At 30.9% G+C, this 45,205-nt stretch carries 44 protein-coding genes, 1 tRNA gene and 1 riboswitch; of the genes, 10 read left to right on the forward strand and 35 right to left on the reverse strand.

All coding sequences use genetic code 11. The annotated features are described in order from the left end of the window. The first annotated feature begins 117 nt into the window (after positions 1-117). From C3E90_RS03580 to C3E90_RS03590, 3 genes are read left to right on the forward strand one after another with little or no spacing between them, the layout of a single operon-like run. On the forward strand, positions 118-1,125 hold the full coding sequence (locus C3E90_RS03580) for an ABC transporter ATP-binding protein (RefSeq protein WP_236914248.1): 1,008 nt from the start codon (positions 118-120) through the stop codon (positions 1,123-1,125). Between the two features lie 12 nt (positions 1,126-1,137). Continuing rightward, the gene (locus C3E90_RS03585; protein ID WP_236914249.1) at positions 1,138-1,962 is read left to right on the forward strand and encodes an ABC transporter permease; all 825 of its coding nucleotides are present in this window, start codon (positions 1,138-1,140) and stop codon (positions 1,960-1,962) included. Positions 1,963-1,984: 22 nt separating this feature from the next. Next, positions 1,985-2,812, forward strand: a complete 828-nt coding sequence (locus C3E90_RS03590; RefSeq protein WP_236914251.1) for an ABC transporter permease — start codon at positions 1,985-1,987, stop codon at positions 2,810-2,812. Positions 2,813-2,845: 33 nt separating this feature from the next. On the opposite strand, the gene C3E90_RS03595 is transcribed toward C3E90_RS03590, so the two are convergent. The 4 genes from C3E90_RS03595 to C3E90_RS03610 form a co-directional block, all read right to left on the reverse strand. Beyond that, complete coding sequence (locus C3E90_RS03595; protein ID WP_236914254.1) at positions 2,846-3,628, reverse strand: L,D-transpeptidase; 783 nt, start codon at positions 3,626-3,628, stop codon at positions 2,846-2,848. 158 nt (positions 3,629-3,786) lie between these two features. Next, complete coding sequence (locus C3E90_RS03600; RefSeq protein ID WP_236914256.1) at positions 3,787-4,506, reverse strand: SIR2 family NAD-dependent protein deacylase; 720 nt, start codon at positions 4,504-4,506, stop codon at positions 3,787-3,789. Positions 4,507-4,526: 20 nt separating this feature from the next. Next, positions 4,527-5,051, reverse strand: a complete 525-nt coding sequence (locus C3E90_RS03605) for a cysteine hydrolase family protein (RefSeq protein ID WP_236914258.1) — start codon at positions 5,049-5,051, stop codon at positions 4,527-4,529. 74 nt (positions 5,052-5,125) lie between these two features. Beyond that, complete coding sequence (locus C3E90_RS03610; protein ID WP_236914259.1) at positions 5,126-5,587, reverse strand: YbaK/EbsC family protein; 462 nt, start codon at positions 5,585-5,587, stop codon at positions 5,126-5,128. A gap of 162 nt (positions 5,588-5,749) precedes the next feature. On the opposite strand from C3E90_RS03610, the gene C3E90_RS03615 reads away from it, so the two are divergent. Beyond that, positions 5,750-6,076 (forward strand): 4a-hydroxytetrahydrobiopterin dehydratase, encoded by a 327-nt coding sequence (locus C3E90_RS03615; protein WP_236914261.1) that lies wholly within the window; start codon positions 5,750-5,752, stop codon positions 6,074-6,076. A gap of 43 nt (positions 6,077-6,119) precedes the next feature. Here the strand turns inward: C3E90_RS03615 and nrdG are convergent, their stop codons facing one another. Further along, on the reverse strand, positions 6,120-6,629 hold the full coding sequence (nrdG, locus tag C3E90_RS03620; RefSeq protein ID WP_236914264.1) for an anaerobic ribonucleoside-triphosphate reductase activating protein: 510 nt from the start codon (positions 6,627-6,629) through the stop codon (positions 6,120-6,122). Positions 6,630-6,640: 11 nt separating this feature from the next. Next, complete coding sequence (locus tag C3E90_RS03625) at positions 6,641-8,968, reverse strand: anaerobic ribonucleoside triphosphate reductase (RefSeq protein WP_236914265.1); 2,328 nt, start codon at positions 8,966-8,968, stop codon at positions 6,641-6,643. Positions 8,969-9,194: 226 nt separating this feature from the next. Here C3E90_RS03625 and C3E90_RS03630 point away from each other — a divergent pair, with 226 nt between their 5' ends. Then, the gene (locus C3E90_RS03630) at positions 9,195-9,842 is read left to right on the forward strand and encodes an HAD family hydrolase (protein ID WP_236914266.1); all 648 of its coding nucleotides are present in this window, start codon (positions 9,195-9,197) and stop codon (positions 9,840-9,842) included. A gap of 67 nt (positions 9,843-9,909) precedes the next feature. On the opposite strand, the gene msrA is transcribed toward C3E90_RS03630, so the two are convergent. The 16 genes from msrA to C3E90_RS03710 all read right to left on the reverse strand — a co-directional run bounded on the left by msrA (position 9,910) and on the right by C3E90_RS03710 (position 22,445). Continuing rightward, on the reverse strand, positions 9,910-10,386 hold the full coding sequence (gene msrA, locus C3E90_RS03635) for a peptide-methionine (S)-S-oxide reductase MsrA (RefSeq protein WP_236914268.1): 477 nt from the start codon (positions 10,384-10,386) through the stop codon (positions 9,910-9,912). A 26-nt stretch (positions 10,387-10,412) separates the two neighbouring features. Then, positions 10,413-10,967 carry a signal peptidase I gene (gene lepB / locus C3E90_RS03640; RefSeq protein WP_236914270.1) on the reverse strand — a complete coding sequence of 185 codons (555 nt, stop codon included), beginning with the start codon at positions 10,965-10,967 and terminating at the stop codon, positions 10,413-10,415. Positions 10,968-10,986: 19 nt separating this feature from the next. Then, a complete protein-coding gene (locus C3E90_RS03645) occupies positions 10,987-11,682 on the reverse strand; it encodes an LrgB family protein (RefSeq protein WP_236914272.1) in 696 nt (231 codons plus the stop codon). A 3-nt stretch (positions 11,683-11,685) separates the two neighbouring features. Then, the gene (locus C3E90_RS03650) at positions 11,686-12,054 is read right to left on the reverse strand and encodes a CidA/LrgA family protein (protein ID WP_236914273.1); all 369 of its coding nucleotides are present in this window, start codon (positions 12,052-12,054) and stop codon (positions 11,686-11,688) included. A 107-nt stretch (positions 12,055-12,161) separates the two neighbouring features. Continuing rightward, positions 12,162-12,653 carry a ferritin-like domain-containing protein gene (locus C3E90_RS03655; protein WP_236914275.1) on the reverse strand — a complete coding sequence of 164 codons (492 nt, stop codon included), beginning with the start codon at positions 12,651-12,653 and terminating at the stop codon, positions 12,162-12,164. Between the two features lie 65 nt (positions 12,654-12,718). Further along, positions 12,719-14,473, reverse strand: a complete 1,755-nt coding sequence (locus tag C3E90_RS03660; protein ID WP_236914278.1) for a DUF4153 domain-containing protein — start codon at positions 14,471-14,473, stop codon at positions 12,719-12,721. 142 nt (positions 14,474-14,615) lie between these two features. Then, the gene (locus C3E90_RS03665; protein ID WP_236914280.1) at positions 14,616-15,158 is read right to left on the reverse strand and encodes a TDE2712 family protein; all 543 of its coding nucleotides are present in this window, start codon (positions 15,156-15,158) and stop codon (positions 14,616-14,618) included. Between the two features lie 128 nt (positions 15,159-15,286). Beyond that, positions 15,287-16,660, reverse strand: a complete 1,374-nt coding sequence (locus C3E90_RS03670; protein WP_236914281.1) for an MATE family efflux transporter — start codon at positions 16,658-16,660, stop codon at positions 15,287-15,289. Between the two features lie 141 nt (positions 16,661-16,801). Further along, positions 16,802-17,200 carry a nucleoside-diphosphate kinase gene (ndk, locus tag C3E90_RS03675; RefSeq protein ID WP_236914283.1) on the reverse strand — a complete coding sequence of 133 codons (399 nt, stop codon included), beginning with the start codon at positions 17,198-17,200 and terminating at the stop codon, positions 16,802-16,804. Positions 17,201-17,327: 127 nt separating this feature from the next. Continuing rightward, positions 17,328-17,495: a hypothetical protein gene (locus C3E90_RS03680; protein WP_236914284.1), complete on the reverse strand. Its 168-nt coding sequence runs from the start codon at positions 17,493-17,495 to the stop codon at positions 17,328-17,330. Positions 17,496-17,577: 82 nt separating this feature from the next. Further along, the gene (locus tag C3E90_RS03685; RefSeq protein ID WP_236914285.1) at positions 17,578-18,417 is read right to left on the reverse strand and encodes a CvfB family protein; all 840 of its coding nucleotides are present in this window, start codon (positions 18,415-18,417) and stop codon (positions 17,578-17,580) included. A 124-nt stretch (positions 18,418-18,541) separates the two neighbouring features. Continuing rightward, positions 18,542-19,642, reverse strand: coding sequence for an NADH:ubiquinone reductase (Na(+)-transporting) subunit F (locus tag C3E90_RS03690; RefSeq protein ID WP_236914286.1), 1,101 nt, complete (start codon positions 19,640-19,642; stop codon positions 18,542-18,544). Positions 19,643-19,654: 12 nt separating this feature from the next. Next, positions 19,655-20,245, reverse strand: a complete 591-nt coding sequence (locus C3E90_RS03695) for an NADH:ubiquinone reductase (Na(+)-transporting) subunit E (protein ID WP_236914287.1) — start codon at positions 20,243-20,245, stop codon at positions 19,655-19,657. Beyond that, positions 20,245-20,868 carry an NADH:ubiquinone reductase (Na(+)-transporting) subunit D gene (locus tag C3E90_RS03700; protein WP_236914288.1) on the reverse strand — a complete coding sequence of 208 codons (624 nt, stop codon included), beginning with the start codon at positions 20,866-20,868 and terminating at the stop codon, positions 20,245-20,247. The genes C3E90_RS03695 and C3E90_RS03700 overlap by 1 nt, the downstream gene beginning before the upstream one ends. Next, positions 20,869-21,474: an FMN-binding protein gene (locus tag C3E90_RS03705; RefSeq protein WP_236914289.1), complete on the reverse strand. Its 606-nt coding sequence runs from the start codon at positions 21,472-21,474 to the stop codon at positions 20,869-20,871. Next, complete coding sequence (locus tag C3E90_RS03710; protein ID WP_236914290.1) at positions 21,471-22,445, reverse strand: RnfABCDGE type electron transport complex subunit D; 975 nt, start codon at positions 22,443-22,445, stop codon at positions 21,471-21,473. Before C3E90_RS03710 ends, C3E90_RS03705 begins: the two co-directional genes overlap by 4 nt. A 240-nt stretch (positions 22,446-22,685) precedes the next feature. Here C3E90_RS03710 and rpsD point away from each other — a divergent pair, with 240 nt between their 5' ends. Beyond that, complete coding sequence (gene rpsD, locus C3E90_RS03715; protein ID WP_236914291.1) at positions 22,686-23,285, forward strand: 30S ribosomal protein S4; 600 nt, start codon at positions 22,686-22,688, stop codon at positions 23,283-23,285. 132 nt (positions 23,286-23,417) lie between these two features. Here rpsD and C3E90_RS03720 read toward each other — a convergent pair whose 3' ends face one another. After that, a complete protein-coding gene (locus tag C3E90_RS03720; RefSeq protein ID WP_236914292.1) occupies positions 23,418-23,756 on the reverse strand; it encodes a hypothetical protein in 339 nt (112 codons plus the stop codon). A 140-nt stretch (positions 23,757-23,896) separates the two neighbouring features. Between C3E90_RS03720 and C3E90_RS03725 the strand changes: the two genes are divergently transcribed. Next, positions 23,897-23,973 (forward strand) — tRNA-Val (locus C3E90_RS03725). A 48-nt stretch (positions 23,974-24,021) separates the two neighbouring features. Here C3E90_RS03725 and C3E90_RS03730 read toward each other — a convergent pair. Then, positions 24,022-25,482 carry a DUF445 family protein gene (locus C3E90_RS03730; RefSeq protein WP_236914293.1) on the reverse strand — a complete coding sequence of 487 codons (1,461 nt, stop codon included), beginning with the start codon at positions 25,480-25,482 and terminating at the stop codon, positions 24,022-24,024. Between the two features lie 259 nt (positions 25,483-25,741). On the opposite strand from C3E90_RS03730, the gene C3E90_RS03735 reads away from it, so the two are divergent. Further along, the gene (locus tag C3E90_RS03735; protein ID WP_236914294.1) at positions 25,742-27,298 is read left to right on the forward strand and encodes an FAD-dependent oxidoreductase; all 1,557 of its coding nucleotides are present in this window, start codon (positions 25,742-25,744) and stop codon (positions 27,296-27,298) included. A gap of 64 nt (positions 27,299-27,362) precedes the next feature. Here C3E90_RS03735 and C3E90_RS03740 read toward each other — a convergent pair whose 3' ends face one another. Next, positions 27,363-29,474 (reverse strand): stalk domain-containing protein, encoded by a 2,112-nt coding sequence (locus tag C3E90_RS03740; RefSeq protein WP_236914295.1) that lies wholly within the window; start codon positions 29,472-29,474, stop codon positions 27,363-27,365. A 226-nt stretch (positions 29,475-29,700) separates the two neighbouring features. Here C3E90_RS03740 and mnmA point away from each other — a divergent pair, with 226 nt between their 5' ends. Beyond that, on the forward strand, positions 29,701-30,813 hold the full coding sequence (gene mnmA, locus C3E90_RS03745) for a tRNA 2-thiouridine(34) synthase MnmA (protein WP_236914296.1): 1,113 nt from the start codon (positions 29,701-29,703) through the stop codon (positions 30,811-30,813). 138 nt (positions 30,814-30,951) lie between these two features. On the opposite strand, the gene C3E90_RS03750 is transcribed toward mnmA, so the two are convergent. The 8 genes from C3E90_RS03750 to C3E90_RS03785 all read right to left on the reverse strand — a co-directional run bounded on the left by C3E90_RS03750 (position 30,952) and on the right by C3E90_RS03785 (position 40,384). Continuing rightward, positions 30,952-31,779 (reverse strand): hypothetical protein, encoded by an 828-nt coding sequence (locus tag C3E90_RS03750; RefSeq protein ID WP_236914297.1) that lies wholly within the window; start codon positions 31,777-31,779, stop codon positions 30,952-30,954. 75 nt (positions 31,780-31,854) lie between these two features. Next, on the reverse strand, positions 31,855-32,616 hold the full coding sequence (locus C3E90_RS03755; protein WP_236914298.1) for a creatininase family protein: 762 nt from the start codon (positions 32,614-32,616) through the stop codon (positions 31,855-31,857). Between the two features lie 51 nt (positions 32,617-32,667). Beyond that, a complete protein-coding gene (locus C3E90_RS03760) occupies positions 32,668-34,224 on the reverse strand; it encodes an ABC transporter substrate-binding protein (RefSeq protein WP_236914299.1) in 1,557 nt (518 codons plus the stop codon). A 113-nt stretch (positions 34,225-34,337) separates the two neighbouring features. Beyond that, on the reverse strand, positions 34,338-35,300 hold the full coding sequence (locus C3E90_RS03765) for an ABC transporter ATP-binding protein (protein WP_236914300.1): 963 nt from the start codon (positions 35,298-35,300) through the stop codon (positions 34,338-34,340). Then, complete coding sequence (locus tag C3E90_RS03770) at positions 35,301-36,284, reverse strand: ABC transporter ATP-binding protein (RefSeq protein ID WP_236914301.1); 984 nt, start codon at positions 36,282-36,284, stop codon at positions 35,301-35,303. A gap of 17 nt (positions 36,285-36,301) precedes the next feature. Further along, positions 36,302-37,198: an ABC transporter permease gene (locus C3E90_RS03775; RefSeq protein ID WP_236914302.1), complete on the reverse strand. Its 897-nt coding sequence runs from the start codon at positions 37,196-37,198 to the stop codon at positions 36,302-36,304. A 2-nt stretch (positions 37,199-37,200) separates the two neighbouring features. Next, on the reverse strand, positions 37,201-38,160 hold the full coding sequence (locus C3E90_RS03780; protein WP_236914303.1) for an ABC transporter permease: 960 nt from the start codon (positions 38,158-38,160) through the stop codon (positions 37,201-37,203). 196 nt (positions 38,161-38,356) lie between these two features. Further along, positions 38,357-40,384 carry a sigma-54 interaction domain-containing protein gene (locus tag C3E90_RS03785; RefSeq protein ID WP_236914304.1) on the reverse strand — a complete coding sequence of 676 codons (2,028 nt, stop codon included), beginning with the start codon at positions 40,382-40,384 and terminating at the stop codon, positions 38,357-38,359. A 166-nt stretch (positions 40,385-40,550) separates the two neighbouring features. Between C3E90_RS03785 and C3E90_RS03790 the strand changes: the two genes are divergently transcribed. Next, positions 40,551-41,615 (forward strand): M42 family metallopeptidase, encoded by a 1,065-nt coding sequence (locus C3E90_RS03790; RefSeq protein WP_236914305.1) that lies wholly within the window; start codon positions 40,551-40,553, stop codon positions 41,613-41,615. Between the two features lie 73 nt (positions 41,616-41,688). On the opposite strand, the gene C3E90_RS03795 is transcribed toward C3E90_RS03790, so the two are convergent. Together C3E90_RS03795 and C3E90_RS03800 are read right to left on the reverse strand one after the other, a co-directional pair. Next, positions 41,689-43,287, reverse strand: coding sequence for an amidohydrolase (locus C3E90_RS03795; RefSeq protein ID WP_236914306.1), 1,599 nt, complete (start codon positions 43,285-43,287; stop codon positions 41,689-41,691). A gap of 12 nt (positions 43,288-43,299) precedes the next feature. Beyond that, positions 43,300-44,679, reverse strand: a complete 1,380-nt coding sequence (locus C3E90_RS03800) for an APC family permease (protein WP_236914307.1) — start codon at positions 44,677-44,679, stop codon at positions 43,300-43,302. 138 nt (positions 44,680-44,817) lie between these two features. Then, positions 44,818-45,000: riboswitch (Lysine riboswitch) on the reverse strand. Positions 45,001-45,205: the final 205 nt, after the last annotated feature.

The raw sequence follows: 45,205 nt of genomic DNA on the forward strand, positions 1-45,205 counted from the left end.
TTAATTTTTATATTAATTATTTTAAGTTTTGCTATTGACATTTTGAGCTTTTTAATTTATCATTATATTAAATCCATTATTTAGTAAATTTAATTGATTTTGAAAGGGGTAATTACTATGACTAGTTTTGCTATACAAGTAAATAATCTAAGAAAAGAGTTTGAAATAAAGAAAAAAAATGGTTTGTTTAGAACTAGTAAGGAAAAAGAAATATTTGTTGCAGTAGATAATGTAAGCTTTAATGTATATAAAGGCGAAATATTTGGTTTTTTAGGCCCTAATGGTGCTGGGAAAACTACTACCATAAAAATGATATCCACTTTGCTTAGGCCTACTTCTGGTACAGCAATTGTAAATGGCATAAATGGAGTAGAAAAACCTATGGAAGTGTTGAAAAATTTAGGTACTGTACTAGCAGGAGAAAGAAGTACTTACTGGAAACTAACAGGAAGAGAAAATTTAGAATATTTTGCTGCTATGAACGGTATAACAGGAAAAAAAGCAGATAAAAAAATAAATAATCTATTGAAAAGATTTAATCTTGAAAAAAGAGCAGATGAAACTGTAGAAAAATATTCTACGGGAATGAAGCAAAGAGTTGCTTTAGCTAAGGCCTTAATTTCAGACCCAGAAATATTGATATTAGATGAACCTACTTCTGGCTTAGACCCTCAATCCGCTCGGAATTTAAGAGAACTAATATTAGAAATAAAGGAAGAAGGAAGGACTATACTGTTGACTACCCATTATATGGAAGAAGCAGATCAGCTTAGTGATAGGATAGCCATAATAGATCATGGAAAAATTATAGCAATGGATACTCCTTATAATTTAAAAAATGGTTTGAATAGGACCAATATAATAATCTTAGAATTAAATAATTGGAATGATAATGCCCAAGAGAAAATCAAAGATATTCCCTCTGTTGAAAATATCAACTTCAAATTCAATGATATAACTCAAAGATGGGAAGTCAAAGTTCATATTGCTAATGGGTCTGATACCATAAGCAGTTTAATATCAAATATTATTTCATCTGATATAAAAATTACCAACTTCAGAGTGGAAGAGCCTACTCTGGAAGATGTATTCATTAGCCTTACTGGAAAGTCATTAAGAGAATAGGAGGATATTTAAATGGATATTTTCTTACCAATATTTACGGTATTCAAAAAAGAATGGAGGATAATGCTAAGATATCCATCTTGGTTTATACCATTGTTAATATGGCCTGTTATTTTCCCCTTTGGATATCTATTTACTGCTAAAGCATTATCTGGCACTGGATATAATTCTTTAGCCCAATTTCAATCTATTGCAGGAACTACAGACTATACCACCTATATGTTAATTGGAACTACCATATGGATGTGGATTAATTCTATGCTTTGGTCCTTTGGGTCTAGTTTAAGAGTTGAACAAATGAGAGGTACTTTAGAATCAAATTGGCTTTGCCCTATACCTAAAATCAGCATATTATTTGGATATTCTATTTTTCAGTTATTTGTCAGTATTATTTATATTGTAGTTTCAATCGTTGAATTTAAAATATTTTATAATTTTGAATTTGTTGGAAACCCTCTATTGGCATTATTGATTATTTTAATATCAATACCTGCTGTATATGGAATTGGATTTATCTTTGCCTCTTTGGTTCTATGGGTTAAGGAAGCAAATTCAATGGTATTTTTAGTTCGAGGAATAATGACTATCTTTTGTGGGATAACTTATCCATTGGCAGTACTACCCAATTGGATGAAAAATATTTCCCAGGTTATACCTATGACTCATAGTATAAATGCACTAAGAGCAGTTATTTCCTCTGGAGCTACAATTGGGGAAATAAATAAAGAAATAATTTATTTAATTATTTCCGGTATTGTCCTTATGAGTCTAGGTGTATTATCTTTTTTCTACACTCAAAAGAAAGCAAAGGATTCTGGTTCCTTAGGCCATTATTAGTCTAAGATTGGAGGAAAATATAATGAAAATAAAAGCTTATCTAATCGCCATTATGGCTATAATAAAAAAAGATGCAAAGATTTTCTTTAGATATCCAGCTAATGCCATATTTAGAATAGTTGAACCTATAATATGGATTACACCTGTATACTTTCTATCTAAAGCTTTTCAGATAAAGGGTGAAAATATAGGTTTTAGTCAATACGCGGGAACTACCGACTATATGGCATTTTTAGTAATTGGAAGTATTATTGGGGGCTTTGTTAGCTCAGTATTATGGGGTATGGGCTTCTCCCTAAAAAATGAAATGGATGCAGGAGTAATTGAATCCAATTGGCTAACACCTATACCTCTTTGGATACAGTTAATAGGTAGATCTATTTTCTCATTAGTTATTACCACTGTGAATGCCTTAACCGTTGCTTTTATCATATGGATTATGTTTGGATTTAATATTGGCAAAGGTATGTTACCTGCAATAGTTACACTTTTACCTATGCTAATAGCTTTATATGGATTAGGATTTGGAATAGCTTCATTAGTACTGATTACAAATAATGCTAATAATATAATAGATATTACCAGTTTTTCTTTAACCCTATTGTCTGGTGAATCCTTTCCTATTACCGTATTGCCAAGAGCCATAATGGCTATATCTCTATCCTTACCCCTAACTTACGGGTATGATGCCATAAGGGGAATCCTGCTAGATACAAATACTTTACTTCCACTAAAGATGGAGATGTGGATTTTAATAGGATTTATGATAACTGGTACATTGATAGGATATAATGTTTTGAAAAAAGTAGAGAAATATTGTAGAACTGTAGGAAATATAGGTTTTCATTGATAATACTCCCTAATTCATAAAAGTGGCAGATTTTTACATAATCTGCCACTTTATATTTCCCCATGTTAACGAACATACTTCTTCAATTTGATCATATTCTATATATTGTTTAATTCCCCGTTCTTCTAATACCTCTTCTGTGCCTATCCACACTTCTGTATTAATCGGTATATATTCAAATAACTCTTCAGCATCCTCATTTATCATTCTAATACAACCAGCAGAAATATATTTACCAATAGAAAAGGGTGCTGAATTGCCATGGATACCATATCCATTATATTTTTCCGTAGAAAGACCTAACCACCTTTTGCCAAGGGGATTACTTGGATCCCCACCTCTAACAGGTTTAAATTTGCCCCCCATTCCTCCCCAATAAGGATTTTTAACCTTATTTATTATGGTAAATTTATGATTTGGTGTAGGTGAATTAGATTTTCCTAGGGCAACGGGGTATTTCTTATATATCTCTCCATTATTATACACCGTTAATATCTTCTTGGTCTTATTTATGACTATAAACCATTCTTTTTCTATAAATTCCTCAGGAATTATATCTACAATATGTTTATTTTCATTAATTAGGGCTTCATTGGTAATATCTCCAATTATACCATCAACAGATAAATTATTTTCTGCTTGAAATCTTAGAAGTGTATTTCTTTGCTCTAAAATATTCCCGTTATATCCACTGCTTACATATTCTTTTAAAACATATTCATTATCTAATATTTCAGCATAACCCGCCTTAATAAAAAAACATAGAAAGATAATTACTAAAAATCCTATTCTCCTTAATCCTATTCTCTTTGTCATATAAAATACCTCCTTCCTATACTATATTCACCTAATACTAAATAGTTTAATGATTTTTTAAACTTTGTTTAGGTCTGTATAGGAAGGCTTTCCTATTCAAGAGTTACAATTTAATAACTCCTATTATGACTTTTTATCTTTAGCACATTTCAAATTTGTTATTTAAATAATATTTCTCTCAATTCAGTTAATACTTCTCCTGCCTTGCCAATTATCTCAATATCAAAATTATATCCCCTAGTCCCTTCCATGTTTATATATACGGTCTTTCCTCTAGTCATATAGGGAAATTGATTTACTGGATATACCTGTAGACTGGTTCCTATGACCATTAAAAGATCTGACCTCTCCAAATCTCTTATGGCATTTTGCCAAGTAATAGTTGGCAACATTTCTCCAAATAGAACTATATCTGGCCTTAAAGCATTCTTTCCACAATTTTTGCAATTTCTTTCTTCCAAAAAATCTTCAATAGAATGGCTTGTATTACATTCATTGCATCTTATCTTTCTTATATTTCCATGGAGTTCATAAACATTTTGGCTTCCTGCCTTGGCATGTAATCCAGAAATATTTTGGGTAGCTAGGCTTTTTATATAACCTTCTTTCTCTAATTCTGCTAATACATAATGGCCTTCATGAGGAGTAATATTCTCCATATTTTTAATTCTGGCAGAGTAAAATTCATGGAATAAAGGATAATTTTCGTGTAAAGCTTCTACTGTAGCTACTTTTGCTGGATCTACTTTATACCATAATCCATCTTTAGATCTAAAATCTGGAATATTACTTTCCGTATCCATACCTGCTCCAGTCATCACTACCATATTATTTGAATCTTTTATGATATCTGCCAGTTTTTTAATATCTTCATTCATTCTATCAACTCCATAATCTTTCATTCTCCATTTATTATCCTACAGCCTAAGGTGTTTTCCATTTCTTTTAATGCAAAATTATGAGCTGCCTCATCAAAAGAGGCTACTCCATCCTTATAGATATTTACTTTATATCCTAAGTTTCTAGCATCTGCTGCTGTATAGAGAACACAAATATTAGTACATACCCCAGCTAAGTAAATTTCATCTACTTCTTTTTCTCTTAAATAAATATCTAAATCCGTTCCAAAAAATGAACTATATCGTCTTTTCTTAATAATTTTATCTTCATCTTTCACTTCTAAGTCTTCAATTATTTGGCTACCTTCTGTATTAACTATACAATGAGGTAAGAACATATCAAATTCTTTATCGTCCTTTTCATGATTATCGCATATATAGATAATAGGATAATCATTTTTTCTAAATTCATCTGTTTTTTCTTTAATAAATTGTATTATCTTTTGCCCTGCAGGTCCTGTAGTCAATACACCCTTCTCATCTATAAAATCCTTTAACATGTCGATTATTAATAATGCCTTCACTCTTATCCCCTCCTTATAAGTATATGTTGCTGTATAATGCTCATATATAAGTATATCATAACCTTCTCCCGGTTTTAACCTTTACAAATATCTACCCAGGTTCCTTTTGTTACTTCACTTAAATAATCTACCTCAATTTTTATGCAGGTATTAATCCCTCCAGCTGCAGGATAAACATAATCAAATTCCTTTAAAGATATATCTAAATATATATCTAGTGGTTTACTAAGCCCAAAAGGGCATACTCCCCCTACAGGATGTCCTGTAGCTTCTTCCAATTCATCTGGCTTAATAAATCTTGCTTTTTCTTTAAAATAATTTCTAAACTTTTTATTATCTATTTTTACATCCCCTTTTGCAACAATGAGTATATCCCTTTCTTTAAGTCTTAAAGCCATAGTTTTTGCTATTTGTCCAGGCTGAACTCCTAATGCTTTAGCTGCTAATTTTACCGTTGCAGTACTTGTATCCATCTCAATAATTGCTAAGTTTAATTCCCCTTCTTCTATATGCTTTTTTACACTCTTCACAGTCATTTGTTTACACCTCTTAATAATTTTTACTATAATTATAACATAAATAATAATAATTAATAGGACGAAGGGGAGATTTAGTACCCTGCCAGATGTTTTTGATAATGATCCTTTCTTATGGGTATAGTTTTAATACAATACTTATTTAGAAAGTGTGGTGAAATGATGGAGGATTTAACATCAAAAAAATGTGTTCCTTGTAGCGTTGGAGCTCCAACTTTAGAGATAGATGAAATTAAAGAATTCCATAAATCTTTAAAAGAAGGTTGGGAAGTAATAGATAATAAAAAAATAGAAAAAATTTATAAATTTAAAAATTTTAAAGAAGCTTTAGGTTTTACTAATAAAGTAGGAAGTCTTGCAGAAGAGGAAGGACATCATCCTGATATTTATCTATCTTGGGGAAAAGTAGTCATTCAACTTTGGACTTATAAAATTGGCGGTCTTCACGAAAATGATTTTATATTAGCTGCAAAAATTGATGAGCTATAAAATATAAGAGACATCTAGATTGCAAATCCAGATGTCTCTCTATTTATATATTAGCAATAATTATTTGATTCTTTTCCAAAGAACTTTTAACATCAATTATTCTTTGGTTTTCTGAGCCTCTAAACTTTAAAAGTAAACTCTTTTTTTCTATATTAAATTTACCATCTATTAAAATATCTGTTTTATTCAATAATTCCTTCCATCCATTATTGATATCAATCTCTTTTATTAATTCTTCAAAAGTATATCCAGTATAGGTTACTATATTACCACCTAGTTTTTTTACCCTATTAGCTAAAATAGCGCATGCTTTCCCTTGATGAAAAGGCTCTCCTCCACTTAAAGTTATCCCATCCAGTAAAGGGTCTTCTTTAAACATTTCTACTATTTCTTCTACATAAATATAGTGCCCTTTGCTGAAGGAATGGGTTTCAGGGTTATGACAGCCTATACAATTATGAACACAGCCTTGAGTAAATACTACTAATCTTATCCCTGGTCCATCCACTATAGATTCTTTTATTAATCCTGCAATCTTTATTTTTTCTTCCATAGATACACCTCTTATTCATAAGAACAGGATAAATGTTTTACTCTGTCTCTTTCTTCGGCTCTTTTCGCATCGTTAAATCTATCTAAGGTTCCGACTAAATATCCAGTAATTCGTCTAATTCTATCGAATTTAATATCTCCTTCTACCCTGCCACATTTAGGGCAAGTATCATTAATAATTCCCGTATATCCACAGACTGGATCTCTATCTACTGGATGATTTATGGAACCATAACCAATTCCTGATTCCTTCATAAATCTAACTACCTTCTCAAAAGCGTCCAAGTTTTGAACAGGATCTCCATCTAATTCTATATATGTAATATGTCCTGCGTTAGTTAGTTCATGGTAAGGAGCTTCTATGCTTATCTTTTCATATGCTGTAATTTGGTAGTATACAGGTACATGAAAACTATTAGTATAATATTCTCTATCGGTAACTCCCTCGATATTTCCAAATAATTCCCTATCCATTTTAACAAACCTACCAGCTGTACCTTCTGCAGGAGTAGCTAAAAGGGTAAAATTCATACCATATTGATTGCTTACATCATCCATACGTTTTCTCATATGTTCGATTATTTCCAATCCAACTTTTTGGGAATTTTCACTTTCTCCATGATGAAAACCAGTTAAAGCTTTTAAACATTCTGCTAGTCCAATGAAGCCAATAGATAAGGTTCCATGTTTTAATACTTCCCTTATATAATCATCCTTGTGAAGTTTACCTGAATCAATCCATACTCCTTGCCCCATTAAAAATGGAAAGTTATGAACCTTTTTACTTGCTTGTATTTCAAATCTTTCTATTAATTGTTCTATTATTAAGTTCATAGTTTGATCTAATTCTTTATAAAAAGCCTTTAGATTTCCTTTATTTTTGATTCCTAGTCTTGGCAGATTAATAGTCGTAAAACTTAAATTACCTCTTCCATTTACTATCTCTCTAGATGGATCATAAACATTTCCTATAACCCTTGTTCTACAACCCATATAGGCAATTTCCGTTTCCGGATGTCCTTCTTTATAATATTTTAGATTGTAGGGAGCATCAATAAAAGAAAAGTTAGGGAATAATCTTTTAGCACTTACCCTGCAAGCTAACTTAAATAAATCGTAATTAGGATCTCCTTCATTATAGTTAATGCCCTCTTTTATTTTAAATATTTGTATAGGAAAAATAGGTGTCTCTCCATTACCTAATCCTGCTTCAGTAGCCAAAAGCAAATTCTTCATGGCAATTCTGCCTTCTACTGAAGTATCAGTACCATAGTTAATGGAGCTAAAAGGTATCTGAGCTCCTGCCCTTGAATGCATAGTGTTTAAATTATGAACAAAAGCTTCCATTGCTTGATAAGTCCTCTTGTCCGTATCCTTATGTGCATTTTTTTCTGCAAACTTTTGAATTTTATCAACCAATTTCTCATCATTCAACAATTCATTTAAATACTCAGCTTCCCTTCTTTTATATTCTTTATAATCAGTTAAAGTAGGTACAAGATTATATTCTTTTTCCAATACTTTAAATATATTATTTATATTATCACTTAAATCTAGATCTTCTATTAATAAATCAACACTTTTAATTAGATTTCGCCTATAGAATTTAACATAGGTTTTCCCTACACCTAATGCCATCCCGTAATCAAAATTAGGAATACTTTGACCTCCATGTTGATCGTTTTGATTTGATTGGATTGCTATACAAGCTAAAGCAGAATAGCTTTGAATATCTTGTGGTTCTCTTAAGTAGCCATGGCCTGTACTAAATCCACCTTTAAATAATTCCACAATATCAATCTGGCAACAAGTAGTTGTTAATGTTAAAAAATCTAAATCATGAATATGTATATCACCATTTTTATGAGCTTTTGAATGGGCAGGGTTTAACACAAATAAATCATAAAATTGTTTAGCCCCTTCAGACCCATATTTTAGCATGGTTCCCATAGCAGTATTTCCATCGATATTGGCATTTTCTCTTTTAATATCTACATCTTGAGCATCTTTGAAGGTTAAATCTTCATAAACCTTCATTAATCTTGTATCCATTTCTCTAACCCTAGTTCTCTCAGCTCTATATAATATGTATTCCTTTGCAGTTTTAGCATGTCCATTTTCTATCAGAATTTTTTCTACAATATCCTGAATATCTTCAACTCCAGGAATTTTATCAGTAAATTTTTCGTTTAAAAGAATTGTTACATCTTCAGCTAATTTTAAAGAAGTATCATAATCATGTCCTCCAGCAGCTTGAGCAGCCTTAAAAATTGCATTTGTAATTTTTTCTATATTAAAAGGTACTTCTCTACCATCTCTTTTTTTAATCTTTGTAATCACATTACTACCTCCCATGTTAGATATTTTACAACATATTGCCCTTATATGTTATCAGACCTCTATATATAGTGTCAATACTTGTAGAAATAAAAAGAATATTACTACTTTTGTACTACATTTTTTGACTTATTATTTATAATAATATATATTTATATACAGAAATATTTAAACAACATCATTCATTATATTAAAAATAAATGTATAAATCAATTAAAGGAGCGATATTTTGAAAGCTATAATTTTTGATATGGATGGAGTAATTATTGATAGTGAACCATTGCATTTTGAATTAGAGAAGGAACTGCTTGAAGAATTTGGAGGTAAAATTAGTAGGGAAGAGCATGAAACCTTTGTAGGTACTACAGATTATCATATGTGGAGTACCTACAAAAAACAATTTAATTTAAAACCTTCTATAGAAGAAATGATAGAAATAAAAAAAGAAAGGTTTGTTGAAAATATTCATAAAATCAATTTAGTTGAAAATTTTGAAAAGTTTATGTTAAATCTATATAAACATAGGTATCTTATGGCCTTAGCCTCATCTAATAATAAAAAGGCTGTAGATACGATAGTGGAGAAGTTTAATTTGTATAAATATATGGATTTTTATATTAGTGGTGAAGAAGTAATTAAAGGAAAACCAGACCCAGAAATATTTTTAACCGTAGCTGAAAAAATAAAAATTGAACCATCAGACTGTTTAGTCATAGAAGATGCCCAAAATGGTGTAAAAGCAGCAAAGGCCGCTGGAATGAAATGTATTGGTCTTCAAAATAAAAATTCTGGCAACCAAGATTTGTCAGAAGCTGATTTAATAGTAACTAATTTTAATGAATTGGATATTGATATACTAAAAAAGCTATTTGATTAATAATAAGTTTCTTTTTTGGTGCCAGGCACCGAAAAAGAAACTTATTTGTAATATAACTGTAATATAACTAGGCGTTTAAATCTATATGACAATATCCACCTGGATTTTTCTTTAGATACTTTTGGTGGTATTCTTCTGCATCATAGAATACCTTTAAAGGTTCTACTTCTGTAAATATTGGTTTATCGTATTTATTTTTTTGTTGGTCATAAGTTTTCATAATTATAGGTAAATCTGATTTGTCTATATAATATATTCCTGTTCTATATTGACTACCTATATCTGGCCCTTGTCTATTTAATAATGTAGGATCTATTATTCTCCAGAATCTGTTGAGTAAATCTTCTAATGATAAAATATCCTCATTATATTTAATATAGCAAACCTCTGCATGACCAGTAGTATTGGTACATACTTCTTCATAGGTAGGGTTTTCCGTAGTACCATTAGCATAACCAACCTTAGTTTCTATTACTCCATCAATCCTAGACATATATTCCTCTACTCCCCAAAAACATCCTCCTGCTAGGACAATTTCCTTCATCTGCTCATCTCCTTTATACTTAATATTTATTTAATTACACCAAGCTTAGAAAAAGGATATAATCGTAGTATAGCTTTACCCATAACGTCATCTACATCCACTAAGCTAACCCGTCTATCCCTACTATCTAAACTATTTTCCCTATTATCACCCATAACAAATAATTTGTCTACTGGAACCCTTTCTATTCTTAAATCACCAAAAGTTTCCTTACTATTAATATAATTTTCCTTTAGTTCATGACCATTTAAAAAAACTTTGCCATTTTTGATAACTAAGTTATCTCCTTCTGTAGCAATTACTCTCTTTACCAGTTTTTTAGTCTTCCCTATTTTTAATTTACTTATAGGATTTAATTCCCTTAAGTCTTCAGGTTTAATTTCTAAATCCGTATCAATTATTACAATATCCCCTTTGATTATCTTTTTACTATTAAACATCACTAATATATCACCCTGGTTCAGAGTAGGACTCATAGAACTACCATAAACTCTTGTACCTCGTATAAAAGAAGTAATAATAATCCCCAATAATAAAGCTATTCCTATAGATCTTATCCATTCTTTAATTTCATTTTTCATATCATTTTCTCCTCTGAATTTATATTAATAATAGGTTCATAAACCAAGGAATTAAAAACACGCTTATAATACCAGCAAGGCCTATTGATAGAGAAGCCAAAGCGCCTTCTGTTTCTCCCATTTCCATCGCCTTAGCAGTTCCTAAAGCATGGGAGGCAGTTCCCAAAGCTACCCCTTTAGCAACCTTATCATTTATCCTAAATAACCTCAATAAATATTCTCCAATAAAATTTCCTCCTATGCCAGCTACCGCTGTAAAAGCTACTGCTAATACAGGTAATCCACCTATTTGGCTTGCTATTTCCATGGAAATGGCTGTTGTAGTTGATTTTGGAAACATAGAAACCATAATTGTATTATCTATTTCTAAAAATTTACTCAATAAATAAATAGTAATAAGCCCAGCTAAACTCCCTACAGTAATTCCTATTAATATGGATAGCCATCTTTCCTGTAGCAGTTTAATATTTTTATACAATGGTACAGCTAATATAACTGTTGCAGGTGCAATAAAAAAACTAATAATACTTCCACCTTTATTATATACTTCATAATCTATATCAAAATATGATAGAAAACCAATTATAATTATTGCAGATAGAAGCAAAGGATTGAAAATTGATATTTTGCTTTTTTTATTTATGTAAATCCCAATAATAAATGCAATTATTGATATAGCCACCCCAAATAAAGGAGTATCTAAATATACTGTCATATTCTAAGCCCCTTTCTTACGTCTTTTAAATATATGTTTATCTAAAAACTGAATGGTTACTCCTGTTACAACCATTACTACTATAGTGGAAATAAGTAATATGATTAGTAAGTACAACCAAATATCTTTTACTTTGTCAAATAATTTTATTATTCCTACAACAGGAGGAACAAAAAATAGAGTTAGATGTTCTAATAATACATTTGTTATCTTTTCAATCCTTTCAATCTTTACTATTTTAGTCATTAATAATAATAATAGAATCATCATACCTAATATGGTTCCTGGTACAGGAATATTGTATTTTTGCTGTAAAATTTGACCTATTAAAAGTATAATCAAAACTAGGCTAAATTCTTTTAAAGTTTTCAACATATCACTCCTAATATTATGAATAGTTTCATTAGTTTTCTATAATATAATTTCAAAAGCATAATTAAAACAGAAGAAGGTTGCTGAGCAACCCTCTATGTAATATATTAAAACGGTGCATATCCTTGTTCTGCCCACCAATCCTCTTTATACATATTATATTGTTCAGTAAATTGGTCTAGATGGACTTGTTCCCATTTTATTAATAAATCATATAGTTCCTTGGCCTCTTCAATATTTGTCTTGGTTTTTGCTGCTTCATAAAAATCTATTGATGCCTTTTCCATCTGCATTCCAATACTAAAGACTGACATTGCTAAACTAGTATATTCTTTGTCCACCTTTTCCCAGCTGTAAATTTCTGGAGAAGGTGGCATTGCTTCAAAGGCTAATCTTACATCATCTTCATCGCTACTTTTAATTTTGTCAAATAATGCTTCTAAATATCCTACATGCTTTAGTTCTTCATTGGCTAATTCCATAAAAGCATCTTTACTTTCATTAGTACCTGCTTGATTAGCAGCCATTCGGTAAAATTCATAGGCTTCTATCTCGTTTAAAATCCCTTGTTTTATTATGTCTAGTTCTTTCTTTAACATATTAATCATCCCCTTTTTAAAAAATTCTATTATGATTATTTTACCCCTTTTGTTTTGAAAGAAAACTATTTAATCCTGATTAATACATAATAATCTATATTTTTTAATATTGTATCCTCTAAGGTGTTTCCCCATTCTCCATCTATGCTGTTAATAAAAAATTTAATTTTGATTTTATCGTTTTCATCTATAAATACCATTTTATCTGAATCTATAATATTTTTATCATTAATATTTTTATCCTTATTATTTCCTATAATCTTTAATGCATTGTCCTTTAAATTGGTCTTATATATTAATTTATCCCTTTGTTCTATTTCAAAATTGAAATTCCCTTGATTATATGAAACAACAATATTGTCCTTGATTTCAGTTCTACCCATTATACCATAACCCTCTAATAGATAATCATATCCTTTTACTTCAATGTTCTTACCTATCTGCCCTGAATAGTAATGGAAATAATTATATTGGTATAAATTTTTGTCTACATATGGAAATCCAAATACCATATTCATATCCTCTATTTTAAAACCTATTGGTATATATTTAACATCCTCTAGAGAGTGACTATATTGAAAATATCTAAGTATTGCGCTGATTTCTTCTTTGTCGTCAGAAGATATATCCCCTGATGCTTTAAGGACTTTATTATCCTCTAACATTTGGTTTTTTATTAAAATAGATTTAAGCCTATTGTTTTGGCTAAACCTTGATATTGAAAAACTACTCAATGGACCAAATACAGAGTTTAACACTATTATGGATAAAGATATGGGAATAATTATATTATTTAACTTTTTCCCCAATGCAAAATAAAGCATAATACCTAATACCCATAAACCAAGAATTGCAACAAAATATCTATTTTCTGTAACGCCATAAGCTCTAATCCTAATACCAATAGAAATAAACATCATTATTAAAATGGGAAAGATAAACTTTGAAAACCAATATTTAAACCTATATGCCCATTTGTTTTTGTCTAAAATAGGAGTTGTTAAAAATATAACTATAACACTTAAGACTGAATACCATAGAACTAAATGAGAAACTAAACCTTGAGGCCAATTTCTAGTTACGATTATCTTCAAAAAATATGCATATAAAATAGCTGAATATATTGAAATCAATGGAATTACAATATATAACAACAGTACCTTTAAGGATTTAGGATATTCATATTCATCAAAATCTTCATCCATTTTAGGTATTCGAGCTAAAAATAGAGAAGGGGCAAATATTCCTGCTATGATTAAAAATGTATAATAAAAATATTTCCCTGGTATATTGGCATTAAATAATTGGTTAATGGTGAAAATTATTGCAGATATACCTAGATAAAGAACTAGAGAATATACTACAGTAAGAAAAAAACTAGAAAATAATTTTATTATATAAAATTCATAACCTTCTTTTTTCCCAATCCAAGGTATATAAGCAAAAGCTAAATATAAAAAAATTGAAATTCCAATATACCTTATCATACTCACCATAGCAAAATCTTTTAATAATAAGAAATAATAAATTATTAAAATGCCTGCTCCCAATATATAGCCCAATATTTCATATATAGTATTTAAATCCTTCCTTTTTTCATATATTAGCTTTATACACAAAGATAAAGGAATCCCAAGGGCAATAATCATATTTATCCGTTGAAAAATATCCCTTGTGTTCTGAGTAAATTGTGTAGCCTTTTCCGATAGAATAATGAGCATAATAACCAAAGCTGTTGATACCCCTATGGTTACAGGAAATCTCTTAAAACTATTCTTAATGCTTCTTAATACATTTTCTATTTTTTGAATAAAATTCATCATTCTCCCTCCTTCTCTATACCATATCATTTTCTATATTATACTCTTTTTTTAATCAAATGAACACTAGCATAAAAAAGGCAACTACATAATAATCAGTAGATGCCTTTTACTAATCTATTTAGATTATATTTTATTACCACTATTTGCTAATTAATTCTACTAATTTTTCTTCAATATAATCATTAAAATCTTTATCTCCAATGGTTACCTTACCCTCTTCATATAAATCAGGCATTACTCTGAAGAAATTAATTATTAGTTTATTTCCATCAATTATATATTCATCTAAATGACCAGGTACAAAAATTACTTCTATTTGATCGTATTCAAAATTATTATTTATACTATTTAATTTATCTATAAGCTTATCTAAGTTTAACGTCTTTACTGGTTGTACCATCATATTGGTAAATCCCAAATCTTCTAACATCCACATATTATTGTTCCAAAACTTTCTTTCCTTTTTACTTTCACTATTTAGCATTTCCCTATTAGAAATAGCGCTAAGTACCCTTCTTATAGATTCCTTATCAAAACCTTCACCATATACATACTTCATTTCGGGGTAATCACCTATGCTTAATATATAAGGTTCTCCAACCTTTTCTTTTTCGCTTGTAGCTTGCCAATAGTATAGCATTGCTTCTACAACGTCTAGATTTGTTTTTATTCTTTTAATCATTCTACCACTCCTTGTATATTTATTATTGTTATTTCTTTTACTATTATACACCTAATACAAATTTATTTTTCGTTTTATAAATAAAAAAATCCATGAAATATTCCATGGATTTAAAATTTATATTATTTTTAACCTTGTTGTTCCACATTAATTACTCTTTCTTGCCACTTATTCATTTTATAAATTACATAACCATATACACAGATTATAAAGTTACTGGAGCTCATAGAAATCCATATACCTACAGGTCCTAAATTAGTAAAATGTTTAAATATCAAAATCATAGGAATTCTAATAAACCAAAGACGTCCAATAGCCATTGTCATAGAATATTTAGTATGGCCTGAACCTTGAAAAAGTCCTTGAAATATACTAAATAATCCCATCAAAGGCATAGTTACAGTTATATATCTAAGATATGTAACTCCTTGTTCTATTACTTCCATATCATCTTTGGAACGCATAAAAAATTCGATTAATTCCCTGTCTTTCAATAACAGAAGGATTACTCCTACAAAAGATAGAAACAATGTTATTATTACTGATTTTTTAAAAGCTTCTTGAACTCTGTCAAATTGATTTGCTCCAATATTTTGACCTACTATAGAGGTAAGACCTGCACCTATACCCATAGGTGGATGCATAATTAAAGATGTAATCCTATTCACCATGGCAAAAGCAGCTAATGTTGCTGTACCATATGAAGCAATAAAACTATTTAAAACTACAAAGCCTAAAGCCGCTCCTGATTGACCAATACTAGCGGGAAATCCCACCTCCAAAATCTTTTTCAATTTCTTTTTATCAAATTTAAAACCCTTAAAATCTGGCTTTATTATAAGAGAATATTTTTTTAATATATATATTCCAGAAAATACTAATAAGGCTTGGGATAATACTGTTGCTATAGCAGCTCCTGCTACACCCATATCCAATGTAAATATAAAAATAGGATCTAATACTACGTTGAGTATGGCACTTATAGCGCTAAGAATTGTTGGTGCCAACGTATTCCCTTGAGCTGTCATTATAGAGTTGAAGTTAAAAAACAAAAATACAAAGGGAAAACCTAAAAAACTTATTTTTAGATAGATATCACTATATATTGCTAAATCTCCACTTCCTCCCATTAGCTTGATAATATATGTGCTAAGGGTATATCCTAATAATGCAAAACATATGGAAAATGCTAATGATACTACCATTAGCTGACTTGCATATTTATTTGCCTCATCATATTCTGAAGCACCTATTAATTGAGACAATATAGAAGTACCAGCAATAGAAACCCCAATACCTAAAGATATAAATAAAAATATTACTGGCCATACAAAAGAAGTAGCTGCAAATTGGACGGATCCCAGTTTACTTACCCAAATTCCATCTGCTAAATTATACAGGGTTTGAATAAAGTTATTTATCATAATGGGCAAGGACAGTACAGTAATTGCCTTATACATATTTCCTTTCAATATTAGCTCTTTTCTTTCTAATTTCTCCATAACAATTCACCCCACAAAACAAAAATATATATTTAATTAATATTATATCATCATTTCAAAAATTAAAAAAGAACTTAGATACTCGAAATATTATCATATGAAATAAAAAAGGGGATAATATTAAATCTTCCCCTTGTTTCTTTAACTAAACCACAATTTTAATTCCCTTTCTGCGCTTTCAATGGAATCGGAACCATGGATAATATTCTGAGTAAGTGAATAGGCAAAATCTCCCCTAATAGTGCCCGGTTGAGCCTTCCTTGGGTCCTTATCTCCTATCATAATTCTCATTATTTCTACGACGGACTCTCCTTCAACCTCCATTGCCATAATTGGTCCTTTTATAATATATTCTATTAATTCTTCAAAGAAAGGTTTCTTCTTATGTTCAATATAATGTTCTTCAACTAATTTTCTGCTAGGTTGAAACAGTTTTGCCCTTGTAATCTTAAAACCCTTTTTTTCTATTCTTCCTATAATTTCTCCTATAAGGCCTCTCTGTATCCCATCAGTTTTAATCATGATAAAAGTTTTTTCCATCCTATCACCTCGTCAGTTTTTTATTATAGCATATGTTTGTATGCTTACCCATTATCTACATTTATACCCAGATAATGTTTTTTCTATTATGATTCAATATCCAACTTAATATTGATTAGACTATATATCATTCTCTTTCCAAATAAGTTATTGTAGCTAAGTACACATTCCCGTGTTGAGTATATTCAATGTCTATTATCTCTAGCAAGTTTTCTTCATTTTCTAATATCCACTCATTGACTTTTTCCTCCAAGTTTGAACCATCACCATAATCTACCATAGATATATATTTCATTCAACCACCCCTTTAATAATACTCATAACTAGTATATTCATATAAAGGGTATAGTTTCTCAATTTTTCCCTATTCTCCATTTTTATAATACTTTTATACCATCTTCAATAAATTTAATTTTACCTTCCTTTAACAATCTTCCAACAGCTTTTTTAAATGCTGATTTACTCATGTTCAATTCTTTTCTAATTTCTCTAGGATGACTATAATCATTTAATAAAAGTATACCACCGTTTCTTATGGCCTTACTTAGTATTGTTTCTGCATCCTTATCTATTTCCATATAGGCTTTGTCCCTTAAACTAAGATCCAATTTCCCATCTTCTTTCACATTAACTACTCTTAAGTTTACTTCTTCTCCTGGTACATAAACTCCTATTAATTCTTTTTTAGGAATTAGACCTTCATATTTGTTATCTACTGCTACAAAAGCTCCTATTTCCTCATTAATGCTGTAAATTGTTCCCTTTACCCAATCATTTTCCTTATAGGGAGAATCACTTCTAAGAAAATCCTTAATTCTCATGGTGCCACATAGTCTGTCGCTTTTATCTATATATAATCCTATTAGATATTCCCTTCCTTTTTCCAATTTCATTGTCTGTTCTTTGAAGGGTAAAAACAAATCTTTTTCTAATCCCCAATCCAAAAATGCACCAATTCTTGTAATGTCTACTACTTTTAAAGGTCCTATTTCTCCTAATGTAATCTTTGGTTTTCTAGTTGTAGCTATTAATCTATCTTTAGAATCTCTATAGATAAACACTTCTATCTCATCACCTATATTAGCATCTTTTGGTACTTCTTTCTTAGGCAATAATATATCTTCATCCTTTCTACTACTATTTTTACTGTTCAAAAAAGCTCCTACGGAAGTATTTCTTTTTATCTCCAATTTCTGCATTTCACCAATATTAAACATAAATACACCTCTTATCATATTCATTGTAATTACGATTCTATCATATTTAGTATATAATTACCTATGAATTTTTATGTAATTATTAAATGGGACATTGAAATGTCCCATTTAATCCAAAAACATATTAAAATTTATCATAATATATATGTTCCTCGAGAATACCCTTTTCCTTTAATAATTCTACCACCGTATCTATCATGGCAGGGCTACCACATAAATAGGCTTCCTTATCATCTGGATTTTTTATATGTTGGTCCAATAGTACATTTACTCTTCCTCTTGCTCCTGTCCAGTTATGCTCATCTAACGCCCTGGAAAGGGTCGGAATAAACTCAAAATCATATAGAGTTTCTTCTAATTCCTTCAACTCATCTAATAGAAATAAATCCTCAGGAGTTCTTGCTCCAAAATAAAATCTTGCCTTTCGTTTTATATCCTTATCTTTCATATGGTATAGAATTGATAGGATTGGAGCTATACCTGTACCTACTGCTACAAGAACCATCTCATTATCATATTTATCTTGATAACAAAAATCTCCATAAGGTCCATTAATATCGACAGTATCTCCTACGTTAAGGTGTTTATGAACATAGGTAGTAGCTATACCATTAGGCACATATCCAATAATAAGGTCTATATAATCTTTTTGTGAAGGCGGAGAAGCTATTGAATAAGCTCTATATACTTCTTCATCATTTCCTTCATAAATTGGAGCCTTTAACTGAATATACTGGCCTGGTTTAAAGCTAATTTCCTCACCTTCCTTAAATCTTAATCTTAATTTCTTTATTACTGGAGTCATATCTTCAATGGACTCCACTGCCACTTCATATTCTCTTACATTGAATAACTCTTCTGGAATTTCAATTCTCATATCTTCTTTTACTTTACATTGACAGGAAAGTCTTACTTTATCTTCTAGTTCTTCTTCAGAAAGCCAAGGCAATTCTGTAGGAAGAACAGGCCCACCACCTTCCAATATTTTCACTTTACAATATCCACAAGTGCCTTTCCCACCACAGGCGGAGGGGATGAAAATTTTTTGATCGATTAAAGCTGCTAACAAGGTATTACCACCATCTACTATGTATTCCTTGTCATCATTTATTGTTAGCTTCATCTCTCCATAATTGGCAATAGTTCGATCTGCAAGGGTTAGTAAAAATGCTAATATACCAGTAAAAGCTGTTACAGTTGCTGTTGTAATTAGTATAGTTTCCATATCTTTTCCCCCCTATTGAATTTGGACTATGCCTGAAAAACCAATAAATGCTAAGGCCATCAGACCAGTAATAATTAATGTAATTCCAGGACCATCTAACCCCTTTGGAAACTTTGTTCTCTTTATTCTTTGCCTAGCCCCAGCCATAGCAACAATTGCTAAAGTCCACCCAATTCCAGAGCCTACAGCAAACCCCACAGACTGAAGAAAAGTATACTCCCTAATTACCATAAATAGTGACACCCCTAGTATTGCACAATTCACAGTAATAAGTGGTAAAAATATGCCCAAAGCGTAGTAAAGGTTTGGGAAATATCTTTCTACTATCATTTCAATTAGTTGAACAAAGGCAGCTATACTTATTATAAATACTATAAATCTTAAATACTCTAAATTAAGAGGTACTAATATATTGTGATAGATTATATAGTTTAATATTGTGGTAAAGGTTAAAACAAAAGTAACTGCCTGTCCTAATCCCAATGAAGTAGGTATTTCACTAGATACACCAATAAATGAACACATGCCTAAAAAATAACTAAATATCATATTATTTGTAAATATGGCTGCAAAAAATATAACTAAGGGATTGAGTTCTATCATTAGTTCATGGCACCTCCTTCTTTTTCTTCTTCAGTGGTTTTGCTTCTAGCCCACCAAACTATCACTCCCAATATAAAGAAGGCCGCAGGTGGCATAACCATTATCGTCCAGTTGGTCCACCAATCACCTAATACCTTATATCCAAAAATAGTTCCAAACCCAAAGAGCTCTCTAATAAAGGATATAATAAGTAGTATTATTGTATATCCCATTCCTGAAGCTATACCATCAAGAAAAGAATTCAATGGAGGGTTGTTCTGTGCATAACCTTCACATCTTCCCATTATTATGCAATTTGTTATTATGAGTCCTACATAAGGCCCTAATGCTTTACTCATCTCAGGATAATAAGCCTTTAGAAAAATGTCTACTATTATTACGTAGACAGATATTATAAGAACTTGAACCATCATTCTAATATGTTTTGGAGTAAATTTTCTAATAATTGATACTGTTAACTCTGAAAAAGCTGTTACAAATATAAGCCCTAATCCCATTATCAGTGAGTTTAACATCAGATTTGTTACTGCTAATGCAGAACATATTCCAACAACCTGTTTGAATATAGGGTTGTCCTCCCAAATTCCCTTTTTGAAAATTTTCTTTGGACTATCTCCTACCATTTATTTCCCCTCCCTCATTTTGCTAATAAATTCATGTATATCTTCATTTAGAAATTTGCCAACAGAGTTTGTAGTCTGAGTAGCCCCTGCTATTCCATCTACATTTCCATCTGGTGCAGGCCTGTATATAATATATTGTCCATCCTTTGCCTCAGTCAAATCTAATCCCCTAAATTGTTCTTTAAACCAATTTTCAGATATTCTACCACCTAACCCTGGTGTTTCACTATGAGAGACGAAATCTATCCCTAAGAGTTGGCTAAAATCTTCAGTTACAGCAACATATCCTTGGACAGTACCCCATAGAGCAGTTCCTCCTACAGGGAAAGCATATCCTATAGTTTCTTCATTTTCCTTAATAAAATAAATAGTTTCATCTCCTATCTCCTCTTTGTCTACATATTTATTAAATACCTCTTCTATTATCATAGGGTCTTCAGAAGGCAAATCTATATGGAATACATAAAGCAAAGTTTTTCTTAAATCGGTTTCTTCATTAAAAGCAATTGCATCAGTAGTTACATAATTAAGATAAGCAAGTATCAAAGTGAAAATTGCAGTAATTATCACCATAAAAACAATTGGAAAACTAAAGGATTTTTTCATGCAGTCACCCCTTCCTTGCCTTCTTTTTTCATTTTTTTATAATAATTAACACCTTCATCAATAATAGGAGCAAAGGTGTTTCCTATTAATATGGCAAACATCATTCCTCCAGCAAACAGTGCATATCCCCGTATTATAACTGTAACTACACCTATTAGAATACCATATATCCATCTCCCTTCCTTAGTCCTTGGAGAAGATATAGGGTCTGTAGCCATAAATACCATCCCAAAGAGAAAACCTCCAGATAATATTCCGAAAATAGGATTTGGAATTTGAGGATTACCTAAAAGATATAAAACACCACTTAATCCTGTAAACCCAATTAATACTCCAGCCATAGTCTGCCAAGAGGCTACTTTTTTATACAAAATATATATTCCTGCAAGAATGATTAAAATAGCGCTGGTCTCTCCTAAAGAACCTGAAACATTACCTAATAGTAATTTTAATGAAGATACCATTTCTCCTGTATCACGAAAGATTAACATAGGTGTAGCTTGAGATATTGCGTCAATATTTTCCGTAATATATGTAGCAAAACCACCTGGAAAACCAGCTGCAGCTTTAGACCATTGAATAGTCAATGGTTCTGGAAAGGTTACATATACGAAAGCCCTTGCTACTAAAGCAGGATTAAATAGATTTCTCCCAAAACCACCAAATATCTCCTTAGCAAAAAATACTCCAAATATTATTCCTACTACTGCTATCCAAATAGGCGTCCTAGGCGGAAGGGTTAATACATAAAGTATGCAAGTAACAAAAATAGCCTCCGTAACTTTTTTCCCTTGTTTCTTTTCATAAAACCATTCAGTAACCACTCCAAATAGGGTCACCCAAAAAAGAAGAACCAAAGACCTCCAACCGAAAAAATAGATAGAAGATAGAATTAGAGGAATTAAAGAAATAATTACAGTCCTCATCATCTTCTGTTTGATAAAATATTTTTTCATTAACTCAGATATCAAAATACCACCTCCGAAAAATTAACTTATTTTGTTGAAAATTTTATATCTATACAATATATTCCCTTATTTATTAAAAAAAAACATTAATAACTTTGTTTATGGCCTGATAGGTTATTAGTATTAATTTGTTATTATTTGTATTATAATGATAATAATTATCATTTACAACTAGATTAATTTATGATATATTAGTATTGGCTTTAAATTATCGCGGCAAAATATTATATGGAGTTGATAATTTTGGCAAAGAAAATGAACCCTAGATTCAAAGAATGTAGACGATTAGGGTTAAATGTATGTGGTCATCCCAAGGCCATGAATAGAGCTAAAAAGGGCACTTCTAGAGCAGATAAAAAACTATCTAACTATGGTATGCAATTACTAGAAAAACAAAGATTAAGAGCATATTATGGGGTAATGGAAAGACAATTTTTGAGATATGTACGGGAAGCTAAAAAATCCAAGGACCAAACTGGTTATGCACTAATAAAAATATTAGAGTCTCGATTGGACAATTTAGTCTATAGATTGGGTTTTGCCTCTTCTATTAGGCAGGCAAGGCAAATGGTTGTCCATGGACATATTGAAGTGAACAATAAAAAAATAGATATACCGTCCTATAGGGTTAATATTGGGGAAATAGTTTCTTTGAAGGATAAATCAAGAGATATTGATTTGTTTAGAGAGAATTTCCTTTCCAACTTCCCTAACCTATACCCTTATTTAGATAAAGATGAATCCAGCTTTTCTGGTAAATTAATTAGATATCCAGAAAGGGAAGAAGTACCAATTGAAATTGAAGACCAATTAGTGGTTGAGTTTTACTCAAGTATTATGTAGTAGTAATAGGCACCTAATATTAGGTGCCTATTTATTAATCCAATTTAAATCCTTTGTCCTATTATATATTACTTTACCAACTTTAACTTATATGAAAATAAAAAAAGTGGCTGAAGCCACTTTTAATGATTTCTAGAGAGTAATTATTTCATAACCGTCTTCAATAAATTTAGTCATAGAAGGATGTCCGCTTAGTTCGCCATTTATTGGAATACCAGATTTCTCATTGTATGTAAGAACCCCCATCTTAGCGGAACATGCCTTACAAATACAATCAAATAAATTTAATTCCCTAGCCTTTTTATAAACCTTACTTCCACTGGAATCTAATTCTCTAATTAGTTTTACTGCCTCACCTTCCATGATAATCTTTACATCCATACCTTTTTCATGCATATCTAAAGCATTTAATAGTATATGCATAAAACACATTTGCTCACCTCTGAAAGCAAAAAATGCAATTTTTTTCATATAAAACACCCCCTGTAACTTCATATTATCCCATTAGAAAATCCCTGTCAAGAAAGTTGATTTATTACTATTTCAAAATAGGAAGGCAATTACTGTATTGAAATATTAATAAAAATATGCTAGAATATTAATTACTTCATGGGCGATTGGTTCAGTTGGCTAGAGCGCCACGTTGACATCGTGGAGATCGTTGGTTCGAGTCCAATATCGCCCACCATGATTATTAAGAGCATCTACAATTATAGATGCTCTTTTTTTATACCATTTAAATCATCTGTAATAATGGCGATAGCATGCCCATTATTCCTCCTAGCAAGGCCCCTAGCCAAGTTATTGCCTTCAGTTCCTTGTGAGCTATTTCAAGTATAATTTCTTCTGCAAAAGCTACATCATAGCTGTTTATCTCATCTTCTACCACCTTCGAAATATTAAATGTTTGGACAATATAAGGCAATTTATTTTGGATAAAGTATTTGAAAATCGTATTACATAAATTAGTAATATTAGCAACTGTTCCTTCATCTACATTTCCAACAATTGAGGAAATAGGCTTGTTCATAATATTATTAATAGTATCATCAATAATTAAGAAAATATTATTATATAATATTTCTGAATTCAAAAATATCTCTAGTTTTTTGGACATAACGCCTACTATACCATCTCTTATATTCTCTTTTTCAAGTTTAATCCTTTTATCTATTATATTAATAACCTTTTTTTGGTTTTCTTCTTCAGTAATAATTCTAATAATTGCGTTAGTTATATTTAGCATTTCCCCTTCATCTATATTGGTTGAAACTTCTGTAGCTATCTTCCCTACTTTATTATCCAATATATTGTCAATCATAGTTGTAATAATAAATACAATATTTCTATTGATTTCAGGTTTATCCATATATTCCTTTATCAGATTATACAATTTATCCGATATTATTTCAGGGCTCATAAATATTGCAATTAATTTATTCATATTATTAGAAACAATATTCGTGATAGATCTTTTCAGTTTTAATTCGGTAATTGGATTATTAAGAGTATCTCGTAATATATTAGCAATATTTTCATCATTTTGATAAATAATTTCCTTAAAGGTATAGACAATATCCTCTGGTATAATTTCAGATAATAATCTTTCATCAGAGGTTAACTCATTTATTTTTCCTAAAATAGCATTTTTCAATTCTAATTTTGCTTCCTCAGATGTGGATAGTTCATGAAAAAGTAATTCAATCTTTTCAATTATGAGTTGATAAAATTCATTCTTAGAATTTTCAAAAATGTATTCATCAACTAAATGGATTAATTTTTGTTTAAATTCATCTTTTCGTAACCCAAAGCAAATGAAATCTGTAATTTTCTTCTTTATAATATTTATTAGTCCATTATAATTCTCATACTTTAAACTATCCATCATAGCTTTTAATGACCTATCTTCTTGTTTTAACCTATTTATATAGATTTCAACCCATTTATTTATATAATCATTTTTATTGCTAAATAAAGATTTCACCACTACATCAGGAGACAATAAATATACTCCCACTGCTTCTCCTATACTCTTAGCTATTCTATTTCTTTCTTTAGGAATAAGACCTGGAGTAAATGGAACATGTAAATTAAAAATTTTTTTCTCATAATGGGGCCTAAATAACATTTTAATTGCAATCCAATTGGTAATATAGCCTATAGTTGCTCCTACTAATATTGGTATAATAAATTTCACATTTTCACCTCTTATGTTAATAAAATATCTTTCCTAATATATTCTAAACCAATATTTATTTATGTCAATGCTTCCACCAATTTAAACTTTTCCACTTAAAACTGCCTTTATTGCATATTCAATTTCTTCATATCCTGTACAATATGATTTGCTATAATATTATCTTCCCATTTAAATCTCAAAAAAGGTGTGAATATTTTAAGTTCCAAAAGTAAAAAATAGATTAGCAGGAAGTTTTATCTATATTTGGAGGGATAACATGACAATTAATTTGAAAAATCTACCTGAATCCTACTGGCTAGCTTCCACACCTACTACAGACTATCCAACATTAAATGAAGATATAGATGTAGATCTAGTTATAGTGGGAGGAGGATTAGTAGGAATCTCATGTGCCTATTTATTACAAAAGGAAGGTTTTAAAATCGCAGTCCTTGAATCCGATAAAATTTGCCAAGGTGCTACAGCCCATACTACTGCAAAGATTACATCTCAGCATGGACTAATATATGATAAAATTCAAAACAAAATTGGAAAGGAACTAGCACAACAATATGCTGAGGCTAATGAATTAGCCATCCATGAAATTAAAAAAATTGCAGAGGAAAATCAAATCCAATGCGATTATATTCCCCAATCAGCATTCGTCTATACTCAACATGAAGAATATATCAAAAAAATTCAAGATGAAGTTGGTGCAGCGTCAAGGTTGGGTATTAAGGCCTCCTATGTAAATGAGATACCTTTTCCCATACCAATAAAGGCAGGAATCCGTTTTGATAACCAAGCACAGTTTCATCCAAGAAAATATTTGTTGGGTTTAACAAGGATTATACATAATAATATTGAAATATTTGAAAATACTAGGGCTGTAGATATTGAAGAATTTAAAGATAATAATTATTTAATTACCACTGAGCAAGGAAAAAAGATAAGGACTAAGATGGTAATTATTGCCTCTCAATACCCCTTTTATAATAAACAGGGAATGTATTTTTCTAGGATTTTCCCCATTAGATCCTATATCGTTGGAATTAAAGCAAAAGAAAAGTATCCAGGGGGTATGTATATAAATGCAGAAAATCCAACCAGGTCCCTTCGTTATCAAAATACTGATGATGGCGAACTCATTTTAGTTGTAGGATCCAATCATATGACTGGACAAAGCGAAGACACGGAAAAACACTATCAAGAATTAATTGATTTTGCAAATCAAATCCTTACCGTAGAAGATATCCCATATAGGTGGTCTACTCAAGATTATATTACCTTAGATGGAATACCTTATGTGGGACATTTCACATCAGATACTCCCAATATGTATGTTGCTACTGGATTTCAACAATGGGGTATGACAAATAGTATGGTCTCCGCTATGATCCTTAGAGATCTGATAGTTAAAGGCAAAAGTAAATGGCAAGATGTATACAATCCTTCTAGAAAGAATATTATTGCATCGGCTAAAAACTTCATCCTAGAAAATTTAAATGTGGCAGCCCAACTATTAGATGGAAAACTTTCTCCATTGCCTAAAGATATTCATATTGAACCAGGAGAAGGCAAGGTTGTAAAAATAGAGGGAGAAAGAGTTGGTTCCTATAGAGATGAAGATGGAACCCTTCATTTAGTAAATACTACTTGTCCACATATGGGTTGTGAATTAAATTGGAACTCTGCTGAAAAGTCCTGGGACTGTCCTTGTCACGGATCAAGGTTCACCTATAAAGGAGAAATAATTGAAGGACCATCAGTGAAACCATTGAGAGCTGGCAATAGTGTAAACACAATTGAAAAATTATTTAAAGATGATTTTTAATTTTATGTTTAATCATTTAAATGAAACCGACTAAATTGATATTTATTTAGTCGGTTTCATAATGTTAAATCCCTATTTTATCCAATTTATCTAATCCATACTGTTTTATAATCCTCATCAATTTCAAAGCATATTCTGGATCAGTGGCATAGCCTGATCTCTTGAGAGCCCAAGCGCCTTGAGTGCTATTATGCATTACTTCCTTGAAAGGTTCATATCTACTAGAATTCAATAAAAAGCCCTTATGATCCGCCCAGCTTTCATTAACACCATTATAGGCACGAAACTCAGCGTCAACATAATAGGTCTGTCCATTATATACTTCCCAGGTATTGTAAGTTACTGAGCCTGCAGGACCTTTGCCCTTTATTCCAAATAGATTGTATGAAAGTTTACCACTATATTTATCTACGGGTACACTTTGTCCCCAGCCTGTTTCAAGTATAGATTGGGCTGTCTGTAAAGCTGCTGACATTCCTGTTTTACTCCATGAATCTCTAGCTAATCCTGATGCTAAATCAAGGAACCTATCTTTCTCAATTATTGGCAAAGATTTAAATGTTTCTCCTAGGTAGACTCTAATTGGAATGTTTTCACTACAAACTTCTTTGCCTTTATATTTACCAATAGCTTTAATATTCCAAAATCCAATATCCTCTTTTACAGGAGTGTAAACCTGTTCAATTAATGGGCTCTTATCCTTTGCTATTACCTTTTGCTTTCCTGTTTCTTGGTTTACTAGGATATAGCTTACACTGTCTAAGTTCACATTACTCTTCACTTTTAACTTAGTTGAATCCCTTAAAACTTGATTTGGCCCTACACCTTCTAAAAGAACTACAGGTTTACCTGCTAAATTAATCTTTATTGGCTTACTTTCATAAAATACTCCTTTTGAGACTTCAACTCTCACTAATACTTCCCTTTCACCGGAAAGTTCCGGTCCTGGAAACCAACTATAACTTCCATATGGTATTTTTTTAATAATCTCTTCTTTTCCAGATTTGGGGTCCCTTAATATATATTCTGTTCCGCTTACATCAAAATTTCTAGAAGCCAATAGATTAACTGGTTTATTTACTGTTTGTCCATCATAAACTCCCAATAATTCCAATTTAGGATTGACTTTAACCTCTATTGGAATACTTTCACTTTCATAAGCTCTATTTTCACTATCATAAGCAATTACTTTAAAAGAATAATTGCCATTTTCATTTAATTTGGGTTCCCATTTGTATAGGCCATATGGGTCTAGTGGAGCATCTTCACCAATAACCTTAGTTTTTCCCGTATCTAAATTAGTAATTTCATATTTTACATAGGAAACAATAAAATTGGTATCTGCACCTAAGCTTATTGTATTATCTAATGTTTCTCCTTCTACTATTCCAGTTAAAGAAACTTTAGGAACTATTTCTAAATAAAGATGAATAGCATCACCAGCTAAAAATTGTCCTTTTTCATCATAAATAGCAGCTACAAGTACCTTCTCACCTTTTTCCTGTAATCTAGGAGTCCAAGTATATTTATCACTTAACTTGCTTCCCCTAGCAATTACAAATCCTTCCGATGTATCTGGGTCTAATAATAGATATTTTATCTCTACTGCATTTTTTAAGTTATCATCAGGTAGTTCTATTTGCAAATCAGTTTTCCCAGTAATGACTTGTCCAGAATTTAAGGTGGAAATTTTTATATCAAAGAATGGCTCCATATCTGATGTTTTACTGGAATCAACGTAGACTATTCTATTAGAATCATCCCATTCAATACCTATCCCAAAGGCATTGCTAACAAAACGTAAAGGTACAAAGGTGCGACTGTTAATGATTTTAGGTGCTACATCTAGTAAATTATATTCTTTTCCCTCCCCTTGGTATTGTACTAAACGACTATTTATCTTCATGCTTACTAATTGATTATCCTTTTTTATGGTTACTCTTCTATCTTTTTCATTCCAATCAACATCTGCTCCTAGCTCTTCTGCTACAAATCGAATTGGCACCAAAGTTCTTCCATTTTCTATTACAGGACTAGTTAATGAAGTAATATCTTTTCCATCTACTACTAACCTAATAGGCCTTGCTGCTAAAGGTTGTAAACTAAACCATTGGGAGAAAATCAATACCATTACTAATATTGTAAATAAGGTTATATTGAATATCTTGCCTTTCAAATATTACACTCCTTTCTTTTATATGATGAATTTCACTTATTTACATTATACCTTAAAACATCGCTTTTCTTAATGGCTTATATATTAAATTCATATTACAAATTCCTTTAAACTAAATATATAGGATTCTCAACAATATGATATAATTTGCTATAATTGATACAATTAATGATATAATATTTATTAGAGTCATAATTAGATTTTGTATAAACTTAAGGAGGAATTTATGAAAAAAAGAGTAATTTTAGGTATGAGTGGTGGAGTTGACTCATCTGTTTCTGCCTTATTGCTTAAAGAAGCAGGATATGAAATAATTGGTCTTTTTATGAAAAATTGGGATGAAAAAGACGAATATGGAGTATGTACAGCAACAGAGGATGCTGCAGATGCAAGAAGGGTAGCTAATCAATTAGACATTTCCTTCTATACAATAAATTTTGAAAAAGAATATTGGGATAGAGTATTTACCTACTTTTTGGATGAATATAAAAAGGGAAGAACCCCTAACCCAGATGTAATGTGTAATCAGGAAATAAAATTTAATGCTTTCTTAGACTATGCTTTACAATTAGAAGCGGATTATATAGCTATGGGCCACTATGCACAAGTAGAAGAAAGAGCTGGAGATTATTATCTCCTTAGAGGAAAGGATAAAAATAAAGATCAAAGTTACTTTTTATCAAGAATAGGACAGCAAGCCCTATCTAGAACAATATTCCCTATAGGTCATCTTGAAAAAAAAGAAGTTAGAAGATTAGCAGAAAAAAATAATTTATATACTGCTAAAAAGAAAGATTCTACAGGTATTTGCTTTATAGGTGAAAGGGATTTTGATGAATTTTTAGATAGATATCTATTAACAAAAGAGGGAGATATAATAGATGTAAAAGGTAATAAATTAGGCAAGCATAAAGGATTAATTCACTATACATTGGGTCAAAGGAGAGGAATAGGAATAGGAGGAATTGGCACAGGAGAGCCTTGGTTTGTAGCTGGTAAAAATTTAAAGAAAAACATACTCTATGTAGCTCAAGGTGAAAATCATCCCGCCCTTTATTCCACTTCATTAATTGGAGAATCTCCTTCATGGATACTTGAAAGATTTCCAAAGATGCCTTTAAGATGTACAGCTAAGTTTAGATATAGGCAATCAGACTTCCCTGTAACAGTAGATATATTAGAAGACGGAAATATTCATATAATGTATGATAAACCAGTAAAAGCAGTAACACCAGGTCAAGTAGCTGTATTGTATCAAGATGAAGTATGTCTTGGTGGTTCTATAATAAAATCTATAGAACCCTTGGATAAGAGATACGCTCATTTAAATGAAGGGTAAAAAACAAAAGCACATCATAAAAATTTAAATATTATTATGTATGTATAAAAATATTATCTTATACTTGCTAAATTAAAAAGCACTTTTTGATGATAAATCAAAAAGTGCTTTTTAACTTACATATATTATTCCTAAACCCTATTTTACTGCTTTATAGCTTGCAACAGTCATACCAAAATATGTAGGTACTTGATAAGATAATAATTCTCCATGCATTGGTTTTATCTTTAAAGCTCCATATAAAATAAGCATTTGCCACAAGCTGTCAGGTTTAGCTTCTTCTACTAAATCCATATCTATATCTAGAAGCTTGCTAAGATCATTACCCCTTATTATTGATGATATTATATCATCATATTCCTTTGAAGTTTCACTAAAGCCATAAGGCCCTTCTGAATCATGACAATGTCCTTGGTCAGCACTAACTAATAGTACAATTTTTTTATCGCTTTTTTGACAAACTTGTCCTATTATTTCTCCTAATCTAACTAATTTGTCCAAGGATATTTCTCTAGTTGGTCCTATAACAACAATTTCAGGCTTATAGTTTTTATCCTTGCAAAACCATAAAGGTATGAATGTTCCCCAATCCATCTCAATATTTGATGCTTCTCCATCCAGAGCTCCAAAATTACACCCAACAGATGGAATATTTTCTTCTACAGCATTTTTAAGAATTTCTTTAGCTAAATCTGTATCACATTTATACTCGAGTGCTACGGTTTTACCATTACCACTTAAAGTCCCTCTACAATATTCACTTGTATATATAGCATTATATTCCCTTAATCTCAATCCATGAGGTGTTAATACAACTATGGTATCAGGCTTGTTTTTCATTATTATCTTACCTAATTTCTCCATTGCATCTCTAGTAGGCTTAAATAATTCAAATTCTTCTCCTGATATTTCTGGAACAACTGAAAATCCATGGGGAGCTATTCCACCACAAATCAATCCTTTCATATATACACTTCCTTTAATATTTTACTTTGATATAAAAAAGCAGCAATATTTTGCCGCTTTTTTATAAATAAAACACTACTTGTCAAGCTCAATCTTTTTAAACTCATTTATATATTCTACTATAAATTTTGATGTAACTTTAAGCATTTCTACACCCCAGTCTAAAGATGCATTACTAGGATGATCTGGTCCAATCCATCCATTATTAGTAAAGGTTTTAATATTTCTAGGTATACTCATTTTAATCCCTTTAAAATCTACAGTAGAAAAAGCTATCTGCTGTAAAGAATCAGAAACATTTTTTAATGCCATAGGCTCAATAGCATCAAAATCTACAAAATCAGGGTTTACAGCCATCACTCCAGAAGTCTCTTCTGCTCCTCCGTGACCGCCTTTCCACTCAGGATTAAGTTCACCTGCAAGTAACCACCAGTTTACTATGGTACCTAAACAGTTAATAGAGTCTAATTCAAGACATATTTTGTTCAAGGTTGATATATTACCCCCATGGCCATTTAAAAATACAAATTTTTTTGCACCATGATTAACAAGGCTACCTACTATTTTTTTCATAATCATATATAAGCCTTCTTCTGACAAGCTTATTGTCCCAGGAAATTCCTTTAAGCTGTCACATGCCCCATATGGAACAGTTGGTGCAATCATTACATCAAGATCATCTTCTATCATATCTAAAATTTTATCTGGAATAAGAGTATCTGTACCAAGGGCAATATGTGTACCATGGCTTTCTATACTACCTGTAGCAATAATTACAGTGTCATTATTCTCAAAATACTTTTCTGCTTTTTTCCAAGAAATATGTGCTAGTCTCATTAATACATATCCTTTCTTTTATTAATACAATAAAATAATTCTTAATTATTTTTATTCATAAACTTTTACAGTGTGTAATTTATGGTATCCAATAGGATTAATATTAAATCCTTCTACATTTTTATTAATTCCTACACTCATGTTTTGGAAGAATATAGGTAATGATGGTACTTCTTCTGCTAAAATCTCTGCAATTTCCTTGTAGATTTTTTCTCTTTCAGCATAATCAGAATTAGTTCTACCAGCTTCTATTAATTTATCAACTTCTGGATTACTATAGAAACTTCTGTTACCAGGTGCACCATGCATACTTGAATGGAATAATGGGTAGTATGTATAGTCTGCATCTGATGTAGATGTAACCCAAGCAAAGAATGCTAAATCATGTTGTTTTTTAGTTGTTTTTTCGATAAGAGCACCAAATTCAAGTACTTCTATTTTTAAATTTAATCCAATATCATTAAGTAATCCTTGTATTACCTGACAAGTTTCTATTCTCACTTGATTGTCATTTACGCATATTGTAAATTCAGTTCCTTCTTTTACTCCAGCTTCTTTTAATAATTCTTTTGCTTTTTCTGGATTATATTCTAATCCTTCAAGTCCTTCTACTCCACCAAATACTACTTCTGATATTACAGAATTAGCAACAGCACCTTGTCCATATAAAAGTGTTTCTATTATTAGTTCCTTATCTATTGCATGTGCAATTGCTTGTCTAACTCTAACATCATCAAATGGTGCTTTTTCAACATTAAAAGAAATATATCCTACTGATGATGTTTTTGTAGTTAATACATCCAATTTATCGTTTTCTTTAACTTTATCAATATCATTCGCTGATAAATCATAAGCTATATCAATTTCACCTGTTTCTAAAGCAATAGTTCTTTGAGCATTTTCAGGTATAACTCTCATAACTACATACTTAGTAGGTGGCTCTCCTAAATAATAATCTTCAAATGCTTCGAGTTTAACTGAATCTCCTTGTTTCCATTCTACAAACTTATATGGTCCACTTCCAATAGGTTTAACCTTAAGAGAATCTGGATCATCTTCTACCACAGATTTACAAACTATACCAGTACTTGGGTGAGCTAAATTCATAAGAATAGGTGCATATGGTTCATGAGTATTTACAATTACTGTATAGTCGTCCACTACTTCTACATCTGATATAAAGTTAACTATATAAGAAACATAACTAGAAGCTACTGCTCTGTCTAATGAAAATTTTACATCTTCTGCAGTAAGTGGTTCTCCATTATGAAACTTAACGTCTTCTCTTAGTTTGAACTTATAGGATGTCTCTGATAACTGCTCCCAACTTTCTGCAATACCAGGTTGAACATTCATATCATCATCTGTACTAGTAAGAGTATCAAAAATTTGGTCTGTAACTGTAATAGCTGGTGTTTCTTTTCCAACATGTGGATCAAAAGAGGTAACGTCTGCACCTTGTGCGAAAATCAAAGTATCCTTTTGCACTTTTTCAGATGTTTCCTCATCACCTGTAGATGTTTGATTTGAAGGTTCATTATTTTTCCCTCCATTACATCCAGTTAATATCATTGATAACACAAGCAATAATACTAATATTTTCTTCATTTTTTTTCCTCCTTTTTTAGACGATTGCTAGATTTTAAGCTGCAATAATTTTGCAATCACCTTTGTGTTTTATTTACAATATATATACAAATCTTTAAAAAGATTATATATAACTATTTAACTAAATAACATGCAACAAAATGGTCTTCTTCTATTTCTATCAATTCTGGATTTTCACCAACACATTCAGGTTTTGCATAAATACACCTTTTTGCGAATCTACAACCTGGCTTTGGATCTATAGGTGAAGTAATTTCACCTTCTAGTAATATTCTATCTATACTATAATCAGGGTCAGGAACTGGTATTGCAGACAATAATGCTTTAGTATATGGATGTAAAGGGCTTTTGAACAACTTATCTGCTGGAGCCTTTTCTACTAATTGCCCTAAATACATTACTGCAATATCATTGGAAAAATGTTTTACAACAGATAGGTCATGGGTTATAAACATATAAGTAAGACCTAATTTTTCTTGCAAATCTTGCATTAAATTAAGTACTTGTGCCTGTATAGATACATCTAGTGCAGACACAGGTTCATCACATACTATAAACTTAGGATTAAGTGCAAGAGCTCTTGCTATACCTATTCTCTGCCTTCTACCTCCATCTAGCTCGTGAGGGTATGTATTTATAAGTCTTTCAGCTAATCCTACTAAATTCATTAATTCTTTAACTCTTTTTGTAATTCCCTTTTTATCTTTTTTATGATAGATTCCCTGTATAAGCAATGGTTCTGTAATAGCTTCACTTACAGACATTCTAGGATTTAATGAAGCAAAGGGGTCTTGAAAAATTATCTGCATCTCTTTCCTTAACTTTTTCATTTCTTGACGATTGCAATTTGTTATATTTTCCCCTTCGAATATTATCTCCCCGTCAGTAGGTTCAATCAATCTCAATATAGTTCGTCCCATGGTGGATTTACCACATCCAGATTCCCCTACTATGCCTAAAGTTTCTCCTTCAAATATACTAAAAGATACATCATCCACTGCATGTAATTTACCACTTGGTGTATCAAAATATTTTTTCAAATTGTTTACTTTTAATATTTCATTTTTATCTGCCATCTACCTAACCTCCGCCTTTACTTTCCCTTCATTAATAAAGCATTTGACATAATGTTCTTCATCAACTATTGAAATAGCAGGATTTTGCTCTCTACACAAATCAGTTGCATATTTACACCTATCACTAAAACTGCAGCCTTTTGGTAAATTTGTTGGATCTGGCATAAGTCCATTAATAGGAGTAAGCCTCTTTACATTTTTTATTAAACTAGGTATCGAACCAAATAGTCCTTGTGTATATGGGTGTTTAGTATTTTTGAATATCTTTCTAATTTTGCCATACTCTACTATTTCACCTGCATACATTATAGCTACATAATCACAAGTTTGTGCAACTACTCCTAAATCATGAGTTATAAGTATCATAGACATATTAAATTTTGTTTTTAAATCCTTCATCATACTTAAAACTTGAGCTTGTATAGTAACGTCTAATGCAGTGGTAGGTTCATCAGCTATTAAAAGCTTTGGATTACAAGCAAGTGCTATAGCTATTATTACCCTTTGTTTCATCCCTCCTGAAAACTGATGAGCATACTCTCCCGACCTATCAGCAGGTATTCCTACAAGTTCAAGCATTTGCCTAGCTCTTTTATCAGATTCTTTTTTAGATATTTTATTATGATTTTGTATTACTTCTGCTATTTGGTCGCCAACGGTCATTACTGGATTAAGAGATGTCATAGGGTCTTGAAATATCATAGATATTTCCTTTCCTCTTACATTTCTCATCTCTGCTTCTGTAAAACTCAATAAATCTTCCCCATTATAAAATATTTGTCCACCCTTTACTTTTCCGGGAGGATCTGGTATAAGGTCCATTATACCTTTAGCAAGAGTAGTTTTACCTGCTCCTGTTTCTCCTACTATACCCAATGTATCACCTTGAGCAAGCTTCAAATTAACTTTGTTAACAGCCTCTACAACAGATTCATCTGTTTCATAATGTATTACTAAATCCTTTATTTCTAATATATTATTCATATCCATCTCTCCTAATCCTAGTTTTTAAGCCTTGGGTCTAATGCGTCACGTAAACCATCGCCAACTAAGTTAAGTGCTAATATTGTTAACATAATTCCCATGCCTGGAATCAAAGTTATATGCCACGAATCTCTTATATACGTTCTTGCGTTAGATAACATTCCACCCCATTCAGGAGTAGGTGGTTCTATACCTAAACCCAAGAAAGATAATCCTGCAATATTAAGTATTGCCCCTGCAACTCCCAATGTAGCTTGTACTATAATAGGTGCTAATGAATTAGGTATTATATATTTAAATATAATTCTAATATCACTTGCTCCTACTGCCTTAGCTGCTTCTATAAATTCTTCATCTTTAAGAGTCATGACAGACGCTCTTACTATCCTTGCAAATGTAGGTACATAAGATATTAATACTGCTATGAGCAAATTAGTAACACTTGGTCCTAATGCTGCAACTATAGCTATAGCTAATAATATAGAAGGTATTGCTAGTAATATATCCATAAATCTCATAATTATATTGTCTGCTTTTTTATAATATCCAGCAATTGCACCTAATAATCCTCCTACTAAAACAGATGCAAATATTGCTAATACTCCTAAGAACAAAGAATATCTAATTCCCCAAATCATCCTAAATAACATATCCCTACCAAATTCATCCAATCCAAAAGGATGCTTAATACTTGGTGGTTCTAATCTATTTCTTAAATCTTGTTTAATTACATATTCATTATATATTCTCCCATCAGTGCCAATATCAATAAATACCGTAACAATTGCTAGTATAGTTAATATCAATAAAAATATAACTCCTACTATAGCAGCTTTGTCTTTCTTAAATCTTCTCCAAGCTTCTTGCCATAGAGTTCTTTGCTTTGTCCCCTTTGCTTCTTTGTTTGTATTCATATTTATTTCACTCCTTTACCAGTGCTATATTGAGATTTAATTCGTGGATCAACAAATGCATATAGTATATCAACTACTAAATTAACAATTGAAAAAACTACAGACATAAATATTACCGTTCCAAGTACTACTGGTGTATCTTTAGTTTTAATTGCTTCCACCATAAATCTTCCTAGACCTGGCCAAGAAAATACTGTTTCTGTAAGAACTGCGCCTCCAAGCAAATATCCAAATTGTAGCCCTACAACTGTAATTATTGGTATAAGAGCATTTTTAAACATATGTCTATGGGTAACTTGAGATTCTTTAATTCCCTTTGAACGTGCTGTACTTATATAATCTTGTCTTATAACTTCCAGCATAGAGGATCTTGTCATTCTAGTAACTGTTGCTGCAGCACCAGTACCTAAGGTCAAAGCTGGAAGAACTAAACTCTTTAACATTTCTACAAACCCTTCACCCATACCAGAAGAAGGTAATAAGCCTAACCTTAATGAAAAAAACATTACTACAACTAATCCAAACCAAAAGTTTGGCATAGACACTCCTATTAGCGCACCAACCATAGAAATTCTATCTACAAGCGTGTACTGTTTCTTTGCAGATAGGATTCCTACAGGAATTCCTATAAGTAGAGCTACTACCATACCTGTTACAGCAAGAAGTACAGTGTTAGGAAATCTGTCTAAAACCTGCTCCTTAACATCTAGCTGATTTCTATAGGATACACCCATGTCACCTCTAAGTAAATCTTTCATATATTTTCCATATCTTACGATTAGAGGATCGTCTAACGATAATTCCTTTCTTAATTGTGCTACAGCTTCATCTGTTGCACCATCTCCTAAAATAATAACAGCTGGATCACCTGGTCTAAGTGCCATTATAAAAAATACTAAGAAAGTAACTCCTATTAAAACTGGGATTAGCATTAAAATTCTTTTTAATATGTACTTGTGCATAAGTATTCTCCTTTTTTATCAATTTTTGTTATATTTAAATTTGACAATATCCTATTAGGTATAATAATAGCAAAATCCGTGCCACATTCCGTGATATAAAATATAGTTTTATATTTGTATTTTTGCATTATATACTGCTTTTTGATATATTTTTAATAAATCTACCTTCCATTAGGTTAATTAACCAAATTCATAATCACCTAATGGAGGATTTGTTCTGAATATTATCGATAATCATTTTTCCTAAGAAAGTAATTTCACTTCCTCCTCTAGTATTATTAATCACTATATATTTGTGTTTTTGCAAATTTTCTAGAATAGTTCTAATCTTGCTTTCAGTTATACTCTTGTAATCTGTTTTTAAAATCTCATGAATTTTATATCTACCTATCTTTGGATTATCATTTATAATATTAAGTATGTTATATTCATATTCTGTAATTGCATTAGAAGATTCTAAACCTACTTTTGTCATATATTTGGGAAGCTCAGATAAACTTATCTTTTTCGCACCTTTAATACAAGAAAAATACTCTACTAAGTTTCTAATTTCCCTAACATTTCCTCTAAAACTATATTCCATAAAATATTCTATTACCTCATCTGTGCATATGTCCTTTAACTCCATATCGTTATCATTAAAATATTCTTTTATAAAATGGTTAAAAATTAAGGGTATATCACCTTTTCTATGTCTAATAGGTATAGTGTCTATGGGCATTACATTAATTCTATAAAATAAATCTTCTCTAAATGTACCTTTGGATACCATTTCAAATAAGTTTTTATTTGTTGCTGCAATAAATCTTACATCTATGGGTATTCTTTCAAAACTTCCTATTTTCCTTATTTCCTTTTCCTCTAATACCCTTAATAATCTAACTTGAAAACTTAATGGCGCATCACCTATTTCATCAAAAAATATAGTACCTTTATGGGCCATTTCAAAAAGTCCTTTGCTGCCTCCCTTACTGGCTCCTGTAAAAGAACCTTCTACATATCCAAATAGTTCACTATCTAAAAGACTTGGTTGGATAGCTGCAAAATTCACTGGAATAAATGGGTAATTCTTTCTTGAAGAATTATAATGTATTGATTGGGCGATTATTTCCTTTCCTGTTCCACTCTCACCTTGAATTAAAACACATGAATTGTTTTTAGATATTTTTTTTGCTTTCTCAATCATATTTAATGTAGCTTTATCTTCAGTAATATAATCCTTAAAGGAATATTTTTTTAGCACTCCTTTATAATCAGATTTTTTTCTTACGATAAACTCTTTTTTGTTAATACTATCCGTGTAATTCACATGTATTAAATAGGATTTTTCTTTAAATCCATACACTTCATAGCTAATGATGAGCACATCTTTCCTATTTCTATTCTTAACAATTTTACTATCCTTAAGAACTTCATCTATTTCAAGCTTAATATCACTGTCATTGAAAATATCTGTTAAATTTTTGTTAATTATATTTACATCGGAAAGGCATAAAATATCCCCAAATTTATTGTTTGCCATCTTTACAGTCCAATTATCATTTATAAGACAAACTCCTTCTTCAATATTATTGAAAACATTTTTAAGTATTAGTTGTGTGACATATAACTTTTTTAGTTGATTATTAGAATTTTTAACTACATTAGCAAAACTTTTAAGATAATCTTGCGTAACAGAATTAGTTAATTGAATTGGTAATTTTAGTTTATATGCAATTTCACTAATATCTGATATATTAGGAACTCTACTTCCTAAATCTATAATCCTTTTAATATGTTTAGGTGCATACTGAGCTTCTCCTGCAGTAATAGCATTTGTAATACTTTTATCTACTTTACAACCAGGATAATAGGGTATCAAATTGATATAATTTACACCCATATCCTTTAACTGCTGCATAGCTTCCTCCACTACATATTCATTATCATTTACAAAATATACATCTGAATTTGGCTCTAAATCGAATGCTCCATCTATCTTCTTATAATCAAAAGTTCTATGAGAATATATAACCTTTTCATTTCCTATGTATCTATTTGGTGTCCTTTCATTTGGTTGGCTTGGAAGAATAATCAAATCATATTTTTTTTCTTTTTCTTCATCCAGTTCTGACATCAAGCAACTATCTAAGGTTACATATTCATGAAATATATTGTAAAGGTGCTTGTACATAGCGTCTTTTGTGGAATGATTTGTTGCAACTACTAAAATACTCTTTTGCATATGCTTCCTCCTTATTTTACTAACAATAACTTATTGTACAGTGTGTTATTTTGTCGTATTATATTTATTATACAGTTTTTTTGTCGAATGTGAAATAATTTTCAATTGAATAAGTTGGCACGTATCTTGAATGAAATATTATTAACCACAATATAGGAGGTATAATATGGAAACAATAAATATGATAAAAGATTTATCTAATTGTTATGGAGCTCCAGGCTTTGAAGATAATGTTTTAGAAGTAGTCAATAATTACAAAGGCAATCTCTCCTTTAAAAAAGATTCTATGATGAATTGCTACTTAAATTTAGCAAAAAGAGATAATAACAAAATGACTGTCATGTTAGACGCTCATTTAGATGAAGTAGGTTTTATGGTTCAATCCATAGACGAAAGAGGTCTTATTAATTTTATTCCTTTAGGTGGATGGGTTGTAAATAATATTCCTGCACATTTAGTGATGATAAAAACTACAGAAGGAAAATATGTAAAAGGAATAGTTACATCCAAGCCACCACACTTCATGACAGCTGCAGAAAGAGAAAAAAAATTAGAAATATCGGATATGCAAATAGATGTAGGTGCTACTTCTAGAAATGAAGTAATAAACGAATTTAAAATAGATGTGGCAGCTCCTATAGTTCCATTTGTAGATTTTGAATATAATGAAAAAAGTGGAATTATGATGGGTAAAGCATTTGACAATAGATTAGGATGTGCAGCTGTAATAGAAGCGCTTAAAAAACTGGAAAATAAAAATTTATCAATCAATGTAATAGGCGCATTAGCAGCACAAGAAGAAGTTGGAACAAGGGGAGCCCAAATAACTTCAAATACAATAAAACCAGATATAGCTATAGTATTTGAAGGAAGCCCAGCTGATGATATATATACTGATAAATTCACCATGCAATCAGGACTTAATTATGGCCCACAAATAAGACATAGAGATAATTCTTATGTATCTCATCATAGGTTTATTACTTTTGCAAAAAGTATTGCAAATAAAAATAATATAACATGTCAAAATACAGTGAGAGTAGCTGGAGGTACAAATGCAGGTAAGATACATCTTTCAAATGAAGGCGTACCTACTCTAGTTCTTGGTATACCTACTAGGTATGTACATACTCACCACTGTTATGCATCTTTTAAAGATTTTCAAAATACTGTATCACTTGCTGTGGAAATAATTAAAAATCTTAATAGTGATATAATCAATTCATTTTAATATATTAATAGCCTTCCCCTTAAAGTAATAGGGTGTGCCTTCTGTTCTATACACACCCTATTATCTTAATTATTCATCTTTCATAAACAAGCTCTCCATCTATCATAGTTTTTTCAACTTTAATATCCTTAATTTTTGATTCTTCTATAGTAAATATATCCATATCCAATACAATTAGGTCAGCTACATAACCTGGTTTTAGCCTTCCCTTAAAATCTTCTTTAAATTCATTAAAAGCACTACCAATTGTATAGACATCAATAACATCTTGTAATTCCATTTTCTCTTTTGGATAAAAACCACCTATAGGATTTCCATCTATTCCTTGTCTAGTTACTGCACAGTAAATATTAGGGAATGGATTACAATCTTCTACGGGGGAATCTGTACCAAAGCTTATTGGAGCCCCTAATTGATATAAGGTATTAAAGGCATAAGAGGTACTTGACAACTCTTTCCCAACACGAGCTTCTACGATTTTAAGGTCATAGTCTAAAAAAATAGGTTGATACATAACTGGTATATCCAATCTAGCTATTCTTTCTAATTGTTCCATGCTGGTAATTTGACAGTGTACAATTCCATGACGAAGGTTATTTTTCCCATCCTTCATAGTTTTTTCATAAGCATTAATGAGGCTTTCTACAGCACCATCGCCTATTGCGTGAGTTACTACTCTGATTTTATGTTCTGTTGCTAAATTACATAACTCTTGTAACTGCTCATCGGTTAATGCTGACACTCCTTTAGTACTTGGAGCATCCTCATAATCCTTTAACATCAATGCAGTTCTAGCACCTAGGGAACCGTCTTTAAACAATTTTAATGCACCTTTTGATAAGAATTTCTCGTCATATTGACCTGTTTTGTATTCTGTTTCTAGGTAATACTTCAAATCATCTATATCCTGAAAGTTAAATTGATGACTATATCTTAATTTCGTTTTTTGGTTATTATAGATATTATGAATAATATTAAACATGTTTTGGGATTCCTTGCCTGTGATATCACAGGACTGGATAGAAGTTATGCCAACACTTAAAGCATAATTAGCAGCTTTTAAAAATTCCTCTTCCCTATCCTTATCGTCTTTTTCAGGTATAACTGATTGTATTAAACGAATTGCATTTTCATTAAATATACCATTAGGATTCCCCTCGCTATCTAGTTCAATTGTTCCTCCATCTATAACAGTATTTCCATCTACACCTAGTACTTCTAAAGCTTTTGTATTTCCTACTGAAACATGTCCACATATTCTATCAAATACTATTGGAATTTCCATAGATATTTTATCTAAATCCAATCGGTTCAACAGGCGTTTTTCACCTGTAATGAAGTAATCCTGATTCCATCCTCGACCATATAAAACAGTTAAACCTTCATTTTCTTCTAAGAAATTTTTACCCAGTTGGATAATTTCAGCTATTGATTTGGCAGTGGTTAAATTACAGGAAGTCATTGCAGCACCTATAGATGCAAGATGCATATGACTATCATTAAAGCCAGGCAAAACAGTTTTCCCTTGAAGGTCTATTATATTGTCAGAATAATTTTTTAGAATATCTTCATTGGTACCAACTTGTTTTATCATACCATTTTCAATATAAATAGCTTCTTGGAAATTGTTTTTTTCCACATAAATTTTACCATTTTTTAAAATTGTTCTCAAAATATCATCTCCTTATACTTCTTCTGTATTCTTATTTCTTATATTAAAATAAAGATAAAATAATATACCAATGACTGGAACCAACAAACCTATTAATGAAGTTATAGGGTCTTCAATAAATGTATTAACCATAAGTCCTATAAATATTAGAGTTGTTAGGATTATTGTAATAGGATAACCAATTACTCTATAAGGTCTTTTTAAATCTGGGAATTTTTTTCTGTAAATTATTACCGCATATACACCTAAAGTATTGAATAGCATCCCAGAAAATACAACTAAAGAAGTTAATTGATTTAAGTTTCTAAATAATACTAATACAATGGATATTAAGCATTGTGCAATTAATGGAGCATAAGGTACCTTATATTTAGGATGTAATTTACCAAAGCTTTTAAAGAAATGACCTTCTATACTCATTGCATAATACATCCTTGGAAAGGCTAATATACATCCATTTAAAGCTCCAAACATTGCAATTACCATTCCTATAACAACTAAAAGACTACCAGATCTCCCCATTAACCTTTCTGCTGCATAACTTCCTAAATAGAACTCGTTGTTTGCTATTAAACTTTCAATTTCATTATAAGGTATAACCCTATATATAGAATAATTAAATAGAGTGTATAAAACTGTAATTGAAACTATAGAGACAATAATAGCAAGAGGTAAGTTTTTTCTAGGTTCTTTTAATTCCTCCGCTACAGTGTTTAAATTAGTCCATCCTTCATAAGCCCATAAACTAGCAACTACTGCAAAGGCTATCATGCTAATAATGGTTCCAAAGCTTACATCTCCTGTTTTAGGGGTTAAACTTAAATCAGGAGATACTTTGCCAAATAAAAGTCCTAGTACCATAATAATTCCAATCGGGATTAGTTTTGCAACCATAGAAATATTTTGTAACTTAGATCCAAATTTAACACCATAATAATTTACAATGGTTAAGCCAACTATTAATCCTATAGCCACAATTTTAATAGTCCATTCCCCCATGGGAATAATAGCAGTTAAAGCGCTTGGTAAGGCAATTGCTATAGCAGCAATGGATCCAGGACCACCGATTAACCAACTGGTAAATCCATTTAAAAAACCAATTATGGGAGAATAAGCTTTATTTAAATAGACGGTCATACCCCCAGCACGAGGATCTGAAGCACCTAACTCAGCATAACAAATTCCCCCTAATAGTGAAACTAAACCGCCTAAAACCCAACTTAGTAAAGCTAAACCTAAACTCATACCTGTTCTCATTAACACATATGAACCTAAGTAGAAAATTCCTGAGCCTACCATTATTCCACCTAAGATGCTAACTCCACCAAATAAACTAATTTCCTTTTTAAAACCTGTATCTCTTGTTTTAATTAATTGTTCTGAATGATCCATCAATATTCTACCTCCTATATTTTTATTATGAATTGAAATTTATTATACTTTCAAAAATATAAAAAAACACCTGACAGGCTTGTCAAGTGCTTCAATGTATAGCAAAGCTAAAGACATTCCTCTCCCCTTTCTGGCCCACAGTGAGATAGCTCAACATCAAAGTATCGGGCAAATACAATGATGACAGTTCTACATCTATTAGATGTAAACCCAGCATCAGATTTTGGTATCTGACACTTCGGCGATTACTCCTTTCCCTATATATCATTGGCTTCCGACCTTAATATAGTTACTCTTAGCAATCGCGCCTCTACCTCACCCGTTGAGGATGAGGATTTTTATTAAGTTTTGTAATATGATAGCATTAAGTTTTAATATTGTCAAGTGGAAATGAAAATATGCTTGACTACATATTCTTAAAGAGCGAATGACATCTACTATAATATTTCAAGTCATTGATAGCAAGGAATAGACATCCTTTTCTAATAATTATGATTTGCTAATTTTTAAATAATTTATTTTAGAT

The sequence above is a fragment of the Clostridium sp. Cult2 genome (assembly GCF_021655075.1).
Classification (GTDB): Bacteria; Bacillota; Clostridia; order Tissierellales; family Tepidimicrobiaceae; genus Schnuerera.

Excerpts from the sequence above, each read along its gene's own strand:
- C3E90_RS03670 (WP_236914281.1), bottom strand. The coding sequence starts at position 16,660 with ATGGAGAAATTAGAAAGAAAAGAGCTAATATTGAAAGGAAATATGTAT.
- C3E90_RS03780 (WP_236914303.1), bottom strand. The coding sequence starts at position 38,160 with ATGCACAAGTACATATTAAAAAGAATTTTAATGCTAATCCCAGTTTTA.
- C3E90_RS03615 (WP_236914261.1), top strand. The coding sequence starts at position 5,750 with ATGGAGGATTTAACATCAAAAAAATGTGTTCCTTGTAGCGTTGGAGCT.
- C3E90_RS03585 (WP_236914249.1), top strand. The coding sequence starts at position 1,138 with ATGGATATTTTCTTACCAATATTTACGGTATTCAAAAAAGAATGGAGG.
- C3E90_RS03720 (WP_236914292.1), bottom strand. The coding sequence starts at position 23,756 with ATGAAAAAAATTGCATTTTTTGCTTTCAGAGGTGAGCAAATGTGTTTT.
- C3E90_RS03685 (WP_236914285.1), bottom strand. The coding sequence starts at position 18,417 with ATGTTTAATATTGGTGAAATGCAGAAATTGGAGATAAAAAGAAATACT.
- msrA (WP_236914268.1), bottom strand. The coding sequence starts at position 10,386 with ATGAAGGAAATTGTCCTAGCAGGAGGATGTTTTTGGGGAGTAGAGGAA.
- lepB (WP_236914270.1), bottom strand. The coding sequence starts at position 10,967 with ATGAAAAATGAAATTAAAGAATGGATAAGATCTATAGGAATAGCTTTA.
- C3E90_RS03600 (WP_236914256.1), bottom strand. The coding sequence starts at position 4,506 with ATGAATGAAGATATTAAAAAACTGGCAGATATCATAAAAGATTCAAAT.
- C3E90_RS03610 (WP_236914259.1), bottom strand. The coding sequence starts at position 5,587 with ATGACTGTGAAGAGTGTAAAAAAGCATATAGAAGAAGGGGAATTAAAC.
- C3E90_RS03765 (WP_236914300.1), bottom strand. The coding sequence starts at position 35,300 with ATGGCAGATAAAAATGAAATATTAAAAGTAAACAATTTGAAAAAATAT.
- ndk (WP_236914283.1), bottom strand. The coding sequence starts at position 17,200 with ATGGAAAAAACTTTTATCATGATTAAAACTGATGGGATACAGAGAGGC.
- C3E90_RS03705 (WP_236914289.1), bottom strand. The coding sequence starts at position 21,474 with ATGAAAAAATCCTTTAGTTTTCCAATTGTTTTTATGGTGATAATTACT.
- C3E90_RS03755 (WP_236914298.1), bottom strand. The coding sequence starts at position 32,616 with ATGAGACTAGCACATATTTCTTGGAAAAAAGCAGAAAAGTATTTTGAG.
- C3E90_RS03790 (WP_236914305.1), top strand. The coding sequence starts at position 40,551 with ATGGAAACAATAAATATGATAAAAGATTTATCTAATTGTTATGGAGCT.
- C3E90_RS03580 (WP_236914248.1), top strand. The coding sequence starts at position 118 with ATGACTAGTTTTGCTATACAAGTAAATAATCTAAGAAAAGAGTTTGAA.
- C3E90_RS03595 (WP_236914254.1), bottom strand. The coding sequence starts at position 3,628 with ATGACAAAGAGAATAGGATTAAGGAGAATAGGATTTTTAGTAATTATC.
- C3E90_RS03800 (WP_236914307.1), bottom strand. The coding sequence starts at position 44,679 with ATGGATCATTCAGAACAATTAATTAAAACAAGAGATACAGGTTTTAAA.
- C3E90_RS03700 (WP_236914288.1), bottom strand. The coding sequence starts at position 20,868 with ATGGTAGGAGATAGTCCAAAGAAAATTTTCAAAAAGGGAATTTGGGAG.
- nrdG (WP_236914264.1), bottom strand. The coding sequence starts at position 6,629 with ATGGAAGAAAAAATAAAGATTGCAGGATTAATAAAAGAATCTATAGTG.
- C3E90_RS03750 (WP_236914297.1), bottom strand. The coding sequence starts at position 31,779 with ATGAAAGGATTGATTTGTGGTGGAATAGCTCCCCATGGATTTTCAGTT.
- C3E90_RS03775 (WP_236914302.1), bottom strand. The coding sequence starts at position 37,198 with ATGAATACAAACAAAGAAGCAAAGGGGACAAAGCAAAGAACTCTATGG.
- C3E90_RS03690 (WP_236914286.1), bottom strand. The coding sequence starts at position 19,642 with ATGGAAACTATACTAATTACAACAGCAACTGTAACAGCTTTTACTGGT.
- mnmA (WP_236914296.1), top strand. The coding sequence starts at position 29,701 with ATGAAAAAAAGAGTAATTTTAGGTATGAGTGGTGGAGTTGACTCATCT.
- C3E90_RS03785 (WP_236914304.1), bottom strand. The coding sequence starts at position 40,384 with ATGCAAAAGAGTATTTTAGTAGTTGCAACAAATCATTCCACAAAAGAC.
- C3E90_RS03695 (WP_236914287.1), bottom strand. The coding sequence starts at position 20,245 with ATGATAGAACTCAATCCCTTAGTTATATTTTTTGCAGCCATATTTACA.
- C3E90_RS03590 (WP_236914251.1), top strand. The coding sequence starts at position 1,985 with ATGAAAATAAAAGCTTATCTAATCGCCATTATGGCTATAATAAAAAAA.
- C3E90_RS03680 (WP_236914284.1), bottom strand. The coding sequence starts at position 17,495 with ATGAAATATATATCTATGGTAGATTATGGTGATGGTTCAAACTTGGAG.
- C3E90_RS03770 (WP_236914301.1), bottom strand. The coding sequence starts at position 36,284 with ATGAATAATATATTAGAAATAAAGGATTTAGTAATACATTATGAAACA.
- C3E90_RS03665 (WP_236914280.1), bottom strand. The coding sequence starts at position 15,158 with ATGATTAAAAGAATAAAAACAAATCTAGACGTTGTAGAAGCAATGCTA.
- C3E90_RS03655 (WP_236914275.1), bottom strand. The coding sequence starts at position 12,653 with ATGTTAAAGAAAGAACTAGACATAATAAAACAAGGGATTTTAAACGAG.
- C3E90_RS03660 (WP_236914278.1), bottom strand. The coding sequence starts at position 14,473 with ATGAATTTTATTCAAAAAATAGAAAATGTATTAAGAAGCATTAAGAAT.
- C3E90_RS03760 (WP_236914299.1), bottom strand. The coding sequence starts at position 34,224 with ATGAAGAAAATATTAGTATTATTGCTTGTGTTATCAATGATATTAACT.
- C3E90_RS03735 (WP_236914294.1), top strand. The coding sequence starts at position 25,742 with ATGACAATTAATTTGAAAAATCTACCTGAATCCTACTGGCTAGCTTCC.
- C3E90_RS03645 (WP_236914272.1), bottom strand. The coding sequence starts at position 11,682 with ATGACAGTATATTTAGATACTCCTTTATTTGGGGTGGCTATATCAATA.